Below are 57,671 nucleotides of genomic sequence, written 5' to 3' on the forward strand. Positions count from 1 at the left end.
ATGATCTGGCGGGGTCTTACGCGGCCCGAGACGGTTCCGGAACCGGTCGTCCCGGCGCCGAAAGCGCATACTGCTCCTAAAAAGAAGAAAAAATGAACGGTACACCGATGACGGAACAGGTCGGCAGACTCGTAGGCAATCTGTTGGCCGGAGGCGGGGAGGTATTCCTGCCGGGGGTGGGGTCGCTCTATACCGAGCGGCGGCCTGCCCGACGGATCGACAGGCGCACCGTGCAGCCCCCTTACCGCGTGGTGTCGTTCACCTCGCAGGAGCGGGGAGCGTCGCTGGTCGATGAGATCGCCCGTGTCATGCGGGAGGGCGGGGAGGCCCCCGAAGCCGATCCGCAGGCCGCGGCGCAGGAGGTTTACGACCGCTGGCTCGCCCGTGCGCAGGAGGCTAACCTGCTGACCGTCGAGGGTGTCGGTGTATTGGCATTCAAGAATTTCACGCCCGACGAAGCGTTCGAGCGGCGCCTGAACCCCCAAGGCCGGGAGCCCGTGAAGATACGCGCCCCGCGCCGTTTCGACTGGGCCTTGTGGCTGGGCGTTGCGGCCATTGTGATTGCGCTGGTTTACGGAGGACGGGAGTTCCTGATGCTCTCCGGGGAGCCGGAGACCGTTGTGGCTGAAACCGTTGCGACGGAGAGGACGGACTCGCTCGCTCCGGTCGAGTCGCCCGATGCGCTGGCCGAGGCTCCGCAGGCGGAACTGCCGGCGGCGGGGGAGGAGTTCCCGCAGCCGTCCGACACGGCATCGCCCGGAGCATCTGTCCCTGTGCAGGCGGACACGGCGGAGGCGCAGGACGGGGAACCGATGTCGTTGCTTTCGGGACGCAGTTATGTGGTGCTGGGCGTTTTCAGCACGACCGAAAATGCCCGACGCGCCCTGCGGGAGATCGCGGCCAAGGAGCCGGCATTCCGCTGCCGGATTTACCGTTTCGGGGAGAAATTCATGGTTTCGCCCTTCTCGTCGGATAACGCCGGGCCGTGCACGCAATTCATCGGCATCCATGCCGAGCGTTTCCCCGGCATGTGGACCTACACCGCCCGGTGATGCGTGTTTCGGAGTTGATAGTCAAGGCGATCGATTGCTTCTACATCAGGCCCGTCCGGGCGTTGATGCCCTTGCAGGTATTTCGCTATGCCGTCTGCGGAGGTGTGACCTACATCCTGTTCGATCCCCTCTGTTATTTCCTGTTCTACAATTTCATCGTCGCCCACCGCTATTTCGATCTGGGATTCGTGGTCGTCTCCCCGCATATCGCGGCGATGGTCCTCGTTTTTCCGTTCACGTTTTTCGTGGGCTTCTGGCTCAATCGGCATGTAGCGTTCCGCCGGTCGCCGATAGGCGCCGGGACGCAGTTGCTGCGCTACCTGCTGTCGGTGGCGGGGTCGATTCTGCTGACCTATGCGGGACTGAAATTCTTCGTTGAAATGTGCGGGGTATGGCCTACGCCGGCGAAGATGCTCACGACGCTGCTGACGACCGTCTACAGTTTCCTCGCGGCCAAGTACTTCACTTTCCGGCACGCCTCTGCCGAGTGAGGCGTTATTTCCGGTTCTCTTCGCGGAGCTTTTGCAGTTCGTACATCCGGTCGCGGAATTTCGCCGCGGCGAGGAAATCCAGTGATTTGGCCGCCCGCTCCATGTCCTCGCGGGCCTTGTCGATCAGGGCGTCGATGTTCTCGCTGGCCGCGTAGTTTTTCTGCACGTCGGCCACCGCGGCGTAATGATCCTCGGCGATGGGGTAGGCCGTCAGGTTGACCTCCGGGGTGTCGCGCCCCGTCAGCAGGGCGCTCTGCCCCGTACCGCTGCGCTGTGCCCGGCGCGGCAGCATTTCGTGCTCCATGTTGTAACGTACCTGCTTCTCCCGGCGGCGGTTGCTCTGCTCGATGGCGTAGCGCATCGAGTCGGTGCAGGTGTCGGCGTAGAGGATGACGTTGCCCTGCGAATGGCGGGCGGCGCGTCCGGCGATCTGCGTGAGGGAGCGGACGTTGCGCAGGAATCCCTCCTTGTCGGCGTCGAGGATGGCCACCAACGCCACCTCCGGCAGGTCGAGGCCCTCGCGCAGCAGGTTCACGCCCACCAGCACGTCGAACATTCCGGCCCGCAGGTCCTCGAGTATCTGGATGCGCTCCAGCGTGTCGACGTCCGAGTGGATGTAGCGGTTACGCACGCCCACGCGGTCGAAATATTTCGAGAGCTCCTCGGCCATGCGTTTGGTGATGGTCGTCACGAGCACCTTGTCGTCGTTCTTCACGCGCTTGTCGATCTCCCCGATCAGGTCGTCGATCTGGTTCACCGTCACGCGCACCTCCAGCGGCGGGTCCACGAGCCCCGTGGGGCGGATCAACTGCTCGACGATCACACCCTCGCTCTTCATCAGTTCGTAATCGGCGGGCGTGGCGCTCACATAGATCGAGGTGCCCTGCAACTGTTCGAACTCCGCAAAGGTCACCGGGCGGTTGTCCTTGGCGGCCGGGAGGCGGAAGCCGTACTCCACGAGGTTCTCCTTGCGGGCCCGGTCGCCGCCGAACATGGCGTGGACCTGCGGGAGCGTGACGTGGCTCTCGTCCACGACCATCAGGTAGTCTTTCGGGAAGTAGTCGATCAGGCAGAAAGGGCGCGTTCCGGCGGCGCGGCCGTCGAAATAGCGCGAGTAGTTCTCGATGCCGGGGCAGTAGCCCAGCTCCTTGATCATTTCGAGGTCGTACTCCACGCGCTGTTTGATGCGCTGCGCCTCCATCGGGCGCCCGGCGCGTTCGAAGAACTCGACCTGCTTGCCCAGGTCGAGGTAAATCTGCTGCACGGCGGCGTTGATGCGTTCCTTGGTGGTCACGAAAAGGTTCGTGGGGTAGAGCGTCAGGCTGTCGAGTGACTGGATGCGCTGTCCGGTGACGGGGTCGATGGAGTGGATGGCCTCGACCTCGTTGTCGAAGAACATCACCCGGAAGCACTGGTTGCCGAACTCGCCGAAGGCCGCCATGATGTCCACCGTGTCGCCGTTGACGCGGAATGTCGCGGGCTCCAGATCGCGTTCGGTGCGGGTGTAGAGCGCCTCGACCAGTTTGTAGAGGAAATGCTTGTAGCTCACGACCTGCCCGACCCGGACGTTGATGGCCGTGGCGTGGAAATCCGCGGGGTTGCCCGCACCGTAGAGGCACGAGACGCTCGACACGACGACGACGTCGCGGCGCCCCGACAGCAGGGTGGCGACCGTGGCGAGGCGCATCTTCTCGATCTCGGCGTTGATCTGGAGATCTTTCTCGATATAGGTGTCCGACGAAGGCAGGTAGGCCTCCGGCTGGTAGTAATCGTAGTACGACACGAAATACTCCACGGCGTTCTCGGGGAAGAAGTTCTTGAACTCCCCGTACAACTGCGCCGCGAGGGTCTTGTTGTGGCTCAGCACCAGCGTCGGACGGTTCAGCCGCGCGATGACGTTGGCCACCGTGAAGGTCTTTCCGGAGCCTGTTACGCCCAGCAGCGTGTTATGCTTCGAGCCGTGTTCGATCGAGCTCACCAACTGCCCGATCGCCTCCGGCTGGTCGCCCATCGGGGCGTAGTCCGATACGAGTTTGAAATCCATGGTGCAAAGGTAGTGATAAAATGAAACAGTTTCCAATTTAGTACCGCTTTTCTGCTCTCTGCCGCAGCTACCCGCCGCCTTTGGCGGCGTATGTAAATCTGACCCACCCCCAAACCCCCGCCTCGGCGGGGGCTTTATTGTAATGTATGGGGATTTGAGGATCGGTATAATTTTTCATTCTTAATCTTTAATTCTTAATTCGATTATTCGTACCTTTGTAGGCTATGATCGACAGGGAAACAGTAGACCGCATTTACGCAGCCGCCAATATCGTGGATATCGTCGGCGAATATGTCACGCTCAAGCGAAAGGGCGTGAACTATCAGGCGTGCTGTCCGTTCCACAACGAGAAGACTCCGTCGTTCGTCGTGTCGCCCTCGAAGGGCGTCTACAAGTGTTTCGGATGCGGCAAGGGCGGCAACGCCGTGACGTTCCTGATGGAGCACGAGAACATCACCTATCCCGAGGCGCTGAAGATGGTCGCCAAGCGCTACGGCATCGAGGTCAAGGAGAAGGAGATGTCGGAGGAGGAGGTGCGCCGCAACGACGACCGCGAGTCGATGTTCGCCCTGAACGGCTGGGCCGCGGAGTATTTTGCCAACTACCTCCACCGCGAGACCGAGGGACAGAGCGTCGGGCTCTCCTATTTCCGCCAGAAGCGCGGGATGACCGACGCCACGATCAAGAAATTCGGGCTGGGATTCTGTCCCGCCAAGGGCGACCGGATGTCGAAGGACGCTCTGGCGGCGGGTTACAAGCAGGAGTTCCTCATCTCGACGGGACTTTCGTTGGTCAGCGACCGCGACGGGGGGCTTTACGACCGCTTCCGCGACCGGGTGATCTTTCCCGTGCACAATATTTCGGGGCGCATCGTAGCCTTCGGAGGCCGCACGCTCCGCACGGACAAGCAGGTCGCCAAGTACCAGAACTCCCCCGAGAGCGAGATATACAGCAAGAAAAGGGAGCTTTACGGCCTCTATTTCGCCAAGAAGGCCATTCAGCAGCAGGATTACGCCATCATGGTCGAGGGCTATACCGACGTGATATCGATGCATCAGGCCGGGGTGGAGAATGTCGTGTCGTCGTCCGGAACGTCGCTGACGACGGAGCAGATACGCCTGTTGAACCGCTTTACGAAGAACATCACGGTCATCTACGACGGTGATTCGGCGGGTATTCACGCTTCGCTGCGCGGTATCGACATGATTCTGAAAGAGGGGATGAACGTGCGTGTGGTGTTGTTGCCCGAACCCGAGGACCCCGACTCGTTCGCCCGCAGCCATACGGCCGCCGAGGTGCAGGAGTACATCCGCGCCAACGAGCAGGACTTTCTGGAGTTCAAGGCCAAGCTGCTGTTGAAGGATGCGCAGGGCGACCCGATCCGGAAAGCGTCGCTGATCGCCGACATGGTGCAGTCGGTGTCGCAGATACCCGACCCGATCCAGCGCTCGGTCTATATCAAGGAGTGCGCGCGGATCATGGACATCGACGAGCAGATATTGATTTCGGAGGTGGCGCGCAAGCGCATGACCACGTCGGGCGACCGCGAGACGGACGAGTTTCTGCGCCGGCAGACGACGCTTAGGCAGCGGGAGGCGCCGCAGCCCGAGGTGGAGTTCGTCAGGCAGGTCGAGGCGGGGAGCAGTTTCGAGGCGCTGGAGCGCGAGATCGTGAAATACCTGCTGAAATACGGCCATTGCTCGTTCGACTTCAAGGAGGGGCGGACGATGGTGGCGTGCAACGTGGCGGAGGTGATCTTCGCGGAGCTGAGCGACGACAACATCGAGTTCCGCAATCCGGTCTACGCCAAGATCATGAACGCTTACCGCCAGCAGTGGGAGCAGTTGGGGACCGGCGTGGAGGTTCCGGCGCACGTCTTCCTGACCCACATCGACCCGGAGGTGTGCAACATGTCGGTGGACATCCTCACGGCGGATGACAATTATGTGCTCAGCGAGTTGTGGCAGCGCAAGGAGATACACATCGACAGCGATGCCGAGATGCTGGCCGTGGGGGTGCCGAAGGCCGTGACGCTCTACAAATCGAAGGTGATCGAGGCGCTGATCAAGGAGTTGCAGGCGAAGCTGGCCGACGAACTCCCCGACGACGAGCAAAAGGAGATCATGCAGCGGCTGGCAGCTTACAATCAGGTTAAAAAGACGATAGCCAATAAGATAGGACGACCGATTTTATAAGAAGAAAAGGGGCGGGTTTCGGGTCGTACACGCATCACTGCGCATACCGTGTGCAAACAGAAAATAAACAGAAAGATGTGTAAAACATATCAAAGATAAAAGAATTAGTTACCTTGACCGATTCCCACCCCTGCGAATTAAAATTGCAATTCGTGTGCCGTTTTTGAATATATGAGCGAACAGAAGAAGATAAATATCCGGAACAAGCGCGCGACGTTCGACTATGAGATTCTGGAAGAGTACGTTGCGGGCATCGTGTTGGTCGGAACGGAGATCAAGTCGATCCGCGCCGGAAAGGCGTCGATGGTCGATACGTTCTGCTATTTCGACAAGGGCGAACTGTGGGTGCGCGGCATCAACATCGCCGAATATGCTTGGGGAACCTGCAATAACCACGTTCCGCGCCGTGACCGCAAGCTGCTGCTCACGGCCCGTGAGCTGGAGAAGCTGCAGCGCGCCTCGCAGGACAAGGGGCTCACGATCGTGGGTCTGCGGATGTTCCTGAACGAGCGCGGACTGGCCAAGGTCGTCGTGGGGCTTGCCCGCGGCCGTAAGTCCTACGACAAGCGCGAGTACCTGAAGGAGAACGACGCCAAGCGCGAAATGGACAAGGCGATGAAAAATTACCGAAGATGATAAAGGCTCTGTTTCTGGACGTCGACGGGACGCTAATCAGCTTTAAGACCCACGAGGTGCCTGCTTCCACGTTGGAGGCACTGCGCCGGGCGCATGCCCGCGGCGTGCGGCTCTTCATCGCCACGGGGCGCGCGGCCGGGGATCTGGAGCAGTTGGAGGAGATTCTCTACGACGGCGTGGTGGCGCTGAACGGCGCCGACTGCCTGATGCGCGACGGGACGCCCGTCGCCCGCCATCCCGTTCCGCGAGCCGATTTCGAGCGCGCCATGGAGCTTTCGGACCGATACGGTTTTTCGCTGGCGTTCGAGCTGAACGAGGGGTTGTTCATCAACCGCCTGTCGCCAGCCGCCAAAGAGTGGTCGCGGCTGGTGGCTCATCCGATGCCGGTCGAGACCGATCTCTATGCGCTTTTCGACAAGGTCGAGTGTTGCCAGATGTGTTTCTTCTTCGATCCGGAACTGGAGCGCGAGGTGATGCCGCAGTTGCCGGGGCTGGTGACGGGGCGTTGGTGCCCGATCTTCGTCGACGTCAATGTCCGGGGTGTCGACAAGGCGACGGGAATGGCCGAATTCGCCGCGCATTTCGGCTTCGCGCACGACGAGACGATGGCTTTCGGCGACGGCGGCAACGATGTGGCGATGCTCCGGGCCGCGGGTGTCGGCGTGGCGATGGGCAATGCCTGCGACGAGGCGCTCGGCGCCGCGGATCATGTGACGGCGTCGGTCGACGACGACGGCATCTTGAAAGCGCTGGAAAAATTCGGGGTGATTGATAAACAATAGGAATATGTCATTGATACTTTGCATTGAAACCGGTACGGACATCTGTTCCGTGGGTATCGCCAAAGACGGCGAACTGCTGTCGCTGCGCGAGAGCGACGAGGGACGCGACCATGCCCGCAAGGTCGGTGTGTTCGTCGACGAACTGCTGCGCGAGACGGGCATCGTGCCCGATGAGCTCGACGCCGTGGCCGTGGGCAAGGGTCCCGGATCGTACACGGGACTGCGCATCGGCGTGTCGTTCGCCAAGGGACTGTGCTACGGCCTGCAAAAACCGCTGGTGGCCGTGGGGTCGCTGGACGCGCTGGCCGAGGTGGCCCGTGAGGATTACGAGGCGGGGATTCTCGCGGTCGACGGCTGGGACAAGGCTTACCTCTGCCCGATGGTCGACGCCCGGCGCATGGAGGTCTATGCGCAGGTCTTCGATGCCGGGGGGCGTCCGCAGAGCGAGGTTTCGGCCGAGGTGGTCGACGAAGGGAGTTTCGCCGCGTTCCGCGGTCAGGGACGTCCGTTCGTGATCTTCGGCAGCGGGGCCCGCAAGTGCGCCGACATCCTTCCCGACGCCGTATGCGTCGAGGTGACTCCGTCGGCCCGCGGATTGGCGCGGCTGGCTCAGGAGGCGCTCGACAAAGGCCGCACGGAGGACATCGCCTATTTCGAGCCGTTCTATCTGAAAGATTTTGTGGTTACAACTTCTAAGAAGAAATTATTCTGAGATTTGCCGTCCTGACGACAAACCGCTAATACAGCCATGACGCGTGAGGACCTGATACGGCTCCTGTCGGAGCGTTTCTACGACAATTTTGCCGATGAAACGGCCCGGGCGGTGCTCGGGGCCGATGCCGTGGACCTGCTCTATGCGGTCGCCGTCGATCCGCATCCGGAACTCCCGAAGCCCGTGCGGCAGAAAGTGCTGTTTCGCGGGGCCTATGTCCTCGAACGCATTTATTTTACCGCTCCCGAACGTTTCATGCCCCATGCCGGGGAGTTCTGCCGGCGGGATTTTCCCGCGTGTGCCAACGCCAGCGCCCGGCGGCATTTCGGCAAGATCATGGCCGACCTGCTGGGGCGTTACGAGCCGGAGCCGGAGGCGCTGGACCGGATCGCCGAGGCGGCAGCCGAGTGGGCCGTCGATCCGGCAACGAAAGTCGCGGTGCGGATCTGGGCCGTCGAGGTGCTGAAAGGCTGCCGGGATCGGGTCGGCTGGGTCGCCGAATCGTGGGACGACATCGTGGAGGCGATGGAGCAGGACGCGACGCCCGGAATCGAATGCCGGATGCGCAAAAGCTGGCGAAAAGTCTGAAAAAATCCCCGCACTCAGGTTGCGGGGATTTTTCGTTGTTATTCGGCCGGTTCGGGCCGGGCCGGGGAATCTTCCGCGAAGTCGTCATCGGTATCGCCGCCGGCGATCTCGAGCGTGCGCGCCGCATGCTGGCGTTTGGTCTGCAGGCGGGCTGTTTTGCGCAGGCGTTCGCCGACGCGGATGATGTTGTCGTTGCCCGTGCAGAGGCGTTTGTGGGCGTCCTCGTAGGCGTCGCGGGCCTTGTCGAGCGCCGTGCCGACTCCTTCGAGCGATCCAGTGAAGGCAACCAACTGTTCGTAGAGTTTCAGCCCGCAGGCGGCGATCTCCTTGGTATTCTTGTCCTGGTCGTTGTATTTCCAGAGGTCAGCGACGAGTTTCAGCAGTGCGAAGAGGTTCGTCGGCGAGGAGATGATCACTTTCTTGTCGTAGGCATCGGACCAGATGGCCGGGTCGTTCTGCAATGCCGCGAGGAACGCCGGTTCGTTGGGGACGAACATGATGACGAAATCGGGCGAGTTCAGCCGCCGCTGGTACTCCTTGCGGCCCAGTTCGGTGACGTGCTGGCGGACCGATGCGACGTGCGCCGCGAGGTACCGCCGCCGCTCCTCCTCCGTGTCGGCCGAGGTGTAGCCCACGAAGGCCGTGAGCGAGACTTTCGAGTCGATGACGATGTCTTTTTTCTCGGGCAGGTGCAGGACCACGTCGGGACGCAGGTTGCGCCCATCCTCGTCCTTGATGTTGTACTGCGTCTCGTAGTGGATGCCTTTCGAAAGCGCCGAACTGTCGAGGATCGTCTCCAACAGCATCTCGCCCCAGTCGCCCTGCACCTTCGAATTGCCTTTCAGGGCGTCGGTCAGGTTCCGGGCCTCGGCCGAGATGTTCTGGTTGAGCTCCATGAGGCGTTTGAGCTCCGATTTCAGTTCGCCGCGCTGCGAGGTCTGCGTGGTGTAGATCTCCTCGACCCGTTTGCGGAAGTCGACGATGTTGTCCTTGAAGGGTTTCAGCAGGATGTCGATCGACTCCTTGCTGGTCTGCTTGAAATGCCGGGACTGCTCGCCCAGAATCTCCGTCGCCAAGTTTCTGAACTGTGCCCGGAAACGCTCCTCGGTTTTTTCACGCTCTGCGCGCTCGGCTTCGCGTTCCTCGGCGTTCCGCTGCCGCAGGGCCGCGATCTCGGCTTCGGACGCGGCACGCAGCGCCGCCAGTTCGGTCTCGGCGCGCGAGCGCTGTTCGGTCAGCGACCGCACCTGCTCCTCACAGCGCAGGCGGAACTCCTTTTCGGCCGAGGCGGTCTGTTCCGCTGCGGCCAGCCGGGCTTCGGCGGCCGAAAGACGGGTCGCGGCGTCGCGTTCGCGCGCATCGGCGTCGGCGAGCCGGCGGGGTCGCGGCGTCGCGTTCGCGCGCATCGGCGTCGGCGAGCCGGCGCGACTCCCTGCGCCACAGGAGCAGGGCGAAGACAAGGATGGCGGTCAGGCAACAGGTCATCAGTATGAAAAGAAGGGTCATGGCTGTTCGGTCGTGTGTTCCCTGCAAAAATAGCAATTTATTCCCGGAATCGGAATTTTCGGGACACTGTGTGATTTTATTTGCTCCGGATGGCGTATCATACGCCGATTTTTATAACTTTGTTTTCTGTTAGAATAACCCTTAAACATTGTATACTATGAAGAACCTTTTACCCATCGTGAAACTGACCTTCCTTGCGGCGGTGGCTGCGCTGATCGTCTCCTGCGGCGGGGCCGATTACCGGAATCTTCTGCCTGCCGATTCGTTCATGACGATGTCGGTCAACCCCGCATCGCTCATGGAGAAGAGCGGCGCGTGCGATGCCGCCCATAACCCGCTTCTCGACCGCCTCAAGGCCGAGCTGGGCAAGACGGAGAACTTCTCCGCCGAGGAGTCGGAATACCTGCTTTCGTTGTTGGAGAATCCGGCCGAATCGGGCCTCGACCTGAAAAAAGACCTGTTTTTCTTCATGTCGCTCGGCGGCGCCGATGTCAATAATCCCGAGGTGAGCGGCGGCCTGCTGTTCCCGGTCGGCGACAAGTCGAAACTGGACGCGCTGATCGCGCGGATCAACGGGAAGAGCGGCACCGAGACGGTGACCGAGAACGGCGTTTCGGTCGTGAAGATCGGCGAGGAGGCGGAGTTAGCCGGCGTATGCGCTTATAACGACCTCGCCTGCCTGCTATATTTCAAGGCCAATCCCGGCGCCGGCGTCGAGGAGCGGGTTCGGGAGCTGTTCGCCCAGAAGCAGGGCGAGAGTCTGATGGGCAACAAGGCCGCTGCCGCGCAGTTGGCCGGGCGCAACGACGTCAACATGGTGATGTCGTACGGCAATCTGTCGACCCTGATGAACAATCCGATGCTGAGCGCGATGCCCATGATGGATGTGCTGAAAGGCGCGGCGGTGACGGGGTCCGTCAATTTCGAGAAGGGCCGCATTGTCAGCGACGCCGCGGTGAAATACGAGGATAAGGAGAGCGAGAAGAAGATGAAGGAGTTTTACGCCTATGTGAAGCCCCAGACCGGTGCCCTGCTGCGCTATGTACCCGCCAACAGCATCGGTGCGGTTTCCTATGGGCTCGACGGCGAAAAACTCTACACGATGCTGGCCGCCATGCCCGGTTACGGCATGATGCTGGGCAACCCGATGATCAAGCAGGTGTTGGACGCATTCAATGGCGATTGTGTGATCTCGTTCTCGGGAATGACCCCGGACGGACGTTATCCGATCGCGTCGCTGCTGGTCGAGGTCAAGGACCCCGCCGTGTTGCAGACGATCGTCACGAATCTGGCGGGCATGCCCGTTCAGCAGACCGCCGAGGGGGAGTATATCTTCAGCATGGGCGACATCACGGTGCTGTTCGGCGTGAAGAACAAGGTACTCTACTGCACGACGGACGCGGCTGTGAAGTCGGCGCTCGACGGTACGAAAATCGAGTCGCTGACGTCGCTCGACGGCATCGTGAAGGGGAAGTCCGGTTCGTTCTACCTCGATTTCAAGGGGGTGAATACGCTGGTGGCCCAGATGGCCGGTGGGTACCGGACGCCGCAGGTGGAAGCCGCACTTGCGGTGCTCGGCATGTTCGACGATCTGGAGGCTTACGGCACGATGGAGGGCGGGAAGCTCGTCGTCAATATGGCCGACAAGGAGCAGAATGCGTTCAAGACCCTTTGCGACAGGACCGGCGAGATGATTCGCCAGTATATGCCGGAAGAGGGTGAAATGTAAACAAACGACGGTGGAGACACCGAGCAGCGGCCGTCCGGATTCGAACGGCCGCTTTTTCGAAACAGGATGTCTATGGAGTCGATAACTTTGCGGCAGGTGGTGCCCGATGCGTTTGCCGGCGACCCGGTTTTCCGGACGTCGGACGTGTGGGGGTGCGACGTGACGTTTCGCAAGGGGGAGTATTATCTGGTCGAAGCCGCTTCGGGGACCGGAAAGTCCTCGCTGTGCAGTTACCTGTACGGTTTCCGCACCGATTATGCGGGCCGTATCCTGCTCGGCGGCGAGGACTGCCGCACCTTTTCCGCGGCCCGGTGGGGCGATGTGCGGCGCCGGTCGCTGAGCCTGCTTTTCCAAGACCTGCGGTTGTTCGGGGAGCTGACCGTGGCCGAGAACCTCGCCCTGAAGAACGGCCTGACCGCATTCAAAACGCCCGGGCAGATCGAACGTCTGCTGGAAGCGGCCGGGATCGCCGCTAAACGGGATACTCCGGCCGGAAAACTTTCGTTCGGGCAGCAGCAGCGCGTCGCGTTCGTGCGCTGCCTGTGCCAGCCGTTCGATTTCATCCTGCTGGACGAACCCGTGAGCCACCTCGATGCCGCGAACGGCGGGATACTCGCCGGGCTGTTGCTGGAGGAGGCGCAGGCGCAGGGTGCGGGCGTCATCGTGACCTCGGTCGGCAGCCGGCTCGAACTGCCGTACCACAAAATCCTGACGCTATGAAACTGCTCTGGAAACTGCTTCGCTGCCATCTGAGCATGGCCCAGTTGACCGGGTTCACCCTCGCTGGGCTGGTGGGGATGACCGTCGTGCTGGGGGCTTTGCAGGCTTACCGCGACATCCGGCCGATCGTCGACCGGCCCGATTCGTTCCTGCGCGGCGACTACCTCGTGCTTTCGAAGCGCGTCAGCGCACTCAACACCCTCGGGCTGGGCGGCAATGATTTCACCGCCGAAGAGCTGGACGACCTCCGCGCCCAGCCGTTCGTGCGCGAGGTCGGGGCGCTGACCCCGGCGGATTACCGGATAACGGGCTCGGTCGGCATGGGCGGCATCAGCCTCTCGACCTACCTCTTTTTCGAATCGGTCCCCGACCGGTTTCTCGACGTGAAGGCCGCCGAATGGAATTACGAGCCCGGCGGCCGGGATATTCCCATCATCATCCCGCGCAACTATGTGAACCTCTACAACTACGGATTCGCCCCCTCGCAGGGGTTGCCGCAGATATCGGAGGGTATCTTCCGCCGGGTGAGCCTCGGCATTGACATCGCCGGGAACGGCCGTTCGGAGCAGTTCCGGGGCCGGATCGTCGGGCTGTCTAACCGCCTGAACACCATTCTCGTGCCCGATGCGTTCATCCGCTGGTCGAACGAGCGTTTCGGGAACGGTGCGGGCAAAAAAAATCCGGCGCGGGTCATCGTCGAAACCGACCGTCCGGTCGATGCCGCCATCTCGGAGTACCTCGCCCGCAAGGGGTATGAGGCCGAGGGCGACCGCCGCGACGACGGCAAGGCGACCCGCTTTCTGCAACTGGCCGCAAGCGGCGTGGCCGGAGTGGGGCTGGCGTTCAGCGGAATGTCGTTTTATATCCTGATGCTGAGCATCTTCCTGCTGCTGCAAAAGAACAGCGACAAACTCGGGAACCTGCTGTTGCTGGGCTACGCCCCGGCGCGCGTGGCGCGTCCCTACCAACTGCTGACGTTCGGGCTGAATTTCGGGGTGCTGGCCGCCGCCTTGCTAGCGGTGTGGCTGTTGCGACTGGCTTACCTGCCGTCGCTGGCGGCGTTGCAGGAGGGATACCAGCCGGCGGGCATGGGTGTTACGCTGCTGTGCGGCACCGGACTTGCACTGCTGCTTTCGCTGCTCAACGGGCTGGCGATCCGCCGGAAGGTAGGCAGCTTGGAACGCGGGAAACGCTGACGGGTTGCCGGGGCGGGATGTTTTGCCGGACCGCCTGCGATTCGGTTTTGCTCCTGTCCGGCTTTTTTATACCTTTGTAATTGAAAAAAAGAACTGCACCATGAACAGAATAGTAGCTCCCTCGATGCTCTCGGCCGATTTCGGACACTTGGAGCGCGACACCCGGATGATCGATGCCAGTGCGGCCGAATGGGTCCATATCGATGTGATGGACGGTGTTTTCGTCCCCAATATTTCGTTCGGCTTTCCCGTGCTGAAAGCCATCCGCAAGGCGACGCCGAAGTTCCTCGACGTCCACCTGATGATCGTCAATCCGGAAAAGTATGTGGCGCGTTTCGCCGAGGCGGGAGCCGATCTGGTGACCTTCCATTACGAGGCGTCGGACGATCCTGCTGTCTGCATCGGCCTGATCCGCGAAGCCGGGGCCAAGGTCGGTATCTCGATCAAACCGGCGACGCCGGTCGAGGTGCTGCGCGGTGTGTTGCCGCAGGTGGATCTGGTGCTGGTGATGAGCGTCGAACCCGGTTTCGGAGGGCAGTCGTTCATCCCCGGATCGCTGGAGAAGATCGCGCAGTTGCGCGCCATGGCGCGGGAGATGGGGCTCGAAACGATCATCGAGGTCGACGGCGGCCTTTCGTCGCGCAATGCCGGCGAGGTTTACGGGGCGGGAGCCGACGTGCTCGTGGCCGGAAACGCCGTATTCGGCGCCGCGGACCCCGGAGCCGAGATCGTGAAGATGCTCAACGCCTGACGTGCCGGGCCGTTTCCGCGTCGAGCAGGCTGCGCAGCTCGCGCAGGAGCGCATCGTCGCGGAACCACTCCGCACCGTAGGTCAGGTTGAAATCGTAGTCGAATCCGGCGGGATTGGCGCCCTGATTGTGCTGGAGGATGGTCTCGGCCTTGTCGAGCGCCTTGACCCAGCGGGCCTCGGGCGTGGCGCAGGTTTCGTACTCCTCCCAGAGCGCCCGGATGCGCACGGCCGCGGCATCGGGCAGCAGGGGCGCGAGCCGCTCCATGGCCGAACGTTCCGCCGCGGCTTTGACGGCGGGATCGGACTGCTCGACAGCGGGGATATCCCCTTCGTAAGCCTCCCCGAGATCGTGGACCAGACACATTGCGAGGACCCGCTGCTGGTCGAGTTCCGGCTTCTCGTCGGCAAGGACCAGTGCCAGCAGGGCCAGCCGCCATGTATGCTCGGCGGTGCTTTCGTGACGTCCGGTCGAGGTGTGTGCCGAGCGCAGGACGTTTTTCAGCCGTTCGGCTTCGCGCATGAATCGTAAATAATGCTCCAACTTTTCCATAACGGGGTTCTGTTTCGGTCTCCAAAGATACGATATGTCGGATTAAATCGCTAACTTTGCGGTGTTTTTAGATTCGCCATGATTTCACTCGACAACCTTACTGTAAGCTATGGGGGCTGGACCCTCTTCGATAATATTTCGTTCCTGATTAACCCTAAGGACCGCATCGGTCTCGTGGGCAAGAACGGCGCGGGCAAGACCACGCTGCTGCGCATCATCACGGGCGAACAGCAGCCCACGACGGGTGCCGTGACGCTCAACGGCGACTGCACGATCGGTTATCTGCCGCAGACGATGCGCGTGGCCGACACCACGACGCTCGTGGAGGAGACCGCCAAAGCCTTCGAAGAGGTGTTGCGGCTGGAGGCTGAGATCGCCGGTCTGACGCGCGAGATCGCCGAGCGCACCGATTACGAAAGCCCCGAATACGAACAACTCCTGCACCGCCTGAACGACGCGCAGGACCACTACCACATCCTCGGCGGCGAGACCCGCGACGCGGACATCGAAAAGACCCTGCTGGGCCTCGGGTTCAAGCGTTCGGATTTCGGGCGTGCCACGAGCGAGTTCTCGGGCGGCTGGCGCATGCGTATCGAACTGGCGAAGCTGTTGCTGCGGCGTCCTTCGATCTTCCTTCTGGACGAGCCGACGAATCACCTCGACATCGAGTCGATCCAGTGGCTGGAGGAGTATCTCAGGAACTACAACGGCGCGGTGCTGCTGATTTCCCACGACCGGGCCTTTTTGGACAACGTGACGAACCGCACGGTCGAGTTGTCGCTGGGCAAGATTACCGATTACAAGGTCTCCTATTCGAAATACGTCGTTCTGCGCGCCGAGCGCCGGGCGCAGCAGGTCGCGGCCTACGAGAACCAGCAGCGGATGATCGAGAAGACCGAGGAGTTCATCGAGAAGTTCCGCTACAAGCCCACCAAGTCGAATCAGGTGCAGTCGCGCATCAAACAGTTGGAACGGCTGGACCGTCTGGAGATCGAGGAGGAGGACCTCTCGACGCTCAACATCAAGTTCCCGCCCGCACCGCGGTCGGGACAGATCGTCGCCGAGATCAACGAGGCGGGGATGTCGTTCGGCGACAAGCACGTCTTCAGCGGCGCGAATTTCGTCATCGAGAAAGGCGACAAAATCGCGCTGGTGGGCCGCAACGGCGAGGGCAAGACGACCCTCGCGCGGATGCTGATCGGCCAGTTGACGCCCACCGAAGGGTCGATACGACTGGGGGCCAACGTCAACATCGGTTACTACGCCCAGAATCAGGACGATTTGATGGACGGCGAATTTACGGTCTACGACACGCTGGACCGTGTGGCGGTGGGCGACATCCGCACCCGTCTGCGCGACATTCTGGGGGCGTTCCTGTTCCGCGGCGAAGATATCGACAAGAAGGTGAAGGTCCTGTCGGGCGGCGAGCGGGCGCGTCTGGCGATGGCCCGTATGATGCTGGAACCCCGCAACCTGCTGGTGCTCGACGAGCCGACGAACCACATGGACATGCGTTCGAAGGATATTCTTAAAAACGCCATCATGAAGTACGACGGCACGGTAGTCGTGGTGTCGCACGACCGCGAATTCCTCGACGGCATGGTCGAGAAGGTCTACGAGTTCCGCGACGGCGGGGTGAAGGAGTATCTGGGCGGCATCTACTATTTCCTCGAGAAACGCAAGCTGGAGTCGTTGCAGGAGATCGAGCGGCGCGACGCTCCGGCCAAGGCCGCGGTGAAGGGCGACGAGCCGGCCGCGTCGGGAAAGCTTTCCTACGAACAGAAGAAGGAGCAGGAGAGGCAGGCCCGCAAGGCGAAAAAAGCCGTGGAAGCGATCGAGGCGGAACTGGCCGGAATCGAAAAACAGATTGCGGAGTACGACGCCCGATTCGCCGCCGCGGCCGAATACAACGAAGCCGACTACAAGGCTTACAACGAACTCAAGAACCGTTACGAGCATCAGATGCACGAATGGGAGAAGGCGTCGTATGAATTGGAACTCATCGAAGAACAATACAATGGATAATATCATTTTCGGGATTCGTCCCGTGGCCGAAGCCATCGAGGCCGGAAAGCAGATCGAGAAACTCTACATCCGCAAGGGCGCCGAAGGGCAGTTGATGCAGGAGCTGAAAGACCTTTGCATGCGCCACCGGGTGCATTTTCAGGAGGTGCCGGTCGAGAAGCTCAACCGTCTCACGCGCGGCAACCATCAGGGCGTCGTGGCGCAGACCGCAGCCATCGCCTATGTCGAGCTGACCGATATTCTGGAGCGGGTGCCCGAGGATGAAACGCCGCTCGTCGTGCTGTTCGACGGGGTGACTGACGTCCGGAACTTCGGGGCCATCGCCCGCTCGGCCGAGTGCGCCGGGGCGCACGGGCTCGTCACGCCGCTGAAAAACTCCGCTCCCGTGAACGCCGAGGCCATCCGCTCGTCGGCCGGGGCCCTCACGACGATCCCCGTGTGCCGCGTGGGGTCGATCCGCAATACGCTCAAGCAGTTGCAGGCCGAGGGTTTTCAGGTCGTGGCCGCCACGGAGAAGAGCCGCAAACTGCTTTACGACGCCGATTTCCGCAAGCCGACCGTGCTGGTGATGGGCGCCGAGGATACGGGCATTTCGAAGGAGGTGCTGAAACTTTGCGACGAGCAGTTGGCCATTCCGCTGATCGGGCATATCGAATCGCTGAATGTTTCGGCCGCCGCGGCCGTGATGCTGTTCGAGGTGGTCCGCCAGCGCATCGGGGAATAACCGGAATCTTAAAGAACCGCAGCCATGAAACACAGAATCGGAAATCTGGCCGCTATCCTGAAGACGGGTGCGGCTGACGTATTGCGACGGCACCCCATTGAAGCGGTGCTGCTCTTCGGGCTTACCGTAGCTCTGATCGTTTGCTATGAATGGGAGTGGAGGCCCGATGAACGGCTGTTGGTCATGGGGTGGGGCGCCGTGCTGCTGCTTGCGGTCAACTTGTTGGCAGGCCGGGGCGTTTGGCGCCGTATCTATTGGGTGGCGTGGGCGCCGCTCGTGCCGCTGGCCCTGTGGCCGGGTTTTCCGGACTGGATCGCTTCGGCACAGGCCGTGATTACGGTCGCGATTCTGACGCCGCTGGCGCTGTTGGCCTGCCGCCGCGCTGTCGACAACCGCCGGTTCGTCGCCGATGCGGTGATCTACCTGCGTTCGGGAATACTGGCCATGCTGTTCGCCTATGTCGCTTACGGACTTTTCGAGGCGATTCTCTGGTCGGCGGCCTATATCTTCGGATTCGGCGATGCCGAGTGGGTCGCCCATCTCTCGATGGATCTGTTGTTCACGACGCAGTTCTTCGTCGCGCCGATGCTTTTCCTGATGATGTTCGACCGCTGGGAGAACGCCGGGATTGTCGGATCGCGCATTCTGGAGGTACTGCTGAACTGGGTGGTGAGTCCGGCCGTGACGATATACGCCGCGATCCTCTACCTCTACATGGCCAAAATCCTCGTCACATGGACGCTGCCCGAGGGCGGCGTGGCTTATCTGGTCTTCGGATTCACGATGACGGCTCTCGTCGTCAAGGCGATGAGGACGCTACTCGAAAAACGCACGTTCGACTGGTTTTACGACCGGTTCAGCCTCGTTTCATTGCCGATTGTCGCCTTGTTCTGGGTCGGAGTCGCCCGTCGGATAGGCGAATACGGGCTGACCGAGCCGCGAATCTACCTTGTGGTGTGCGGCGGGGTGATGACGGTCTGCGTTTTGCTTTTCCTTTCGCGCCGCGCGGGACGTTATCTTTGGGTCGTACTCGCCGCGATGACGGCTTTTGCCGCTTTGGCCTACATTCCCTGTCTCGAACCGGAGCGCGTCGCCGTGCGGTCGCAGACGCAGCGCGCGGAGCGGGTGGCCGAACTGCTCGGACGTCTCGATGCCGACGGACGGCTTCTGCTGACGCCGATGCCGCTGGCCGATACGGTTCATAAGAAGGAGTACCGGCAACTCTACGAGTCGCTCGACTATATCCGCCGCGACAGTGCGGCTTTCGCGCGGTTCGGGGTGAAGAAGGACCTCGATGATCTGGCCGCGATCTTCCCCGAAGGGATGCGCGATTATGTGCGATGGGGGTATGTCACGGTGGTTGAGACCGTCAGCCGGGACATCGATGTCTCGCTGCCCGTCAACGCTTCGTTCGAAGTCGTCGGGGGCTATTCGCGTTACTACACGAACCTCAATTACTGGAGTAACGACGGGTATCGTTTCGACGGTGATACGCTGCGGCTCTGGCTGGGGGCGAAGCAGGTGATGCTGGATATTCCGGGAACGGAGTTGCTCGATGCCCTGTTGCAAACGAGCGGGTTCGAACCGGCGAAGGATTCCGTTCCGAACGAGGAGCAGACGATGCGGTTGCTGGATTACCGCAGCGAGCGCTGCCGGATCGTGTTCGACCGGCTGACGATCAATCGCGGGGATTCGCTCGCCACGCTCTCCGACGTTACGGTCCATTCCGTCTGGATGCGATGACATCGGTCTGGGTGCATCCCCGGCTGGGCGAGGTGACGCTCTCGCAGTCGGTGCGGGCGCGCCGCATTTCGATCTCGGTGCGTGCCACGGGGGCCGTGCGGCTGTCGTTCCCTTACGGAGTGTCGCAAAAACGCGCCTTGGCATTTCTCGACCAGAAAGCCGAGTGGATCGGGGCCGCGCGTGAACGACTGGCCCGCAAGCAGGCTTCTATGCCTCCGCAGTTGTCGCCCGCCGAGCAGAAAGCCCATGTCGAGGAGTTGCGTCGGGCCGCCAAGGCCGACCTGCCGGGCCGCATCGCGCGGCTGTCGGAGGCGACGGGTCTGAAATACGAAAAACTTACGATTCGCGCCTCGCGCACGAAGTGGGGGAGTTGCTCGGGGCGGAACCACATCTCGCTGAGCCTCTTTCTGATGGCCCTGCCGGAGCATTTGCGCGACTATGTGATCGTCCATGAACTCTGCCATACCGTCCACCACAACCATTCGCCGCGCTTCCACGCGCTGGTCGATCGCTTGGTCGGCGGGCGCGAAAAAGCCCTTAACCGGGAGTTAAGGGCTTTCACGATTCGTTGACCGGCGGCGGTTACCGCTGTCCGAGTACCTCCTTTTCCCCCTTGTAGGTGAACGCCATGAAGACGATCGAGAGGGCACAGGCTCCGATGAGCAGGACGAACGTCCAGTCCCAGCCGGCCTTGTCGGCCACCGAGCCGATTACGATGTTGGCCAGAATGGCCGTACCGAGGAAATAACCGAAAAATCCGGTCAGTCCGGCGGCTGTTCCGGCGGCGTTCTTCGGGGCGAGGTCGAGTGCCTGCACGCCGATGAGCATCACGGGGCCGTAGATGAAGAACCCGATGGCGATCAGCGATACGGTGACGACGACGTAGTTCGACGAGAACTGCCAGTAGAGGAAGATGAACACCGCGACGATCGCCATGAAGAGGATGGTCGGGATGGCGCGGCGTCCGTGGAACACCTTGTCGCTCAGCCAGCCGCAGATCAGCGTGCCGGGGATGGCGGCGAACTCGTAGGCGAAATAGGCCCAGCCGGCCTGCTTGATGTCGTAGCCCTGTGCGTCGCGCAGGTAGGTCGGGGCCCAGTCGAGGCATCCGTAGCGCACCATGTAGACGAAGGCGTTGGCGATGGCGATGAACCACAGCAGTTTGTTGTTCAGGACGTATTTGAAGAAGATTTCGCGGGTCGAGAGCACCTCTTCCTGCTTGGCGCTGTAATTCTTCGGGTAGTCGTTGCGCCACTTCTCCACCGAAGGCAGGCTGCACGACTGTGGTGTGTCGCGGATAAGTACATAGGCCAGAATGGCGACGAAGATGGCGACGACCGCCGGAAAGAGATAGGTGCCGATCAGGAAATAGAACTCCGAATGGTTTCCGTAGAACCACGAGCCGAACCAGATGGCGCCGTAGACGGCCATCGGGCCCACCAGCGCGCCGCCCACGTTGTGGGCGCAGTTCCAGATCGACATCTTCGTGCCGCGTTCGTTGATCGAGAACCAGTGGGTCATGACACGCCCGCACGGAGGCCAACCCATGCCGTTGAACCAGCCCACCAGAAAGTTCAGGACTGCCATGAGGACGATGGCCAACTGTTTGCGCTCGGGGCCGAGCAGCGTGACCGGGACGATCATGAACATCATCGACACGGCGGCCAGAACCAGTCCCAGCGGCAGGAACACGCGGGCGTTGCTGCGGTCGGAGACGCTTCCCATCAGGAATTTGGACAGGGCATAGGCCACGGCGTTCATCGAGAGGACGATGCTCAGTTCGCTCTGGTCGAAACCGAGGAGCGTGAGCTCCGGGATGGCCATCGAGAAATTCTTCCGGACGATGTAGAATCCGGCATACCCGATGAAGATACCGAGGAACACCTGCAGACGCATGCGTTTGTATTTCGCATCCATCTGGTCGCCCTCCATTTCCGGTTTATACGCAGGCGGTTGTAGTAGTTTCCACATAGGACAGGTTGATGGTTTTTGGGTTGATTTAGGGCTTGTTCCGCCTGTTCCGCCGCAGCGGTTCCGGATTTATCCCCGAAAGCCCCTCCTTGTTCGGGACGGGGCTTCGGGGTATGATCGGATTTCGACGGTTCAAACTGATTTATTTTTGCTCAAAGATATAATTTTTTGCCAGATCGGTGAAACTTTTCACCTGCTCGTCGATCCATGCCTGATCGCGGCCCAGTTCGCGGGCCATGATTGCAGCGGCCTTCGGGGCTGCGGCGATCGCCTCGCGGGCGTCGACGAACAGCAGGCGTACGCGGCGCGACAGCACGTCTTCGAGCGTGATGGCCATCTCTTCGCGCACGGCCCAGACCACTTCGGCCAGCGTGTAGCCGAATTTCTCCGAGAGTTTCTCGCCCAATGCGGGTTCCTTTTCGATCAGTTGGAGAATCTTCGGCTCGTCCGATCCGTAGACATACATGTGGTCCGTGAGATCGGGATTCTTGCGGTAGCCGTGGATATGGAACTTCTTGGTGACGCACTTGCGCTTGGGGAGTCCGCACACCTCGATGGCCTTGTCCACCGTGTCCTCGGCCATCAGGCGGTAGGAGGTCCACTTGCCGCCCGTGATGGTCACCAGTCCGTTGTCCGAGGTGATGACCTTGTGGCTGCGCGAAATCTCCTTGGTGTTCTTGCCCTCCTTCTTGGGTGCCGCCAGCGGACGCTGGCCCGCGAATACCGAAAGAATATCCTTATAGGTGGGCGCCGGGTTCATGTAGAGTCCTGCGGTGCCGAGGATGAAGTCGATCTCCTCCTTCAGCGGACGCGGCTCCTCCTCGGCGGTGGGGCGCACGATGTCGGTGGTGCCGACCACGACCTTGTCGTGCCAAGGCACGGCGAACAGCACGCGGCCGTCCGAGGTCTTGGGGACCATGATGGCGTAGTCGCTCTGCAGGAACTTCATGTCCAGCACGATGTGCACGCCCTGACTCGGAGTGACCATCTTCTTGTGCTCGGGGCTGTCCATGTGCATGATGTCGTCGACGAAGCAGCCGGCGGCATTGACCACGCTGCGGGCCTTGAGCGTATGCTCCTCGCCCGAGAGGTTGTCGACGAACTTCACGCCGGCGACCTTGCCCGCCTCGTCGTGCAGGATGCCCGTCACCGAGGCGTGGTTGACGACCGTACCGCCGTTCTCGATGCAGGTCTGCGCCAAGTTGATGGCCATGCGCGAGTCGTCGAACTGGCCGTCGTGGTAGACCACGCCGCCTTTCAGTCCCTTCTCGACCGAGGTCGGGATGTATTTCATCACCTTCTTCGCCGAAATGTATTTCGAACGCCCGTAGCCGAAGCCGAACGAGAGCAGGTCGTAGAACGTCAGTCCGCAGAAGTAGAGGAAATTGTCCCAGTAGCGGTAGTTCGAGATGACGAACGCTTGGTCTTTGACCAGATGCGGTGCGTTGGCCTTCATGCGGCCGCGTTCGCGCAGCGCCTCCAGCACCAGCATCACGTCGCCTTTCTGGAGATAGCGCACGCCGCCGTGCACCAGTTTGGTCGAACGGCTCGACGTACATTTGGCGAAGTCGGTCTTTTCCAAGCAGGCCACGCTCATGCCGCGCGTCGCCGCGTCGACCGCTACACCCAGTCCCGTGGCACCGCCGCCCACGACTACCATGTCCCAGATCTTGTCCTTTTCGGACAGCTTTTTGATTTGTGCCGCTCTTTCCATATTATAATATGTAATGTTTGTATGTTTCGTTTCGGAACAAAAGTACAAATGATTTCGTCGATTTCAAAATAAAATCGATTTTATTTTGAAATAATGTCTCCTGCGACGGTGTTTCTCCCGGAACGCGAATTTGTCCGGGCGGGTGAATCTATTTCGAATAATTTTCGTATCTTGGTCGAACGAAACAGCTAAATTTCAAATTGCGTATGAACAAATCTGGCGAAGAACCCCTTTTGAGCCTTCCGGAACGGCACAGCCGCATTCTGGCCCTGCTCCAACAGAACGGCTCGATTTCGGTGACGCAGCTCTCCGAACTTTTCAAGGTTTCGGAGGTGACCATCCGCAAGGATCTGTCCTACCTCGAACAGCAGAAGAAGCTCTACCGCACGCACGGCAGCGCCATTCTCATAAGCCCTTACATCAGCGACCGCCATGTCAACGAGAAAGAGAAGAAAAACGTCGCCGAGAAGCGGGCGATCGGCGCTGCGGCCGCGGCGCTCGTGTCGGAGGATGATTCGATCATCATTGCCTCGGGAACGACGATGGCCTTCCTTGCCCGGGAGATCAAACCCGTAGGCCGCCTGACGGTCATCACGGCGGCGGTTCCCGTGACGCAAATCCTCTCGCAGCACGCCGATGTGGACGTCATCCAGTTGGGCGGCATCACGCGCAGCAGTTCGGTATCCGTGGTGGGGCCCTTTGCCGAGTCGATGCTCCGCAACTTCAACTGCAGCAAGCTGTTCGTCGGCGTGGACGGCATCGACACCGAGTTCGGGCTGACGACGACCAACATGCTCGAAGCCTCGCTGAACGGCGCGATGATCAACGCCGCGCAGAAAGTCGTGGTGCTGGCCGACTCGTCGAAATTCGGGCGCCGCGGGTTCAGCAAGATCTGCGATCTGGAGGCCGTGGACCGCATCATCACCGACAGCGGCGTGCAGCCCCTTTATCTGGAGCGGCTGCGCGAACGCGGGATCGAGGTGACGGTGGTGGACGTCTGAAATACAATCCGATACAGGCATACGAAAAGAGCGGCAAGAATCCTGCCGCTCTTTTCGTATGCCGTTCGGTGTACTTACTTTTTCAGCAAAGCCTGCAACCGCTCGGGGTAGTCGGTGGTGATGTAGTCCACGCCCAGCCCGATGAAGTATTTCATGTCTTCCTCCGAATCCACGGTCCAGACGTTGACTTCGAGACCCAGATCGTGCGCCTCCTTCACCCATTGGGGATGCTTGCGCAGCACGCCCATCGAGTAGTCGATGCCGGCCAGCCCCAGTTTCTTGATGCTCTTGGGAGGCAGGTCGCCGTTGAGGTAGTAGATTTTGGTGTCGGGGATGAGCTTCTTGAACGCCATGCAGGCGTTGATCGAGAAGGCGATGATGTCGGTCCGGTCCAGTACGCCGTATTTCTTGAGCTCCTTGACGATCTTCTCGGCGGCGAGGTCCTCGCGGTTGTAATCCGAAAGCGACTTCATTTCGAGAATCAGGCGCGTGTCGGGTTTCGAGGCCACGAGCTTGAGGTAGGCGTCGAACGTGGGGATGTTCTCGCCGTTGGGCAACACGATGGCCGTGATCTCCTTGGCCGTGGACTTCTCCATGTCGACTTCGGTGCCTTTGTACTTGCGGTCGTGGTTGACGATCAGCTTGTTGTCGGCCGTGAGCCAGACGTCGATCTCCGAGCCGTAGACGCCGACGGCGTCGGCCTTGGTGAACGAAGCCAGCGAGTTCTGCGCCGATTCGGGCGCGGTCCAGTAGCCGCGGTGGGCGATCACTTTGGGCTGGGCGATGACGGCGCCTCCTGCGAGCAGCAGGGCGGCCGAGAAAATGATTTTTTTCATCATATCGTTTGAAATGTTGGTTGGTAGCTTGTGAAATGAAACCTCCACAAAGTTAATGAATATTTCCGGATTTACAAGCCGAAAGTCGGCCGGAGGCAGTGTTTTCATCGAATCGTATTGCAATCGTTCCCGCGGATTTTTTCGTGAAATGGTCGATTTGTGGTAGTAATTGCAATAATTGTGCACCGCAGGTTGCGGAATTTTTCCTATCTTCGTGCAATCCGAATCACTTAAAACCTCATAAATAGGAACCATGAAAGAAAAAGTCAGCAAGAAATTCTCGGAACTTTACGGCGAAGGCGCCATTCTGTTCGCTTCCCCGGGGCGTATCAACCTCATCGGCGAACACACGGATTACAACGGGGGATTCGTATTCCCGGGAGCCGTGGACAAAGGCATCGTCGCCGCCATCAAACTGAACGGTACGGACAAGGTGCGCGCCTATGCGCTCGACTTGGGCGAGAGCTCGGAGTTCGGTCTGAACGAGGCGGACAAACCCGCCCAGAGCTGGGCCTGCTACATCTTCGGCGTCTGCCGCGAGATTCAGAAGCGCGGCGGCAAGATCGGCGGTTTCGACACGGTATTTGCGGGCGATGTTCCGCTGGGCGCCGGCATGTCGTCGTCGGCGGCGCTGGAGTCGACCTACGCCTTTGCGCTGAACGACCTTTACAACTGCGGCATCGACAAGTTCGAGCTGGCGAAGATCGGCCAGTCCACCGAGCACAACTACTGCGGCGTGAACTGCGGCATCATGGACCAGTTCGCGTCGGTATTCGGCAAGAAGGGCAACCTGATTCGTCTGGACTGCCGTTCGCTGGAGTATGCCTATTTCCCGTTCGACCCGAAGGGTTACAAGCTCGTCCTGCTGGATTCGCGCGTGAAGCACGAGTTGGTGGGTTCGCCCTACAACGACCGCCGCGCGTCGTGCGAGCGTGTGGCCAAGATGCTGGGACAGGAGTTCCTGCGCGGCGCCACGATGGAGCAGTTGGACGCCATCAAGGATAAGATTTCGGAGGAGGACTACAAGCGTGCCCGCTATGTGATCGGCGAGGAGAAGCGCGTGCTGGATGTCTGCGAGGCGCTCGAGAAGGGCGACTACGAGACCGTCGGCGAGCGGATGTACGAGACCCACTGGGGCATGTCGAAGGACTACGAAGTGTCGTGCGAGGAGCTGGATTTTCTGGCCACGGTGGCCAAGGAGTGCGGCGTGAGCGGTTCGCGCATCATGGGCGGCGGCTTCGGCGGCTGCACGATCAATCTGGTGAAGGATTCGCTTTATGACAACTTCATCGCCACGGCCAAGGAGAAGTTCAACGCCAAATACGGCCACGAACCCAAGGTTTACGAAGTGGTGATCTCCGACGGTTCGCGCCGCTTGTAATTTTCGATTCTCACGGGCATCTTCCGCCCTGCCTTGTTCGGCCCGAACGGGAAATACTTCGGTATGTCCCGTCCGGGCCGGACTGCGTTAGGTTGGAATCTGCTCCGCGATAATCAAAAATTCAGGATTTTTTGCAGCATCACTTCATCGTGATAGCCGTCGGGCCGCCATATCCAGTCGCGTTTGACGCCGATCTCGGTGAATCCCGCGTTGCGGAACAGCCTCAGACTGGCCTCGTTGTCGGCTCCGACGTTGCACCACAACTGGTGTGCGCGCAGCGTATCGTGTGCGTAGCGGCAGAGGGTCTCCACGGCGTCGGAGGCGTAGCCGCGCCCCCGGTCGCTCTGCTCGTAGATGAGGATGCCGACGCCCGCCCGGCGCTGGATCGGGTCGTATTCGAACAGGTCGATGGCCCCGACCGGCCGCGCGCTCAGCAGGGTTTCGACGATCAGCCGCAGTTGCCCGTCGCAGAGCACTCCGATGACGTCCTGATGCCGTTCGACGAAACGCTGCATCTGGTGGCGCGAAAACGGCTCTGTCGTGCCGCTGACCGCCCAGATGTCGCAGTCGTTCTCCCACATATACATCAGGTCGGCATCCTCCGGCTCCACGGCCCGCAGGCGGATGGTTTTCCCTTCGATATTCATTCCTGTTGAATTTTCGATTCGACGAATGTTAGCACTGATCTTGCCGCGGAGCGGCACTCAAGCCCCCGCCGAGGCGGGGGTATGGGGGTGGGTCAGATTTATAAACGGCGCCATCGGCGCCGATTATACAGCGATTCGGAGCGTGACGGATCAGAAAGTCCCGGAACGCGCCTATAGCCCTATTATCTTGTTTCGTATGAGCATCGCCACGCCCCAAGCGTTGGCGTTCTCGGTCATTTTCGAGACGCGGAACTTGGTGTCCTTGTAGACCAGATTGAGCGAATATTTGTTCGTCGCCGACTTCAGCGGCAGCATGATGTAGTCGCCCGCTGCCGCGAGGTTGCCGCCGACGATGACCGTCTCGGGGTTGAAGGTATTGATCAGGAAAGCCACGGCCTTGCCGACCTTCTCGCCGGCCTCCTCGATCAGCTCGATCGAGAGGTTGTCGTCGTTCTTCGCCGCGGCGATGATGTCGTCGATATGGATGGTCTTCTGCTGGTCGTATTTCTCGCGCAGGATGGTGTTCACGCCGTTCTGGATCAGGTGGCACATCTTGTCCTCGATGGCGATACCCGAAACCTCGGTCTCGAGGCAGCCCTTCTTGCCGCACGAGCAGATGATCTCGTTGTCGAAGAACGGAATGTGCCCGAACTCGCCCGCGAAACCGCTCTTGCCGTAATATAACTGCCCGTCGACCACGATGCCGATGGCCACGCCGCGGCCCATGTGGAGGTACAGCACGTTGCTCTCGTCCTTCGACTTGCCGCAGGTGTACTCGGCGTAGCACCGGGCGCGGGTGTCGTTCTCCAGCAGCACGCGGAGGCCGACGCGCTCCTCGAGCACCTCACGCAGCGACTGTTCGCTCGTGGTGAAATATTTGTAGCTGCGGCCCGTGTCGGGATTCACGCGGCCCGTCATGCAGACGCCCAGTCCGAGTATCTTTCCGCGGTCGATGCCGCACGAAGCGATGAAATTCTCGATGTTCGTGCAGATGCGCTCGATGCACTGCGGACGGTCCAACAGTTCGAACGTGAAGTCGTTCTCCTCCTTGATGATGTTGTTCTGCAGGTCGGTGATCAGAAAGCGCATGTTGTCGCGGCCGACATTCACGCCGGCGAAGTAGATCGCCGAATTGGCCAGTCCGAAGATGTTGGGGCGCCGTCCGCCCGGGGTTTCCACTTTGCCCAGATCCGTTACGATGTTCTCGTCGACGAGTTCCTGCACCAGCTTGGTGATTGTCGGAACGCTGATATGCAGCTCTTTGGTCAGTTCCGAAAGCGTGCATTCGCCGTTGACGGCCATATGCGCGATGATGTTGCGCTTGATGATGCTGTTTTTGTGGGAAATGCCCTTCAGGGCATCGTCTTCGTGTTTGTTGAAAAATTCGGTCAGTGATGTCATCCGTGCAGTCTCATTTTTAACTAACTCTGCAAATATAACGAGTTTATTTAATAAATGCAACCAATTTTTAATAAAATTTAATAAATTTTGTTTCGGAATGGGATATAAAAAATTAACGCGCTGATAACCAGCGCGTTAATTTTTAGATATGCGTTCCCTTTTTTACAGCGTCGCTTTCGACTCCACGGCTGCGTTGGCGTCCACCTTGCGGATGAGGCCTTGCAGGACGGTGCCGGGACCGAGCTCGGTGAACTCCGTCACGCCGTCGGCCAGCATGTTCTTGACGATGTAGGTCCAGCGCACGGGAGCCGTCAGTTGGGCGATCAGGTTGGCCTTGATGGCGGCGGGATCGGTGTAGGGCTTGGCGTCCACGTTCTGGTAGATCGGGCATACGGGCGTCTGGAACGGCGCCTCGGCGATGGCTTTTTCGAGCTCCTGCTTGGCGGGCTCCATCAGCGGCGAGTGGAACGCACCGCCCACGGGCAGGCGCAGGGCGCGGCGGGCGCCGGCGGCCTTGGCTTTTTCACAGGCGGCTTCCACGGCCTCCACGGCTCCCGAGATGACCAACTGGCCCGGGCAGTTGTAGTTGGCGGCGACGACTACGCCGTCGGTCGATGCGCAGATCTCCTCGACCACGCTGTCCTCGAGGCCGAGGATGGCGGCCATCGTGCCGGGCTGTGCCTCGCAGGCGGCCTGCATGGCCATGGCACGCTTCGAAACGAGTTTCAGTCCGTCCTCGAACGAGAGGGCTCCGGCGACCACGAGGGCCGAGAATTCGCCTAAGGAGTGCCCGGCGGCGGCATCGGGCTTCACACCCAGTGCCTTGGCCATGATGACCGAGTGGAGGAATACGGCGGGCTGGGTGACTTTGGTCTGCTTCAGCTCCTCGTCCGTGCCGGCGAACATGATGTCGGTGATGCGGAACCCGAGGATCTCGTTGGCCTTCTCGAAGAGTTCCTTCGCAGCCGGAACATTGTCGTAGAGGTCCTTGCCCATGCCGACGGCCTGAGCTCCCTGACCCGGAAATACATATGCGTGCTTCATAATTTTTCGCGTTTTTTACGTTTGCGGGGGCAAAGATACGAATTTATTTTCTATTTTTGTGCCGCAATGGTTCACAAAGGGCCGGGCAAGGCCCCGTGTGATGAAAAGGGAATGCCGTGAAAATCGGCAGCAGTTCCCGCTGCTGTAAGTTCCGCGAATTGCCGCAACACGCTGAAGCCACTGGTCGCAGGACCGGGAAGGCGTTGCGGCAGGGACGAGCCAGAAGACCTGCCTTGCAATCTCCCTCAGGAGGAGAATCTTTTTTTCGAGCGCATCTGCGGAGAACGGAGCATCGTGGGGTTTTGTGGCCGGGCCACGGAACGGCGGCCCAAGGGCGGCCAGAGCCGAAAAAGAGATTCGATTCCGGGAGGTTCCGGGACCGGATTTTTTATTTTACGAACATATCAAAACCCAAAAAAACAAAGACATGAAAAAATTTCTTGTTACTCCCTTTCTTTTCGTATTGGCAGCGGCGGCTTTCGTGGGCTGCGACGATAACGAATACATCTATTACGAGCTTCCCGATGAAGCTCGGGTGATCGACTTCGAAGGCGCCAACCTCGGCACCGACGGCTTTATCTGGGGCAAAGGTCAGGCTACGGAGCAGGACGACACCGACTGGCAGGGCCAGCCGATCAGATCGGATATTTATTACGGCCCGATCTATACGGAGAAAGAGGCGCAGATTTATACCTATTATTCGGATAACGGGCATTCGGTGGATAGCTGGGGCGGCATGGTCGTTTCGAATCACAAGGACAAGAAGACCGAAGACTATACCAACGACAAGAGCGTCTACGGCGACGGAGGCGCCGACGGTTCGGCCCAGTTCGCTGCTATTTATTATTCGGAGTATACACCGAACGGCAAGGGTATTCCGACCGTCAATTTTCTGGGCGGCGTAAAGCCCGTATCGGTGGCTGTGGCCAACATGACCTATCTTTATCTCTATTTCAAAGGTTCGGCGCCGGCAACGCTCGTCGATGTGAAAGCTGTCATTACGGGTTACAACAGCGGCATTAAAACCGGAGAGGTTACCGTAATGCTGGCTGACAAGGCTTCGGGAACGGTGAAGTCGGGCTGGGAGACGGTCGATCTGTCGTCGCTCGGAACGGTTACTTCGCTGACCTTTACAGTATCGACGACCGACTATATGTGTCCGACTTATTTTGCCATCGACAACTTGGCTTACGAGAAGTAGGCCGCGAAAACGGTTTGTTATCAAAACCCCCGCAAGGAGAGCCTTGCGGGGGTTTTGTTTTCTGGGGTGCCGGGGGTCAGAGCTGCGTGAGCACGATGACGCTGTGGGCCCTGACGCCGACGCAGAACGTGCCGTCGAGGTTCTCGAGTTGCAGTGACGGGGCGATCTGTTCGTCGCCGTCGGGCAGCCGCCTCTCCTCATAGGTATAGACCTTGCAGTCCGACATGCCGCCGCGGAGCGTATTTTTCAGGTCGAAACTCAGGTCCTGCCCCGTGGCGTTGGCGATCACATAGGTCCAGCGGCCGTCGGCCGTGCGGATGGCCGTTCCGGCCGCGAATTCGCTGCCGAGGTTGAGCGGATAGACCTCCGAGCCTTTGCGCACGAAGCGCGTCAGCAGCGAATAGGCATAGTACTGCGGCCGCGGTTGGTAGTCGCTCGTCAGCCGGTCGTAGACGTTCGGGTCGGGGTCCTGACGATAGGCGATGCGCATGTAACGCCACATTCCCAACTGCTGCATCGCGGCATAAGGCTCGTTGCGGCCGTAATACTGGTCGATGAGGCTCCAGTAACTCGTGCCGACGGCTCCTGCGTTGAGGAAATTCACCACGAGCCGCGCCATCAGCACACCCCGCTCGTAAAGGTCGATGTCCGTCTGGCGCGTGGCGCCGACGCACTGGTTCGATCCGAACTCCCCGACGAAGTGGTTTTTCCCCGCTTTGGCGGCCGCGGCCACATTGGCCTCCTCCCACGCGAGGATCGTGCGGTTGGGGGTGTCGTAACCGAAGATGTAGGTGTGGCTGTTGAACAGGTCGGCCTCCTGCGCCAAATCCCGGGCGCATCCCTCGAGGAAGAAACGCCGCGTGTCGGTGTTGTCCGAGAGGTTCAGATGTACCTTGTCGCGGATTCCGTCCGTGCGCAGGCGCCGGTCGAGGACCTTGGCCAGCGGAATGTAGCGTTCGAGCGGAATGATGTTGCCGTCGGGTTCGTTGAAGGGCGTCAGCTCCTTGATGCAGGTGTAGCCCCGCCGCTCGATCAGGTGTTTGGCCACGGTCGAGAAACTCTCGGCGAACTCCTCGTTGCTGGCGGGTTCCACGACCCAGTTCGTCCCTTCGGACGAGCAGAGGAAGTGGCGCTTCACGCCGGCATAGGCCGGATCGAGCAGGTCGCAGTAGGTGGGGCATCCCCACAGCACGAGCGTCACGTCGGCGCCCATCTCCTGTGCGACGTCCAGCACCTTGTAGAGCGACTGCATCTCGGCCGATTCGAATGTGAAACGGTCGAGGGCCGCGACGTCGGGATCGCCGTTGTCGTTGACGGGCTCCCACCAATGGGGCAGCAGCATCACGCGGAAGCGCTGGATGCCCATTTTGCGGATGCGCGGCACGACGATCTCATCCCAGTCCGAAGCTTTCGCCCCGTCGCGGCGGGTGACGTTCTGCGACAGGAAATGCGGGTCGAGCTCCACGCCCAGCCCGACGAGCGTGACGCCCGTCGAACGGCCGACGCTCACTTCGAGACTTGCGTTGCGCTCATAACCCGGCGTGCGGGTGGATTCAGGCAGGCGTTCGTCACCTTTGGGCTCTGCCGAAGATGCCGAACATCCGGCGAGCGCCAGCAGGGCCAGCAGGAACATCCGGACGGGTTTCGTCTGTCTCATATCCGTATCAGAGGTTGAAGGCGCGTTTGAGTTCGTCCATCTGCTCCTGCGTGGTGCCCGTCGGTTCGAAACCCATCGACTTGGCCGTCAGGTAGATCTGCGCCGATTTCGAAAGCACGTCTACTTGGTCGAACGCCTCCATGATGTCGGGGCCCACGGCGCAGACGCCGTGTTTCTCCCACATCACCACGTCGTATTCCTTCAACTGTTCGATCGTGGCTTCGGCCAGCTCGGTGGAGCTGGGCATCTTGTAGGGCACGATGCCCAGCCCTTTGGGGCAGAAGGCCCGCGTCTCGGGGATCATCGACCACAGCAGGTTCGTGAGCACGTCCTTGGCCAGAAACGCCGGGTTGTGGGTCATGGCGATGAGGTCGATCGGGTGGGTGTGGACGGCGGCGGTGTAGCCGTTGCCCGTGGCGATCATCTGGTCGTGCATCGCCAGATGCGAAGCCAGCTCGGAAGTCGGCTTCACGGGGTTGTCGGCGATGATCTCGTACGACGCGCAGTCGTCGAGGATGCGGATCACCGAACCGTTCTCCATCGGCCGCCGTGCGAGGTCGCGCATGCGGCGGTTGGTGCCCTTGCAGAAGAAATAGCACCCTTTGAGGTGGGGCAGCGTCATGCCGAATGCGACCGGGGCGCTGATCGGGGCCATCGAGCGGACGGCGTCGTCGGCATAGGCCGTGACGTTGACCGTGATGTTGCCGCCGTTGCGCTCGGCCCAGCCTTTCTGCCAGAGATAGCTGGCGACTTCGGCGACTTCGGCCACCCGGCGGGCCAGTTCGGGACGATTTTCGAGTATCGATTTCATAATATTAAGAGTTAAGTTGTATAATCAGGCCGCTTTGCATGTCGGTCGGCTGTTTTCGCTGCCTTTGGCAGCGTTTGCAAATCGGACCCACCCCCAAACCCCCGCCTCAGGCAGGGGCTTGGTGCCGCGATGCGGCAAAATTGGCATTTTGGGCGGCTGATCGATCATTTATTGGAATAACGAGGGGAAGAAGATCGAGAAGAGCAGGATAGCGAGACCTGCGGTGAGCGTCGTCAGTGTGCGGCCGTTGCAGCCTTTCCACTCCTTGAGCAGGATGCCCCAGACGTTTGAGAAGATGACGTTGAGCGACATCAGGATGCTCCACGAGAAGGCCAGAATGACGGGCGATCCGGTGAGGAAGCTCTTGCCCATCTCCAGTCCGAAGAACTGCGAGTACCACAGCACGCCGGCCAGAGCGCAGAACAGCAGGTTGTTGACCAGCACCGAACCTCGCACGCCGAAGTACTCCCCGGCGGTGCGGTTGCGGACGTTCTGCCAGATGCAGTAGGCGGCGTTGGTCACGAAACCGCCCGTCGTGACGAGCAGGATGACCGGAAGTCCCGCGTAGAGCGGATCGACGCCCTGCGCCATGGCCGCGGCTTTGATCGGGGCCCCGGCGTCGAGACCCAGCGCGAAGCAGGCGCTCATCACGCCGGCCAGCAGCGCCACGGCGAGACCCTTGGTCAGTGCGAAGTCCTTGATGGCGGCGCGTTTCTCCTCTTCGGTCATGTTGGCGGCGCGCAGCGACCCGGCGTAGCCGATCACGGCGATGCCGGCGAGGGTCACGCAGACGCCCAGCAGCAGGATGAGCCCCTGCCCGTGCAGGAGGTCCGTGCCGGCGAACAGCGCCGGAAGGAGCGTTCCGAAGGCCGAGCAGGTGCCCAGCGAGATCGACTGCCCGAGCGCCACCCCGAGGTAGCGCATCGAGAGTCCGAACGTAAGGCCGCCGACGCCCCACAGGGCCCCGTATATAACGGCCTTGAGGGCGCCGCCTTCACCCAGCAGGGTGAAGAGCGAGCCGCCCTCGGGCACGGCGATCAGGGCTCCCAGCAGCGGAAAGACCAGCCATGCGAAAATTCCCTGCACGAGCCAGAAACTTTCCCAACTCCATTCCCTGACCTTCTTGATCGGGACATAGGAACTCGACTGTCCGAAGCTGCCGATGGCTATGATCAGCAATCCGATGAGTATTTCCATGGTTTACGCCCGTTTCGAGGTGACCTCGCGTTCGTATTTCTGGATTTCGGCGATGAAATCCTCGCCGACGGGTACGTTGTTGCGCAGGCAGAACATATCCCACACGGCGTTCCACGGCAGCGACTTCGACTCCTCGAGCAGGGCCAGACGCTCGAAGCCCTGTCCGTTGGCCTCATACTCGCGTAGCGTCTTCAGGGGCTCCAAGAGGGCCTGCATCATGCACTTCTGCGTGGCGCGCGAACCGATGACGTAGGCGCCGATGCGGTTGATCGAAGCGTCGAAGTAGTCCAGACCGATGTGTACGCGGTCGAGGGCGTCGCAGCGCACGATCTCCTTGCAGAGCTCCAGCGTCTCGTCGTTCATGATCGTCACATGGTCCGAGTCCCAGCGGACGGGGCGCGAAACGTGGAGCATGATCTCGGGGGTGAAGAGCAGCAGCGACGAGAGCTTGTCGGCGACGATCTCCGTGGGGTGGAAGTGGCCCGTGTCGAGGGTCACGATCTTGCCGCGCGAGGTGCCGTAGCCGATGTAGAAGTCGTTCGAACCCACGGTGTAGCTCTCCAGACCGATGCCGAAGACCTTCGACTCGATGCAGTCCTTCATGTTGTCGTATTTCTGCTCGAAGATCTTGTCGAGCGAGTCGCAAAGCAGCTCACGGTATTTCATGCGGTTGACCGTGAGGTCCTTCGAGCCGTCGTGCACCCAGACGTTCATGATGCAGGGGTCGCCCTGCGCCTTGCCCATCTCCTCGGCGATGGCGCGGCAGCGCTTGGTGTGCTCGATCCAGAAGTTGCGGATTTCGGGGTCGGGGTTCGACAGCGAGAGGCTGCCGCTCTTGGGATGCGAGAACGACGTGGAGTTGAAGTCGAGTTTCAGGTCGTTCTTCTTCGCCCAGTCGATCCAGCCCTGAAAGTGCTTGGGCTCCACCTTGTCGCGGTCGACGAACTCGCCGCCGAACTCGCCGTAGATCTCGTGGAGGTTCAGGCGGTGCCGGCCGGGAATGAACGACTTGGCCTTGAGGATGTCGGCGCGCAGCTCCTCGATGTTGCGGGCCTTGCCGGGGTAGTTGCCCGTGGCCTGAATGCCGCCCGTGAGGTCGCCGCCTTGGTTTTCGAAGCCCGTCACGTCGTCCGCCTGCCAGCAGTGGAGCGAGAGGGATACTTTCTGTAAAGCGGCGAGCGCTGCTTCGGTGTCGATGCCCAGATCGGCATAGCGTGCTTTTGCGACCTCGTAGGCCTGCTGAATCTGTTCGGTTTTCATTTCTTTGGTGTTTTAAGTTATTTTACAATCGTTTTGAAGCGTGTGTATGCGGCGTCCCACGCAGCGGTGTCGCCCGGGGTGAAGCTCTCGGCGGGGATGCAGCGGGCGATCAGCGAACGCATCTGCTGGAGCGTGTCGACGCACCCTGCGGCCCGGGCCTGAAGCATGATGTTGCCCACGGCGGTGGCCTCCGAAGGGCCTGCCGTCACGGGAATCCCGAGCGAATCGGCCGTGAACTGGTTCAGCAGGGCGTTTTTCGAACCGCCGCCGATGACGTGGAGACGTTCGATCTCGAACGGGGCCAGCGAGCGGAAGCGGTCGAGGACGAAGCGGTATTTGAGTGCGAGGCTTTCGAAAATGGCGCGGATTGTTGCGCTGTCGCCGTCGGGCACGGGCTGTCCCGTGCGCTCGCAGTAGGTGCGGATCGCGGCGGGCATGTCGCCCGGAGCGGCGAACGAGGCGTCGTCGGGGTCGATCATCGTCCGGAACGGCGCGGCCGCGGTGGCCATCTTCACGATCTCGGGGTAGGTGTAGTCGCGTCCCTCGTCCTTCCATTTCCTGAGGCACTGCTCCAGAATCCACATGCCCGTGATGTTCTTCAGCAGGCGGGTCGTACCCTCCACGCCGCCTTCGTTGGTGAAGTTGTAGCGCTCGGTCTGCTCGTTGATGAAGGGTTCGCGGACCTCGATGCCCATGAGCGACCATGTGCCCGACGAGAGGTAGGCGAAGCGCTCGTTAGCGGCCGGTACGGCGGCTACGGCCGAAGCGGTGTCGTGGCCCGCCACGGCGACTACGGGTAGCTGCGGCACGCCGCAGGCGGCGGCCAGTTCGGCGCGGAGCGTTCCGATCCGGTGGCCCGGCATCACGATCGGGGGGAAGAGTTCGGCCGAAAGGCCCATCTTCTCCAGCAGGCGTGCTTCGATGCGCTTCGTGCGGGGATTCAGCAACTGCGAGGTCGAGGCGATGGTGTATTCGGTGACCATCTCCCCGGTGAGCAGGTATGACAGGGTGTCGGGCATGAAGAGCAGCCGCTCGGCGGCGGCCAGTTGCGACGAATGGTCGCGCTGCATGGCGTAGAGCTGGTAGAGCGAATTGAAGTTCATGATCTGGATGCCCGTGTCGCCGTAAACCTCCTCTTTGGGAAGCACTTTCGAGAAGTACTCCTCGGGAGCGCCGGCGGTGTGCGGGTCGCGGTAGGCGTAGGGGAGTCCGAGCAGCGAGCCGTCCTTGCCGACGAAGGCGAAGTCGACGCCCCATGTGTCGATGCCGACCGAGGTGATCTCGACCCCTTCGCGGGCGGCGGCGCGCAGGCCCTCGCACAGATGTTCGTAGAGCGAGAAGATGTTCCAGTAATAATGATCGCCCAACGGCAGGATGGTATTCGGGAAGCGTGTCAGTTCCTTGAGGACGAGCTCTCCGTCCCGGAGCGAGCCGAGGATGGTGCGTCCGCTGGTGGCCCCCAAGTCGAAGGCGACGAAGTGTTTGGGTTGCATGTTTCGGTTTGTGATTTTTGGGTTGTACAAAAAAACTCATTTTTTTGCCGTTTCGACGTTGTAATATGATGGATGACTTTTGTTTTTTGATTTTTCTGCCGGTTTGCCTCCGGAGGGGGTGACGTCGGTCGCGGATTTTTATATATATTTGTATAACCAAACCACTTTCCCGTTTCAGTAACCTGACGTATGAAACCTGTAAACAATCATAAGTATCTGGTGAGCAGCGAAAAAGACCAGACTTGGGGCATCACGGTCGACACCGTGGGCAGCGAGTCCGTCGCCGCCGGCTACGAGACCTATCCCCCGCGGGTCGGACACCCCTCGGGTTTCTATTTTGACGTTGGAAAAGGGCGTGTGCTGGAGAGCTACCAACTGCTCTACATCACCTCGGGCCGCGGCTCGTTCTACGGCCCCGGCCGCAAGCGCACCGACATCGGGGCCGGGGACATGGTGCTGCTGCGTCCCAACCGCTGGCACAGCTACATGCCCGACCGTGAAACGGGGTGGCACGAGTACTGGATCGGCTTCCGCGGTCCGAACGTCGACGCACGCTTCCGCAACGACTTCTTCGACGACAGCCGCGAGGTGTTCCGCGTGGGGGTCCGCGAGGAGATCACGGCCCTCTACGACAAGGCCATCGAGGTGGCCGAGAACGAGCGCTCCTCCTACCAGCAATACCTTGCCGGCATCGCCAACCTGCTGCTGGGCATGGCGATGTATTACCATTCGAACCACCAGTTCGTGTCGCTCGACGTGGTGGGGCAGATCGACCGTGCGCGGCGCATCATGCGCGAGGAGCTCTACGCCAACATCTCGCCCGACGAGGTGGCCCGGCGGGTGAACATGAGCTATTCGTGGTTCCGCAAGATGTTCCGCGACTACACGAACATCTCCCCGGCGCGCTACATGCAGGAGCTGCGCCTGCAGGAGGCCTGCCGCCTGCTGTCGGGAACGGCCATGAGCATCAAGGAGATCGCCTTCCGGCTCAACTACGGCGACGCTTCCTATTTCTCCAACATGTTCCGCCGCCACCTGCGGATGACCCCCATCGAATACCGCCGACGCTTCGGTGTCGGCAGCGACGGTTTCAGTGCGGCCGGAGGTGAGCATGAAGCCTGAAGAATCTGTAAAACCCCAATAAATTTTCTGACCCGATGAATGTTGTGAATTTTAGAAACGCCGTCCGCTGGTTCGTGCTGTGCTGCCTGCCGCTGCTGGCGGGCTCCTGCGGGAAGCGTTCCTCGATCGCCGACATGCGCTGCGAATACCTCGCCTCGCCGATCTCGGTCGACACCCAGTCGCCCCGCTTTACATGGACTTATGAAGATGCCGACGCTTTCGCGCAGGCCGGCTTCCGGCTGTGCGTAGCCACGGCTCCCGAAAAGCTGGTCGTTCCCGATGTCTGGAACTCCGGGGAGGTCGCCGGCAGCCGTCCCTTTGCCGTGATGCCCGACGGCGGGCTGCTCGCCTCGCGGACCCCTTACTACTGGCAGGTCGAGGCGTGGGACGCCGACGGACGGCGGATCGTCTCGCCCGTCGCGGAGTTCGAAACGGCCCTGATGAACACCTCCGAATGGCAGGCCCGCTGGATTTCCGACGCCAACGACAAGGATTTCGTTCCTGCGCCGATGCTGCGGCGGGCATTCGACGTGCGGTCCGGTGTCGAGCGCGCCCGGCTCTATGTGAGCGCCGCGGCCTATGCGAAGACGGCCCTGAACGGCGAACCCGTCTCGGGGAACCTCCTCGACCCGGGCTACACCCATTACGACAAGCGTAACCTCTATGCCGTGCACGACGTTACCGACCGGCTCCGCGAGGGCGAGAATGTCCTCTCGGCGGTGTTGGGCAACGGATTCTACAACGCCATCCAGCCCGTCGCCACATGGAGTTTCGAGGTGGCCCGCTGGCGCGGACGTGCGCGGATGATCTGCGAACTGCACATCGACTATGCCGACGGCACGCACGAGGTCGTCTGCTCCGACGGTTCGTGGCGCACGACGGCCGACGGCCCCTACCTTTCGAACAACATTTACAGCGGCGACGTCTACGACGCCCGCCGGGAGATTTCCGGCTGGGACCGCCCCGGATTCGACGATTCGAAGTGGGCGCAGGCCGTCGAGGTCGCGGCTCCCTCGCCGCTGCTGAAAGCCCAGTCGATGCCCGCCGTCCTCGCCACGCGCGAAATGGAGCCCGTCGAGGTCCGTTCGTTCGGCGATACGGTCTGGGTGTTCAATTTCGGCGTCAACCTTACGGGCCTCTGCCGCCTGCAGGTCGAGGGTGAGCGCGGCACGCAGATCACGATGACCCACGGCGAGTTCCTGAAACCCTCGGGTCGCATCGAGATGCGCAACCTCGATATCTACTACAAGCCTCTGCCCGGCTACGATTTTCAGACCGATACCTATATCCTGAAAGGCGATGGCCGCGAGACGTGGACGCCCGATTTCACCTACCACGGGTTCCAGTATGTGGAACTGCGGTCGAGCGCTCCGGTGAAACTCGACAAGACGAGCCTCACGGCGCGTTTCATGCACACCGACGTGCCTGCGGTCGGGAAATTCTCCTGCTCGAACGGGCTGTTCAACCGCATCTGGGAGATGACCCGCCAGACCTATCTCAACAACCTCACGTCGATCCCCACCGACTGTCCCCAGCGCGAGAAGAACGGCTGGACGGCCGACGGCAATCTGGCCATGGAGCTGGCGCTGCTCAACTATGACGGGATCGCTTTCTACGAGAAGTGGCTCGACGATTTCGTCGACAACCAGAACGAGGCGGGACGCATTGCGGGCATCATTCCCACGGCCGGATGGGGTTACGACGACTGGATCGGCCCGGTGTGGGACGCTTCGGCCTTCATGATTCCCTATACGCTCTATAATTATTACGGCGACCTGCGCCCCATCGAGAAGATGTGGCCCGTCTGCGCACGGTACCTCGACTACCTCGCCACGCGCGAAGAGGCCGACGGCGGCGTGACCTACGGCATCGGCGACTGGGTATTCTACCATACGCAGACTCCGACCGACTACACCTCGACCTGCTATTACTATTACGACAACGTGCTGATGGCCCGGTTCGCCGAGTTGCTGGGCCGCGACGGCGAACGTTACGCCCGCAAGGCCGAACAGTTGCGCGAACTGATCAACACGAAGTACTACGATGCCGAAAAGGGCCTCTATGCCAACGGTTCGCAGGCCGCGCAGGGCGTGGCGCTCTACATGAATATCGTTCCCGAGGGCGATGCGCAGCGTGTGGCCGACAACCTCGACCGCATGATCGCCGAGAACAACTATTTCCTCGATTTCGGGACCATCGGCAGCAAGACCGTGCTGCGCATGCTCACCCGCTACGGTCATGTCGAAACGGCTTACAGGATGGCCTCCCAGACCGAGGCGCCTTCGTGGGGCTGGTGGGTCAGCCAAGGTTTCACGACGCTAGCCGAGACGTGGACGCTTTCGCCCGAGTGGCGCGACGCCTCGATCAATCACGTCTTTCTGGGCGACGTCGCCGCGTGGTATGTCAACGATCTGGCGGGCATCAACTTCGATCCGGCGGCTCCCGGGTTCGAACGCATCGTCATCGCTCCCCATTTCGTCGGGGCGCTCGACTGGGCCGCGGCATCCTACGACTCGGTGCGCGGCGAAATCCGCTCGGAGTGGCGGCGCAGCGGCGGCCGCGTGACGCTGAAGGTCACCGTACCGGCCAACACGACGGCCGACATCCGGATCGACGGTGAGACCGTCGCCACGGTGGCCGGCGGTGTTCATGAATTCAGGTTCTGATACACCCGGCTGAAAAAGAGCGGCAGACTTCGGAAAGTCTGCCGTTCTTTTTTGTTTCGGGGGCCTTGTCAGAGGTTTTCGTCCTCGAAAGCGAACACCTCGGTCGAGACCTCGCCCAGCGGTCCGGAGTTCTGGCTGATGCCGGTCTGGACCTTGATGAAGTCGATGTATTTGAGGTTGGCGGCGCTGCCGTCCGCATTCACCGCGTTGGCGATCTTGAAATAGTTTTTGCGCTGGTCGCCGTCGGAGACATTTCCCGCAGCCTGATCGCTGCCTGCATTGTCGGCATAACCCCAGTCGTAGGGGTTGTTGTAGTAGTCGCCCGTGATCGGATGGCGCGTCGTGTTGGCGGCCAGCCGCGTGCCGTAGAGCGTGTAGCTCTCCATGTCGATCCACCCCGGGTAGTAGCCCTGCTCGTGGCTGCTGTTCCGCTCGACCGTGCCCGCGTTGCCGCGGTTGTCCTTCCATTGGATGCCCGTATTGTCGCTCTTCGGGCGGTAGTAGGTCATGGCGTAGGACGTGAGCGTCTCCGGCTTGCCGTATTCCGAACCTTTGAGCTCGTACCATTCGTCGTCGGGAAGCCCGTTGCCGTTGGTGTCCTGCATGACCCATACGATGCCCGGTTCGGACGACTGGGCGAACTGGTTGCCCGCGATCGAGAAGTCGTTACCGCCCTTGTTTTCGATGCTGTGGTCGAAGCCCACGACGATATAGCCGCCCCATGCCCCCAGCGACACATAGTAGTTCTTTTTCTCCCCGGCGTTTTGCCGGAGCAGTTCCTGAGCTTTGGATGCGGCGGCGTCCGCCGAAGTGATGTCTTTGAAAACGCTTTCGTTGATGAACTGTCCCGGCGCCGGGGTGTATTCGTAGACCTTGTCCGAAAACCGACTGGTTCCGCCGGAACGCTTGTGCGACATTTCGTCGCCGCAGCAGGTCACCACGGCGGTGGCCGTCGCGGTCTCTCCGTCGTCGTCGGTAACCTTCACCGTGACCGTATATTCTCCCTCGGCCGCAGGGGTGAAGGCAAAGACCTCTTTGTCCCCTTTTTCGGGCCGGTCTTTTACGGTCCATTCGAACGTCGGATTGTGGAAATGTTCGAGGACGGGACGCAGATAGAGCGTGCGGTCCTGCGATACGTTCCGGGCACCTTCCTTGCCGAACCGGAGGGAGGGCGCCGGGAAAACGGCTGTTACCGTGAAACGCTCCACGACCCGGATCGTGATGCTCTCCGGTTCGGATTTGCCGTCCTCGTTTTCCGCATTGAGCGTCAGTTGAAAATTGGCCAATTCTTCCGGCGTGAACGTGTAGGTGGCGTCGGTCCCCACCGTTTCGCCGTCGAGCGTCCACACGAAGGTCGCTCCGTCGCCGTTGGCGATCGTGGGGGCGATCGTGGTTTCACGGCCGATCTCCACCTCCATCACCTTGTCGTCGCCGACGGGGAACGAGATCACCGGGGGTTGCAGCCGGTTGACCTCGATGCGCAGCTCCTCCGAGGCCGATCCGTTCGGGTTCTCGACGCGGAACGTGAGGTAGTAGACGCCCGCTTCCCGGGCCTCGAACGTGAAGGTCGGGCCGGAGCCGGCCGGTTCGTCGTCGAGGAGCCATGTGTAGACGGCGCCTTCGGCGTTCCCGACCGTCGGGGCGATCGTCACCGATTTGCCCACTTTTACCGGGTAGACGCCTTCGGGATTGTCCAGCGTGATGACGGGTTTGGCCCCGCCGTCGGTGATTACGCCGTCCTTGTTGCAGGATGCGAGCAGTGCCAGAAAGAGCGCCGCCGTTGAAAAACAGAGATTCCGGATCATATGGTTTGCCATTTTTACAGTCGTATGCGCTGGGGTCCGGGACGATATAGACTGAACGGGAACGCTGTACGACGAGGCTGCCATTCGATCTCTGCCCGAAACCCGCGGGTGCGAATCCATGTCAAGGCAGGTCTTCTGACTCGTCCCTGTTGCCGCGCCTTCCCGGCTTTTGAGCCAGTGGCAGCGAATGCGGCAACCGTCGTCTCCCGCAGAGGGGAGGGGACTTACAGCAGCAGGTACTGTTCCGGATTCTCACCGGATTCCCTTTTCATCGGCCGGGGCGCGTGCTGCGCCCGATCCGAAACCTTGCGGGGGCAAAGATACGGGAAAATCCGTAAAAAGCCGCATCGTTGTGCGGCTTTTTACGGATTCCGGTCGTGGAGGCGGAGCCTACCACATGTAGAGCACCATGTCGCCCGGGTCGAGCGTCAGCGTGCGCTGGTCGTTCGAGGCGAGCTGTACGGAGCCGTCCTTGCGGATGCGGCGTACATGCGGCTGCGTGCCGATGTTGAGGTAGCATTTTTCGTTGATGCTGGTGTTGACCACCATCATGAAGTGGTAGTCGTGGTTCTCGAAGAACGAAACGCACGCCGTGTTGGTGTCGCGGCCTACCGACAGTTCGGTGATCTCGGCGGGCAGTGCGCCCAGCGCATGGGTGTCCAGCGGCAGCGGGGTGCCCATGTGGTAAACGCCCGTCACCTTGTTGCCCTTGAATACCCATGCCAGCCGCTGTACCTCGTCGAGCAGCGACTTCACGAGGTCGTAGGTCTCGGTGCGGGTGCCGTCCTCGGCGATCGGGCCGTTGCGGTATTTCCAGATTTCGGGGTCGGCCACCGTCGGAGTCCAGTAGGTGAAGCACTGAAGGGCCTGTGTGCCGTAGGCGAGGTTGCTGTAAGCCTGAAGGCGCAGGTCGTCGAGGGTCGGCTGCGGGTAGCTGGTGTGGGGTACGGTGAGCATGAAGCTCCAGAACTCCATTCCCGAGCGGAGCGCCCGGTCGCGGACGATCTCCAGACACTGATACCATTCGCCGAGGATTTGCCGCGGACTGTCCGCGACGTTCGGGTCCTTGATGATCGGGTATTTGTCGAACGAGAGGAACGTGATTTCGGGAACCTCGGCCATGTAACGGTCGATGTACTCGTTGTAGTCCTTCACGCCGAGGGCCGCATAGTGCTCGGGGCCGCCCGTGGGGAAGATGTTGGCATAGCAGATGTGGTTTCTGTCCACATGCTGGATGTCGGACATCATTTTGGACATGTTTGCGAACTGCGTCGGGTGGGGTTCGTCCATGACGAAGTATCCGGCCAGCGCAGGATGGCTCTTCAGCCGGTTTACGGCATCGAGACGCTTGCTTTCCGTATAGAGTTCATCGCACTCGACGATAAGCTTGATATTGGTTTTGGCGGCGTAGTCGAGGCACTTGAGGGCTGTCTCGACGTTGCCCATGCGCGAATAGTTGAGCGTGATGCCCATCTGCTCGGCCTCTTGGAAGCGCTCGACGCTGGCGAACGACGAACGCACGCCGTGCCATGCCACTACGGGAATCTTCTCCGAGGCGGGGATTTGCGTGGGGTAGTCGTTCGATTTGCCGCCGTCGTCGTCCTTGCAGCCGGCAAGGGCTGCGAGCGATCCGGCGATCAGGGCGGTCATAAGGAGATGTTTCATGGTTGAATTGAGGTATTGGGATTAATACTTGAAGATGTAACGGTAGCGGAAGCGGTCGCCCGGGGCCGAATCGCCGTCGCGCATGCATTCGCGGATGTCGCCGTCGGCGACGGCGTTGTCGATCCACTTGAAATCGACCGTGAAGTCCCTCACATCGGTGATGCCGAGCTCCGAGAGCGGGATGGCGATCTCCATCTGGTTGCCCGAGACGGCGTAGTCGACCGTCGCGGCCTCCTCCCAGTCCCAGCCGCCCTTCGAACGCTGGAGCGTGGTCCGGTTCTCGCCGACGACCCGGTTGTTGACCACCCATTGGAATCCTTCCCACGCGGGAGCCGTACTGCCCTTCACCGAGATGAAGAGCCGCATCCAGTTGCGGTCGGTGCGGGGCGTGATGGGTTCGGCGGTCTCCACATGGAAGAAGAGCGACTTGCAGTCCGTGGCGACCTTGGCATAGCAGATGTCGTTGCGCCCGGTGTTGTTCGTGAGGCTGATGTTCTTGTAGCCGAAGCCCCAGTGGTTGCGCGGCCGGGTGTCGCCCTTGTAATCCTTGTAGCGGGTTCCGAGGTCCGTCCAGTCGTCGAACTTGCCGTCGACGGCGATCTCGTGAATCTCCTTTACCGGCTCGACCGGCGTGACGCCCTTGTAGCGGCGCACATAGTCGGCCATATAGTAATAGTAGACGTCGGTGAAATCGTCGGCGCAGGGCTCGATGTCGCGGCTGAACTCGTGGTTGTAGCAGTCGATGAACGTGGCGCCCGTGTTTCCCTGACGCTGGGCCACCCACTCGTTCCATCCCGTGAGGAAGATCAGGTCGGGGTCGCATTCGAGGGCCCGTTCGAACTGCTGTTTGAAATAGGTTCCCGCGGCGCGCTGTTCGGCCGTGGGGTTCGCGGGCTGGTGGCCGCCGTAGCCGTTGGGCGAATTGCCCGTGTAGCTGCGGCCGATGTTCCAGACCGGGTGGCTGGCCACCATGACGGGCATCTCCTCCTTCACGTTGCGCTGCGGCGAAAATTCGCCCCATGCCCAGCGGTTCGTCCCGTCGCCGTACCAGTTGCCGCCGTAATTGTACTGGGTGTCGAACCACGCGTAGCGGAACGTGAGGCGGCTGGCAACTCCGTTCCCGTAATCCCCGGGAGGTGCGAGAAGCAGCGGTTTGCCGTCGAGTTCATACCACAGGCGGTCGTAGTCGCTGTTGCTGTAGAGCGTCAGCAATTCTTTGACCACCGGGGCGGGGTTCGTGTTGAGGATGAACGATATCTGCGGCCGGGGATTGCCTTCGCGCATCATCTGGACATAGACGTCGCAGAGCGTTTTGACCACCGGAAGGTAGGCGTAGCCGTTCGTCACGTCGATGAAGATCACGTCGACGCCTGCTTCGGAAAGCATCTGGGCGTGGCGGCGGATTATCCATGTGTCGTTGGAAACGTAGTAGTCCAGATAGGGCTTGCCCCAATGGTGCATGGCGCCTCCGGGACCGAAGGGGATGTCGGCCGGGTTGCTGTGCCCCTTTTCCAGTTCGCTGATGTCGTAGGGCGACCGGGTGTCCGTGGCTTTCGGCGGGATGATGTCGCCGCCGAAATAGTCGCCGACGTCGTAGCCGTGGGCGCCCAGCCAGATGAAGTAGAAGATGCCGACTTTCTTGTCACGCAGCGTCTTATGGCGGTAATCGAAAGCGATCTCTTTGCCTGCGGGGTCGATCGCTACCAGCGATTCGTTCCCGTATGTAACCACCTCGCCCGGTGTCGGTCCCGGATCGGGACCGGGGTCGGAGCCGGATTTCGAGCAGGCGAACAGGGCGAGCAGGAGGAACGGGATGGTTTTTCTCATCATTTTGTCAGTCGTTTTTTAAGGTTCTATTGCGGAAACTGCACTTCGAACGTGATCAGCAGTCCCCGGTGGTCGCTGGGCCATACGCCGCCCACGGGTTCGATCAGCTCCTCGGCCTTATTGACGAACTGGTCTTCGATGATGGCGCTCTTGGAGATCATCGCCGAGGGACCCATGATCTGGGCCTTCTTGGGGGCGAACTTAGCATCGGGACGGTAGTAAACGAAGTCGATGCGGTCGCGCTCGTCGGCTTCCGCGGCCCACTGGGTCTCTTTCCGGGCGTCCCTGTTGTGTACGGGCCACGTCACGGCCGGATGGGTCGCCGGGTCGGGATAGACCGTCCGGTAGGCATCCTGCATGCCGTCGGCGTAGCAGACTGTCGAGATGGGCCATGCCACCACGCAGCCGTTGTGCTCGTACTTGTCTTTCATGGCTTCGGTCCAGTCGAGGTGCGAGGGCTGGTTGAGGTCGCCGCCGAAGATGCAGAGGCGTCCCTGCGCTTGCTGGGTCTTGGTGTCGGCCGTGAGGTCCTTGGCAATCTGCGTGCGGCCCGACAGTTCCTCACGTTCGAGGATGAAATCGACGTCGGTGATCGGTCCGTCGGTGAGTTTGTCCCAGCCGTAGGGCGAGGAGCCGTCGCCGTAACCGCGCGGCAGGTAGCAGGCGTAATACATGTGGTAGGCGTGCGAGGCATAGATGGCCATCTGCTGTCCGTAGAAGTCGATCACCGTGCGGTAGAACCACGGGCTGTTGTTCACGGCGTCGGTTGAGAGCACCTGATGGCGCGTCAGCAGGCCGCGGGTGCCGCTGCCTCCCTTGCAGGTATAGGTGTAGCGGATGCCGGTGCGCTTGTACAGTTCGGCGGCTACGGCGCTCAGGATCGTGCGTGCGTTATCCTCCGAGGTGAATTCGCAGAACGATGCGGCGTCGGGTTTCAGTTCGGCAAGCTGCTTGATAAGCGCCTCCTGCCCGTTGTTGACATTGGCAATGCCCTCCCAGAGATTGAGCTGCAGGAACGTGAATTCGCGGACAGCGGCGGGCGAATAGACTTCGATGTCGCAGTTGGCGCTGACCGATCCGAGCGTTGCCGAGATGACGGCGCGCCCCTCGGCGACGCCCGTGATGCGGCCGTTCTGGTCGACGGAAGCCACTGCGGTCTTGTCGCTCGACCAGACGACGGGACCCTCGACGGTCGCATTCTCGGGAACGAGTTTCGCCGTGAGGTCCAGCGTCTTGCCTTTGGCGATGGCGGCGATCGGGATCGAAATTTCGATCTTTTCGAGCGCGATGGGTGCGGCGACTACGGTGACCTCGCATGAAGCGGTCACGTCGCCGCATTTGGCCCTGACGGTCGTTGTACCGGCGGCGACGCCCGTTACCGTTCCGTCGTCGTCGATCCGGGCGGTCTTCGAATCTTCGCTCGACCAGCGGAGACCTTCGATCGAGGCCGTCTCGGGCGTGGCCGCGGCGGTCAGCTTGGCGCTCTGTCCGGCCGTCAGCGTGAGGGGCGACGGCGCGATGGTGATTGCCGTCAGTTTGTCGGGATCGGCGGGCGTTTGGCCCGATTTGCTTTCCGAACACGATACGGTGACTGCCAATGCACTCAGGCAGACCAGCATCGCGTAACGCAGAATGTTGCTTTTCATGGTTTATGGTGTTAGGTTCTTTTTTGTTCGGTTATTCGATCTTCACGAGTCCCTGCCAGGCGCAGTGGTGCTCGGTGATCCCTTTTTCGTCCATCCAGCGGCGGGTCTCGGGGGTCTTCATCCACGCCGTGTCGTAGCCTTCGCCCACGTCGTTGTTCCAGACCCACAGGGGCGTGGGCCAGAGGCAGGCGCGGAAGCGGACCGTGCGGTAGAACTCTTCGCGGACCCCCATCTGCCCGTGGTGGGCCATCTGGATGTAGTCGCAGTCGAGTTCCTTTTGCGGAACGCTGCGCAGCAGGCGGTCGCCGCTCTCCTCGCCCGTGTCGGCGAGCATCAGCAGCGATTTGCGCTTGTCCCAGAGCCGCAGCACGATGCTGGCGTTGTTGTAGGCGTTGACCAGCGTCGCGGGGTCGTTGACCTGCAGGACTTTGAGATGCAATCCGTCGAGACGCATTTCCCGGCCCGGCTTTGTGAGGTTTTCGACGTGCAGGCCCGAGGCCGCGAGTGCTTCGAGGTAGGCGTCGGCCAGCTTCCGGCGGTTGAGGTCGGTGTCCAGTTGCGCGTCGCTCATCGGCGACTGCCAGACGGTCCCGATTTCGATGCCGCCGGGGGCGCGCAGAATCTCGGTGAGGGCGCCCATGTGGTCGACATGGGGATGCGTCACAAACCACCACTCCACGCGGTTGCCCAGCGCCGCGAGGAAGCCCCGCAGGTAGGGGGCGTCGGCCGCCGTGCCGCCGTCGATCACCACGACGCGCCCTGCATCGGTGCGGATCACATAGGAGTTCATCTGCGAGGGCCCCTGCGGAGGCAACTGCCAGAGCGTGAAGCCCGGGCGCGCGGCCCACGACTGAAAACAGCCTGCGGCGAAGAACAGCGAAAGGAGCAGTTTGCGCAGCATGGTTTTACTTTTTACCGTATTTAATCAGCAGCGACGAGCGCGGCTGTCCGATGCTCATGGTGAAACCGTCCATCAACTGCCGGCCCGTGGCCTCCACGCGGTCGTCGTTGTCGGCGTTCTCCAGCACATAGGTCGCTTCGGGCTCCAGCCCGCGGAAGCGCACGACTTTCTGTTCCTCTGTCGAGAGGTCGCGGCGGAAAGCCACCACATAACCCGTCTGGTCCGAGGGGCGCAGGAGCTGATAGGCCAGCCAGATGTCGTCGCCCGTCATGTCGCCGTAACCCGTCAGCGGGTAGAAATCCTCGTAGAAGTAGGGGCGCACGGCGGCGAACTCGGCCATGCGGCGCTGCATCTCGGGGATCGACGCATCGGCGTTCGATATCTTCCAGTTGTAGATGATCGTGGCGCTGAGGCTCGAGCGGAAGGTGAAGGCGTCGGATTTCTGCGTGCCGGTCCCGTGCACGGGCAGCCACATGTTCAGCCCGTAGGTGTGGCACTGGTAGCCGATCGGCTCGCCGTAGTTGTAGTCGGTGCGCCAGAGCGGTGCCGACCGCGAGGTCGATTCGAGGTCGATGCGGCGGCCTCCCGAGGCGCAGTTGTCGATCAGGAGCCCCGGAAACTCGGCCCGCAGGTAGTCCCAGAAGGCGTAGAGCCCCTCGATGTAGCGGATTTCGCAGATGCCCACACGGTCGGGCTGGTCGTTGGCGTACCAGAAACCCTCGGGGTCGATGTTGAAATCCTGCCGGTAGTAGTCGATGTTGTTGTCGCGGATGAGCCGGGCGATCTGCTCGCAGAACCATGTGCGGGCCACGGGGTCGCCCAAGTTGAAAAGGAACGAATCGACGCTTCCGCGCTTCACCCAGCCCGGCTGGGCGGCTTTGCCGCTGGCGTCGAGCATGAACTCGGGGTGCTGCATGGCCCAGTCGGAATCCTTCATCACGCGCTCGGGCTCGAACCATACCATGAACTTGCAGCCGGCGCGGTGCACCTCGTCGCCCACGGGACCGAGGCCCTGCGGGAAGCGCACGCTGTCCACCGACCAGTTGCCCACGGTGTTGGCCCAGTTGTAGCCGTTCTTCCAGTCGGCGGCCTTGCTGTACCATCCGGCGTCGAGCCAGAAGACCTGAGGCAGCAGGCCGAACTGCTTGTAACGTTTCACGAGCGCCGTGGCGTAATCGGCCGTCATGCAGGTGTATTCGTTGCAGGGGGCGGGATCGCCGTAGTTGAAGCTCGAACAGATCGGGAATACGGCCGGCTTGCCGTCGGCCGTGGGGTGGTGGTGGGCCAGCAGGAAGCGGCGCAGGAGGTTCTGGCCGTCCATGCGGTCGTCGCCCTGCCACAGGAGCATGGCCGTCGAAGGAGTGCGGATCTCCTCGCCCGGAAGCAGGTAAGCGGACAGGTTCTTCATGCCGGTCGCCACGCTGACGGCGTTCTCCGCCGGGCGTGCGATGTCGGCTTTCCAGTTACCGGTCCATCCGATGGCTACGACCATGCCTCCCGTGGGCAGTTGGACGTTGAAGAAAGGAAAGGCGTGCGACGACGAGCGTCCGCCCTGCGGGTGCATCGAGTGCACGTCGCCCACGGCCAGTTCGCGCGAACGGGCGTGGAAGTCGGCTTTCGAGACGTGGCTTCCGTCTGCGTAGTGGAGCAGATAGGTCCCCTTGGCCGTCGATTCGGGGGTGATGTCCACGACCTTCACCTGCTCGATCTTCGGGGTGTTCCCGCCGGAGGTGTTGCGGAAGCGGAGCACCCACTCCATGGCGTTGAAGTCCGCGAAGGTCTTCACGCGGCACTCGACGGCGAGCCCCGTCGCGGGGTCGGTATAGGTGTATACGCGCTCGGTGACGTTCCGCTCCGTTGCGGGAAGCGTCTCGGCGGCGTATTTCCATTTGGCGATCGTCTTGCCCGAGGGTATGCCCCCGTAGACGAACGAGAAGGGCGGCACCTTGCCTTTGGCGAAAGCCCCGGCGACCCATTTTTCACATTCGGCGCCCTTGGCGGGGATGCGCAGACGCGACTGGGCGGAGGTCTGTACGGCGGTCAGCAGGAGTGTTGCAAGCAGCAGTCTGAATAGGTATTTCATGGCTTAAGGCGTCAGTTTTTGCGGTATTTTATCAGCAGCGAGCTTCGCGGGTTGTCGAGGCGGAGCGTCAGCCCCTCGGTCAGTTCCCGGCCGCTGCGAACGGTTTCGGCCTGCGTGTCGCAGTCCACGAGGGTATAGGAGGCGTCGGGCGCGAGTCCGCCCAGACGCACTATGTATTCCGCGTCGGGAGCGTCCTGACGGCGGAAGGCGACCACGATGCCCGAGCCGTCCGACGGACGGTGCATCTGGTAGGCCAGCCACACGTCGGAACCCGTGAGGTCGCCCGTTCCCGAGAGCGGATAATAGTCTTCGTAATAATATTCGCGGATGTCGCGGTATTCCTTGATGCGCTGCTGCATGTCGAGGACCGAAACGCCCGGCTCGGTGACTTTCCAGTTGCACTGGAGCGCCGACGAAAGGCTCGAGCGGAACGAATACTGGTCCGGCAGCAGGATGCCCGTGCCGTGTATCGGCAGGAAGAAGTTCAACCCGTAGGTATGGCACTGGTAGCCGTCGGGGTCGTCGTAGTGGTAGTAGTCGCTGCGCCAGAGGGGTGCGCTGCGGCCGATGGATTCCCAGTCGAGGCGCTTGCCGCCCGAGGCGCAGTTGTCGATCAGCAGGCCGGGGAAGCGGTCCAGCAGGTAATCCCAGAATTTGTAGAGGTTTTCGATGTGGCGGATCTCCTTGATGCCGCTGCGTCCGGGCTGGTCGGCATCGCGCCAGTAACCGGCCGGGAGCATGTTGAAATCCTGACGGTAGTAGTCGATCCCGTTCTCTTCGATCAGGTCGCCGTAGTATTTGCAGAGCCAGTCGCACGCCGCGTCGTTGCCCAGATCGAACAGGTACCACGTCGACTGCTCCGAGCCTTCGGGCCACTGGGTGTCGAGCATCCACTCCTTGTGTTCCGTGGCCCACTGCGTGCCTTTCACGACGCGCTCGGGTTCGAACCAGACCATGAATTTGGCGCCGGTTTCATGCACGGCGTCCGATACGGGTTTCAGTCCCTCGGGGAAACGCTCCCGGTCGACCGTCCAGTTGCCCGTGGTGTTGGCCCAGCTCTTGCCGTGCCGGAAATCCCCGGCTCCGGTGTGCCATCCGGCGTCGAGCCAGAAGACGTCGGGCGTCAGTTCGAACATCGAGAAGCGGCGGACCATGGCGATGGCCCAGTCGGCCGTCAGGCACGAGTATTCGCCGCAGGGCTGCGGGTCGCGGTAGTTGAAGGCGCTGCAAAGCGGGTAGAAAGGCTTGCCGTCGACCTTGCGCGAGTGGTGCGCGAGGATGAGGCGGCGGAAACAGTTGTGGCCGTTCATGCGGTCGCCGCTCCAGAACATCAGGGCGACCGAGGGCGTGCGGATCTGCTCGCCCGGATAGAGGTAAAGATCGGTGTTCAGCATGCCCGCGGCCAGCGTCAGGCGGTTCGGGTCACGCTTTTCGAGGTCGGCGAACCACGTTCCGGTCCAGCCGACGGCGACCATCACGCCCTGCCGCGAAGCTTCGGATTCGAGGTTGAAGAAGGGGAAAGCCTCCTCCGACGAACGTCCTCCGTGGGGTTCGATGTGCAACGGCTGCTCCGTGCGGAACTCCGCGGTGCGGGGCGCATAGTCGGCCTTCGAAATCTTGTTGCCTTCGGCGTAGTGGATTTTCAGCGCTCCGGCGGCGGGGTAGACCATGTCGAAATCCGCGACCTTCACGCGTGTGAGCTGCCCGGAATTCTCAGCCGACGTATTGCGGAAATGCAGCACCCATTCCACGGCCCGGAACTCGGGGTATCCTTTGACGTCGCAGACCACTTCGAGTCCGCTGCGGGGGTCGGTGTAGGTGAACGTGCGCAGGACGACATCCTTGCCTGCGGATGCGGGCGCCGTGCGGCTCCAGCGCCACGAGCGGAGGAACTCCTCCGACGGCTTCTCGTCCAGAATGAACGAGAACGGCGGCAACTGGCCTTTGGCGAAGCGTTGGTCGATCCAGCGGGCGATGTCTGTTTGGTCGCCTTGCATCTGCAAACGCACCTGCGCTGACGCCGGGATTGCTCCCAGCGCCAGCAACAGGGCACTTGCCAAGGCGATGATGGTACGTCGGTAATTGATTACGGGTTTCATCGTCTGTTTTCAGGGTTTGTAATTCGGGTTGTTATTCATAATCCTGCTCTGCGGCACAGAGGTCGTCGATCGTAGTATGCGTGTGCTTGATTTTGACACCGCCGCCGTCATAACCCTCCTCCGCATAGCTCCAGTCGCTTACGGTAAAGCCGTCCTTCAGTGCCTGAATCACGGGGTTGTTGTTCACCCACTTGTTATAACTCTCTTTCTGCACCTGCTGGCCATCTACTGTTTTCTTGTTTTCGTTGTTGTTAGCATCTGACAGGTTTCTGTACCAGTAGTGCTCGACGTCAATATGGCGTTTGCGGCCTTCGGCTTCGGCTGCCGTCGCCCATGTGATCGTGAAGTCCTCCTTGTTTTTGAGGATGTACATGTAGGGGAACCACGAGTCGGGACGCTGGCTGTTATAACCTTCGCCCAGAGCGTTGTTCAGCAGGCGTGCCCGTTCGATCTTGTTGCCGTCGAGCCAGAGCTGACGCAGGCGGCCGCAGTTCGAGATGTCGATCTCCTTGAGTTTGTTGTTCTTGGCGCTGATCGAATAAACGACGAGCATGCGGTCTTTGTCCGAACTGTCGCCGTTGGCCGTGCCGAGGTTGATGCCTTCGAGCTGGTTGCCGTCGAGTTTCAGTTCGTGCAGGGCGATGCAGTTGCGCAGGTCGATGGTTCCGGTGAGCGACTGCGATGAAAGGAACATCTGCTTCACTTTGCAGGCGTGTTCGTCATCGGTATAGGTGCCGAAATTGATGCTTGCGATCTTGTTGAGCCCCGATCCTGCATCGCCCCAAGCATGCAGCAGCGTGGCGTTGGGGAACAGGGTCATGTCGAGCGACTCGATCGATGAATTGGCGACATAGACACGGTCTACGCTCGTCAGGGGGCCATAGAGGTCGGTCAGCGGTTTGATCGACGTAACGCCCGTCGCATAGGTGAGGTCCAGCGTCGTTGCGGTAAAGCCGGCGAGGGCGGCATCCTTTTTCCAAACCCGGAACTCTTTGGTTTCCTCGTTGTAATCGACGATCTTGCCCGGCATGTAACCGCGGCGGGTGATGCCCTCCTCGTTGGCACGCATGGAGGCGTCGGTGGGTACGACCTCATCCTCTCCGGTCAGGTAGTAGCCCAGATGATAGGGAATGGCCACGAACTGATCGTCGGGGTGCAGATAGGCCTCGGCCTGCTTCGCTCCGCCGCGCAGGACGGTCAGCTTGTAGGAGCGGTCGCGCGATGCGGCGGCAGGGAGTTCGAACGTGGCGTTCTGGGCGGTGATATTGGCTACGTCGGCTTCGGCGCTGTACTCCTCTCCGGCAAGGGCTTCGATCTTCACTTTGTCGCCGGCTTTGAATCCTGCGGCGGTCATCGTGACGGTGTTGCCCTGAATTGCACTCAGGTAGGGTACTGTGATGCCTTCTATGGCGGGACTCGACACGGTCACCTTGCAGGTGGCGACTTTCTCGTCGACGGTCACGGTGATGTCGGCCGTACCCTCGGCAACGGCCGTTACGGTACCGTCGTCGGCGATGGTGGCGACTGCCTTGTTGCTCGAATCCCACACGGCTTCCTGATTGGTGGCGTTTTCGGGGGTGATCGTGTAGGTCAGTTTCTCGGTCTTGCCCACGAAGAGCGGCATCTCGGTTTTCGAAAGTTCGATCTTCTCGACACGGATCGGAGCCGGGGTGACGGTAATGACCGCTTGGCCGTTCTTGCCGCCGCAGAGTGCCATAATTACAGCTTCGCCTTCGGTAACACCGGTTACGACGCCCGTCGCTTCATCGACCGTGGCGACATTCTCGTCGCGGGATTTCCATTTTACGGTCTTGTCCGAGGCATTTTCGGGCAGGATTTCGGCTTTCAGGGTGAGGGTGGTTCCTGCGACGACGCTGCCGGTCGCCGGGGTGACTTTGACTTCGGTGACGGGAACTTGCTCGTCATCTTTCGTGTCGTCGTCGCTACACGAGACGGCGACCATTGCAAATGCCGTCAGGACGGCAATGGCGGAAAAGATTTTTTTCATAATAGGTTGGAATTTAAGGTGAGAGTCTTGTCGAATCAAAATCCGAGCTCCTTTTCGAGGGCCTCGATCACGATGTGGATAACTTTGATGTGTATCTCCTGAATGCGGTCCGAATGGGGCGTGCGGGGCGCCTGAAGCACTACGTCGGCCATTTCTGCCAGCCGGGTGGGACCCTCGGCGGTCAGCGCCACGACCTTCATGTCCAGACGGCGGGCCGTTTCGGCCGCGGCGACGATGTTCTGCGAGTTGCCGCTGGTCGAGATGGCCAGCAGTACGTCGCCGGGTTTGCCGAACGCCTCGACCCAGCGGACGAAGATATCCCCGAACGAGAAGTCGTTGCCCACGCAGGTCATGTAGGCCGGGTCGTTGATGGCCATGGCCGCCAGCGGGCGGCGGTTCTCGCGGAAACGTCCGGTGAGCTCCTCGGCGAAATGGGTGGCGTCGCACAGCGAGCCGCCGTTGCCGCAGCTCATGATCTTGCAGCCGTTGCGGAGCGCTTCGGCCATCGTGTCCACGATCGCCTCCATCGTCGGAAGGGTCCGGGGCGAGGCGAGGAAATCCGCCAGCGCGTCGTTCGCCTCACGGAGGCTGTGTTCAATAATCTGCCGTTTCATCTTCATGCGTATTTTTATGCGTTGGCGGCCACCGACAGCGCGGCGTAGTCGCCGATCGCCTCGCCCAGCGCCGCGGGCACCACGCGGCAGACGCGCCGGGCGTGGGAGAGCGCCTCGCGGGCGATGACCTCCTCCATGGGCGTGGGAGAGCGCCTCGCGGGCGATGACCTCCTCCATGTAGGGTTTTATCAGGCTTTCGTTGCGGGCGTAGATGCTGCCGATGACGATCATTTCGGGGTTGATCAGGTCGATGACGATCGACAGCCCTTTGCCCAGATAACGCGCCGAGGTGCGGTAGATTTCCAACGCTAGGGCGTCGCCTTCCGCAGCGGCCTGAGCCACCAGCCGGGCGTCGATCTTGTCGGGATCGCCCTCGGGGCACCACGCGACCTTTTCACCCATCTGCAGGCGCTCCTTCACGGCGAACTGCGCCAGTTGGCGAATGCCGCCGCCGCTGCAAAACCCTTCGAACGAGCCGCATTTGCCGTAGCCCACGGGCCCGAAGTCGCTCAGGCGGATGTGTCCCAGCTCCCCGGCGTTGTCGTTGGTCCCGGTGTAGATGCGTCCGTCGAGGATCAGCCCGGCGCCGAGTCCCGTGCCGAAGGTCAGGAAGATCATGTTCCGGGTGCCTGCTCCGGCGCCGAACTGCCACTCGGCCAATGCGCAGGCGTTGGCGTCGTTGTGGATGGCGGTGCGGATGCCGAACTCCTTTTCGAAGATTTCGACGATGGGGATGTTGTCCCAGCCCGGCAGGTTGGGCGGCGACATCACCACGCCCGTGCGGCTGTCCAGCGGGCCTCCGCAACTGATGCCGATGGCCCGGGTGTTGCCGGCTTCGAGGCCGTGGCGCCCCATCACGTTGCGGACGCAGGTTTTGAGCTGTTCTATGGTCCGGGTGACGTCGGAGGTGCGGAAACACTCCTTGTCGAGTATCGTTACCCGGTTGCCCTCCTGCTGTCCGTAGGTGACGGCGCATTTGGTGCCTCCGATGTCGACGCCGATGATATTCTCTTTCATGTTCGTTGTAGCCATTTTGAGAGGTAAAGAGGTATTTATTCAGAGATCGTATATGTTCGTTTTGCGAAGCAGTTTGCGGTATTCGTCCAGCTTGAACGGCGCATTGCCGTAGAGGTAATGGTTTTTGAACGACCCTTCGGGCGTCGTGTACTCGATCAGCAGGATGCCCTGACCCTTCATTTCGGGCAGGCGGGCGATCTCCGCCCGGGCATTCTCCCCAACGGTGTAGCTGCCGCGGAAAATCTCGCGTCCCGTGGCCACGTCGCTGACGCGGATCGTGCCGTTGGCGGCGCTGCGCGTGTCGTTGGTGGCGACGAGCGGGTGGCTGCCGTCCGCGGCGTCGTTGACCAGCACGCAGACGTTGCGCTGCACGTTGCGCAGGAACCAGTAGGCCATCTTGGGCGAGAAGTAGTAGTCGACCACGGCGTCCGAGATCAGGGGCCATCCGTCGCGGATGTTCCACCACAGGATGCCGGTCTTCGGGGCGAACTTGTTGCCGCGGTAGATCTCGACGAAGAATTTCATGGCCTCGGCCTGCACCGACTGCGATGCGAAGATGAAATCGTCGAGTTTGGTCGGCACCTCTCCGAAGAGCAGGCGGACTTGGTTAATCATCAGATTGTTGCGCTCGGGCGTGTAGCCCCACTCCTTGAAGATGCGAACGGCCTTGGTGAGCCAGTCCTCGTTCCAGCGGAACTCCTTCTTGTCGGTCCACGGGTAGACCGTTTCTGCCGGGAACATCTTTTCGAGGCTCGACCGGTTGGGCATTCCGTGGTAGCCGATCTCACTGACGAAAAGGCAGTTGGCAGTGGTGTAGAACGGGTCTTTGTAGTAACCGCGGGGTCCCCACAGGTGATCCTCCGGAAGCTGCTGTACGGCATATCCGTTCCGGTAAACCTCTTCGCTCAGGTAAGGCGACGAGGGGAGGTAGCTGCGCGTGGGATCGAGTTCGTAGAGCACCATCGGGATCACCTGACGTGAGATGACGTCGCGGTTGGGGTCCATGCGGAACGGGGCCAGCAGGCCGAATGCGAGGGTCTGGTCGTTCTCGTTGTTGCCCGACCAGAGAGCGATCGAGGGGTGCGAACGCAGTTTCATCACCACGGAGGTGACTTCGCGTTCGATGGCGCGCGAGAACTCCTCGCGCTGCGAGTAGAAGG

General features: G+C 61.1%; 44 protein-coding genes, 2 pseudogenes and 2 riboswitches (2 of these 48 running past the window's edge). Of the genes and pseudogenes, 21 read left to right on the forward strand and 25 right to left on the reverse strand.

The window, feature by feature from the left end; genetic code table 11:
- The 3 genes in view from lgt to BN5935_RS09225 are tightly spaced (each overlapping or abutting the next) and all read left to right on the forward strand, a layout consistent with a single transcriptional unit that may run on beyond the window.
- Window positions 1–96, forward strand: partial view of a prolipoprotein diacylglyceryl transferase gene (gene lgt / locus BN5935_RS09215; protein ID WP_064975849.1) — the end only. It extends 783 nt beyond the left edge of the window; the window shows 96 of its 879 coding nt (coding positions 784–879); its start codon lies off the left edge, out of view; it ends in the stop codon at window positions 94–96.
- A complete protein-coding gene (locus tag BN5935_RS09220; RefSeq protein ID WP_064975850.1) occupies window positions 93–1,052 on the forward strand; it encodes an SPOR domain-containing protein in 960 nt (319 codons plus the stop codon). Before lgt ends, BN5935_RS09220 begins: the two co-directional genes overlap by 4 nt.
- A complete protein-coding gene (locus BN5935_RS09225) occupies window positions 1,052–1,543 on the forward strand; it encodes a GtrA family protein (RefSeq protein ID WP_064975851.1) in 492 nt (163 codons plus the stop codon). Before BN5935_RS09220 ends, BN5935_RS09225 begins: the two co-directional genes overlap by 1 nt.
- A gap of 4 nt (window positions 1,544–1,547) precedes the next feature.
- Here the strand turns inward: BN5935_RS09225 and uvrB are convergent, their stop codons facing one another.
- On the reverse strand, window positions 1,548–3,587 hold the full coding sequence (gene uvrB / locus BN5935_RS09230) for an excinuclease ABC subunit UvrB (protein ID WP_064975852.1): 2,040 nt from the start codon (window positions 3,585–3,587) through the stop codon (window positions 1,548–1,550).
- A gap of 224 nt (window positions 3,588–3,811) precedes the next feature.
- On the opposite strand from uvrB, the gene dnaG reads away from it, so the two are divergent.
- From dnaG to BN5935_RS09255, 5 genes are all read left to right on the forward strand, one after another.
- Window positions 3,812–5,782 carry a DNA primase gene (gene dnaG / locus BN5935_RS09235; RefSeq protein ID WP_064975853.1) on the forward strand — a complete coding sequence of 657 codons (1,971 nt, stop codon included), beginning with the start codon at window positions 3,812–3,814 and terminating at the stop codon, window positions 5,780–5,782.
- 171 nt (window positions 5,783–5,953) lie between these two features.
- Window positions 5,954–6,418, forward strand: coding sequence for an SsrA-binding protein SmpB (smpB, locus tag BN5935_RS09240; protein ID WP_064975854.1), 465 nt, complete (start codon window positions 5,954–5,956; stop codon window positions 6,416–6,418).
- Window positions 6,415–7,200, forward strand: coding sequence for a Cof-type HAD-IIB family hydrolase (locus BN5935_RS09245; RefSeq protein ID WP_064975855.1), 786 nt, complete (start codon window positions 6,415–6,417; stop codon window positions 7,198–7,200). Before smpB ends, BN5935_RS09245 begins: the two co-directional genes overlap by 4 nt.
- A 4-nt stretch (window positions 7,201–7,204) precedes the next feature.
- On the forward strand, window positions 7,205–7,912 hold the full coding sequence (gene tsaB / locus BN5935_RS09250) for a tRNA (adenosine(37)-N6)-threonylcarbamoyltransferase complex dimerization subunit type 1 TsaB (RefSeq protein ID WP_064975856.1): 708 nt from the start codon (window positions 7,205–7,207) through the stop codon (window positions 7,910–7,912).
- Between the two features lie 36 nt (window positions 7,913–7,948).
- Window positions 7,949–8,500 (forward strand): hypothetical protein, encoded by a 552-nt coding sequence (locus BN5935_RS09255; protein WP_064975857.1) that lies wholly within the window; start codon window positions 7,949–7,951, stop codon window positions 8,498–8,500.
- Between the two features lie 38 nt (window positions 8,501–8,538).
- Here BN5935_RS09255 and BN5935_RS09260 read toward each other — a convergent pair.
- Window positions 8,539–10,006 (reverse strand): annotated as a pseudogene (locus tag BN5935_RS09260) (DNA recombination protein RmuC).
- 157 nt (window positions 10,007–10,163) lie between these two features.
- On the opposite strand from BN5935_RS09260, the gene BN5935_RS09265 reads away from it, so the two are divergent.
- The 4 genes from BN5935_RS09265 to rpe all read left to right on the forward strand — a co-directional run bounded on the left by BN5935_RS09265 (window position 10,164) and on the right by rpe (window position 14,402).
- Window positions 10,164–11,735, forward strand: coding sequence for a DUF4836 family protein (locus BN5935_RS09265; protein ID WP_064975858.1), 1,572 nt, complete (start codon window positions 10,164–10,166; stop codon window positions 11,733–11,735).
- 72 nt (window positions 11,736–11,807) lie between these two features.
- Window positions 11,808–12,455: an ATP-binding cassette domain-containing protein gene (locus BN5935_RS09270; protein WP_064975859.1), complete on the forward strand. Its 648-nt coding sequence runs from the start codon at window positions 11,808–11,810 to the stop codon at window positions 12,453–12,455.
- Window positions 12,452–13,651 (forward strand): hypothetical protein, encoded by a 1,200-nt coding sequence (locus tag BN5935_RS09275; protein WP_064975860.1) that lies wholly within the window; start codon window positions 12,452–12,454, stop codon window positions 13,649–13,651. The genes BN5935_RS09270 and BN5935_RS09275 overlap by 4 nt, the downstream gene beginning before the upstream one ends.
- A 100-nt stretch (window positions 13,652–13,751) precedes the next feature.
- Entirely contained in the window at window positions 13,752–14,402 is a 651-nt protein-coding gene (rpe, locus tag BN5935_RS09280; protein ID WP_082944090.1) for a ribulose-phosphate 3-epimerase, read from the forward strand.
- Here rpe and BN5935_RS09285 read toward each other — a convergent pair.
- Window positions 14,392–14,952 carry an HD domain-containing protein gene (locus tag BN5935_RS09285; protein WP_064975862.1) on the reverse strand — a complete coding sequence of 187 codons (561 nt, stop codon included), beginning with the start codon at window positions 14,950–14,952 and terminating at the stop codon, window positions 14,392–14,394. The genes rpe and BN5935_RS09285 overlap by 11 nt on opposite strands.
- A gap of 78 nt (window positions 14,953–15,030) precedes the next feature.
- Between BN5935_RS09285 and abc-f the strand changes: the two genes are divergently transcribed.
- The 4 genes from abc-f to BN5935_RS09305 are packed head-to-tail and all read left to right on the forward strand — an operon-like array spanning window position 15,031 to window position 20,016.
- Window positions 15,031–16,977 (forward strand): ribosomal protection-like ABC-F family protein, encoded by a 1,947-nt coding sequence (gene abc-f, locus BN5935_RS09290; protein WP_064975863.1) that lies wholly within the window; start codon window positions 15,031–15,033, stop codon window positions 16,975–16,977.
- Window positions 16,970–17,701, forward strand: coding sequence for a 23S rRNA (guanosine(2251)-2'-O)-methyltransferase RlmB (gene rlmB / locus BN5935_RS09295; RefSeq protein ID WP_064975864.1), 732 nt, complete (start codon window positions 16,970–16,972; stop codon window positions 17,699–17,701). Before abc-f ends, rlmB begins: the two co-directional genes overlap by 8 nt.
- 24 nt (window positions 17,702–17,725) lie before the next feature.
- Entirely contained in the window at window positions 17,726–19,444 is a 1,719-nt protein-coding gene (locus BN5935_RS09300) for a DUF4153 domain-containing protein (protein WP_064975865.1), read from the forward strand.
- Window positions 19,441–20,016: a M48 family metallopeptidase gene (locus BN5935_RS09305; protein WP_064975866.1), complete on the forward strand. Its 576-nt coding sequence runs from the start codon at window positions 19,441–19,443 to the stop codon at window positions 20,014–20,016. Before BN5935_RS09300 ends, BN5935_RS09305 begins: the two co-directional genes overlap by 4 nt.
- A gap of 10 nt (window positions 20,017–20,026) precedes the next feature.
- On the opposite strand, the gene pgtP is transcribed toward BN5935_RS09305, so the two are convergent.
- Window positions 20,027–21,415 carry a phosphoglycerate transporter protein PgtP gene (gene pgtP / locus BN5935_RS09310; protein ID WP_064975867.1) on the reverse strand — a complete coding sequence of 463 codons (1,389 nt, stop codon included), beginning with the start codon at window positions 21,413–21,415 and terminating at the stop codon, window positions 20,027–20,029.
- A 142-nt stretch (window positions 21,416–21,557) separates the two neighbouring features.
- The gene (locus tag BN5935_RS09315; protein WP_064975868.1) at window positions 21,558–23,129 is read right to left on the reverse strand and encodes a glycerol-3-phosphate dehydrogenase/oxidase; all 1,572 of its coding nucleotides are present in this window, start codon (window positions 23,127–23,129) and stop codon (window positions 21,558–21,560) included.
- Between the two features lie 206 nt (window positions 23,130–23,335).
- Between BN5935_RS09315 and BN5935_RS09320 the strand changes: the two genes are divergently transcribed.
- Complete coding sequence (locus BN5935_RS09320) at window positions 23,336–24,130, forward strand: DeoR/GlpR family DNA-binding transcription regulator (protein WP_064975869.1); 795 nt, start codon at window positions 23,336–23,338, stop codon at window positions 24,128–24,130.
- A 74-nt stretch (window positions 24,131–24,204) separates the two neighbouring features.
- Here the strand turns inward: BN5935_RS09320 and BN5935_RS09325 are convergent, their stop codons facing one another.
- Complete coding sequence (locus tag BN5935_RS09325; RefSeq protein ID WP_064975870.1) at window positions 24,205–24,969, reverse strand: glycerophosphodiester phosphodiesterase family protein; 765 nt, start codon at window positions 24,967–24,969, stop codon at window positions 24,205–24,207.
- A gap of 250 nt (window positions 24,970–25,219) precedes the next feature.
- Here BN5935_RS09325 and galK point away from each other — a divergent pair, with 250 nt between their 5' ends.
- Window positions 25,220–26,347, forward strand: coding sequence for a galactokinase (galK, locus tag BN5935_RS09330; RefSeq protein ID WP_064975871.1), 1,128 nt, complete (start codon window positions 25,220–25,222; stop codon window positions 26,345–26,347).
- A gap of 113 nt (window positions 26,348–26,460) precedes the next feature.
- On the opposite strand, the gene BN5935_RS09335 is transcribed toward galK, so the two are convergent.
- The 3 genes from BN5935_RS09335 to fabD form a co-directional block, all read right to left on the reverse strand.
- A complete protein-coding gene (locus tag BN5935_RS09335) occupies window positions 26,461–26,994 on the reverse strand; it encodes a GNAT family N-acetyltransferase (RefSeq protein WP_064975872.1) in 534 nt (177 codons plus the stop codon).
- Between the two features lie 171 nt (window positions 26,995–27,165).
- Window positions 27,166–28,395 carry an ROK family transcriptional regulator gene (locus BN5935_RS09340; RefSeq protein ID WP_064975873.1) on the reverse strand — a complete coding sequence of 410 codons (1,230 nt, stop codon included), beginning with the start codon at window positions 28,393–28,395 and terminating at the stop codon, window positions 27,166–27,168.
- Window positions 28,396–28,557: 162 nt separating this feature from the next.
- Window positions 28,558–29,439 carry an ACP S-malonyltransferase gene (gene fabD / locus BN5935_RS09345; protein ID WP_064975874.1) on the reverse strand — a complete coding sequence of 294 codons (882 nt, stop codon included), beginning with the start codon at window positions 29,437–29,439 and terminating at the stop codon, window positions 28,558–28,560.
- Between the two features lie 50 nt (window positions 29,440–29,489).
- Window positions 29,490–29,689, forward strand: a riboswitch (cobalamin riboswitch).
- 177 nt (window positions 29,690–29,866) lie between these two features.
- Between fabD and BN5935_RS09350 the strand changes: the two genes are divergently transcribed.
- Window positions 29,867–30,640 (forward strand): DUF4465 domain-containing protein, encoded by a 774-nt coding sequence (locus BN5935_RS09350; protein WP_064975875.1) that lies wholly within the window; start codon window positions 29,867–29,869, stop codon window positions 30,638–30,640.
- A 76-nt stretch (window positions 30,641–30,716) separates the two neighbouring features.
- Here BN5935_RS09350 and BN5935_RS09355 read toward each other — a convergent pair whose 3' ends face one another.
- The 5 genes from BN5935_RS09355 to BN5935_RS09375 form a co-directional block, all read right to left on the reverse strand.
- Complete coding sequence (locus tag BN5935_RS09355; RefSeq protein WP_064975876.1) at window positions 30,717–32,297, reverse strand: glycoside hydrolase; 1,581 nt, start codon at window positions 32,295–32,297, stop codon at window positions 30,717–30,719.
- Between the two features lie 7 nt (window positions 32,298–32,304).
- Window positions 32,305–33,108 (reverse strand): rhamnulose-1-phosphate aldolase, encoded by an 804-nt coding sequence (gene rhaD / locus BN5935_RS09360; protein WP_064975877.1) that lies wholly within the window; start codon window positions 33,106–33,108, stop codon window positions 32,305–32,307.
- A gap of 168 nt (window positions 33,109–33,276) precedes the next feature.
- A complete protein-coding gene (gene rhaT, locus BN5935_RS09365) occupies window positions 33,277–34,305 on the reverse strand; it encodes an L-rhamnose/proton symporter RhaT (protein WP_064975878.1) in 1,029 nt (342 codons plus the stop codon).
- A 3-nt stretch (window positions 34,306–34,308) separates the two neighbouring features.
- Entirely contained in the window at window positions 34,309–35,565 is a 1,257-nt protein-coding gene (locus tag BN5935_RS09370) for an L-rhamnose isomerase (RefSeq protein WP_064975879.1), read from the reverse strand.
- Window positions 35,566–35,582: 17 nt separating this feature from the next.
- Window positions 35,583–37,058 carry a rhamnulokinase gene (locus BN5935_RS09375; protein ID WP_064975880.1) on the reverse strand — a complete coding sequence of 492 codons (1,476 nt, stop codon included), beginning with the start codon at window positions 37,056–37,058 and terminating at the stop codon, window positions 35,583–35,585.
- 189 nt (window positions 37,059–37,247) lie between these two features.
- Here BN5935_RS09375 and BN5935_RS09380 point away from each other — a divergent pair, with 189 nt between their 5' ends.
- On the forward strand, window positions 37,248–38,180 hold the full coding sequence (locus tag BN5935_RS09380) for a helix-turn-helix domain-containing protein (RefSeq protein WP_064975881.1): 933 nt from the start codon (window positions 37,248–37,250) through the stop codon (window positions 38,178–38,180).
- A gap of 35 nt (window positions 38,181–38,215) precedes the next feature.
- Window positions 38,216–40,846: a family 78 glycoside hydrolase catalytic domain gene (locus tag BN5935_RS09385; protein WP_064975882.1), complete on the forward strand. Its 2,631-nt coding sequence runs from the start codon at window positions 38,216–38,218 to the stop codon at window positions 40,844–40,846.
- 68 nt (window positions 40,847–40,914) lie between these two features.
- Here BN5935_RS09385 and BN5935_RS09390 read toward each other — a convergent pair whose 3' ends face one another.
- The 11 genes and pseudogenes from BN5935_RS09390 to BN5935_RS09440 all read right to left on the reverse strand — a co-directional run.
- Window positions 40,915–42,651 (reverse strand): PKD-like domain-containing protein, encoded by a 1,737-nt coding sequence (locus tag BN5935_RS09390; RefSeq protein ID WP_064975883.1) that lies wholly within the window; start codon window positions 42,649–42,651, stop codon window positions 40,915–40,917.
- 108 nt (window positions 42,652–42,759) lie between these two features.
- A riboswitch (cobalamin riboswitch) is annotated at window positions 42,760–42,975 on the reverse strand.
- A gap of 66 nt (window positions 42,976–43,041) precedes the next feature.
- Window positions 43,042–44,316, reverse strand: coding sequence for a hypothetical protein (locus tag BN5935_RS09395; RefSeq protein ID WP_064975884.1), 1,275 nt, complete (start codon window positions 44,314–44,316; stop codon window positions 43,042–43,044).
- A gap of 21 nt (window positions 44,317–44,337) precedes the next feature.
- On the reverse strand, window positions 44,338–46,143 hold the full coding sequence (locus BN5935_RS09400; RefSeq protein WP_235821063.1) for a glycoside hydrolase family 71/99 protein: 1,806 nt from the start codon (window positions 46,141–46,143) through the stop codon (window positions 44,338–44,340).
- Window positions 46,144–46,169: 26 nt separating this feature from the next.
- Window positions 46,170–47,789 (reverse strand): Ig-like domain-containing protein, encoded by a 1,620-nt coding sequence (locus BN5935_RS09405; RefSeq protein ID WP_064975886.1) that lies wholly within the window; start codon window positions 47,787–47,789, stop codon window positions 46,170–46,172.
- Between the two features lie 31 nt (window positions 47,790–47,820).
- Window positions 47,821–48,690 (reverse strand): ComEC/Rec2 family competence protein, encoded by an 870-nt coding sequence (locus BN5935_RS09410; protein ID WP_064975887.1) that lies wholly within the window; start codon window positions 48,688–48,690, stop codon window positions 47,821–47,823.
- Window positions 48,691–48,694: 4 nt separating this feature from the next.
- On the reverse strand, window positions 48,695–50,773 hold the full coding sequence (locus BN5935_RS09415) for an alpha-galactosidase (RefSeq protein WP_064975888.1): 2,079 nt from the start codon (window positions 50,771–50,773) through the stop codon (window positions 48,695–48,697).
- A gap of 11 nt (window positions 50,774–50,784) precedes the next feature.
- Window positions 50,785–52,872 carry a glycoside hydrolase family 36 protein gene (locus BN5935_RS09420; protein ID WP_082944093.1) on the reverse strand — a complete coding sequence of 696 codons (2,088 nt, stop codon included), beginning with the start codon at window positions 52,870–52,872 and terminating at the stop codon, window positions 50,785–50,787.
- A gap of 31 nt (window positions 52,873–52,903) precedes the next feature.
- Window positions 52,904–54,880: an Ig-like domain-containing protein gene (locus BN5935_RS09425; protein WP_064975889.1), complete on the reverse strand. Its 1,977-nt coding sequence runs from the start codon at window positions 54,878–54,880 to the stop codon at window positions 52,904–52,906.
- 35 nt (window positions 54,881–54,915) lie between these two features.
- The gene (locus tag BN5935_RS09430; RefSeq protein WP_394330947.1) at window positions 54,916–55,494 is read right to left on the reverse strand and encodes a D-sedoheptulose-7-phosphate isomerase; all 579 of its coding nucleotides are present in this window, start codon (window positions 55,492–55,494) and stop codon (window positions 54,916–54,918) included.
- Between the two features lie 14 nt (window positions 55,495–55,508).
- Window positions 55,509–56,511 (reverse strand): annotated as a pseudogene (locus BN5935_RS09435) (ROK family protein).
- A 39-nt stretch (window positions 56,512–56,550) separates the two neighbouring features.
- On the reverse strand, window positions 56,551–57,671 hold the 3' end of the coding sequence (locus tag BN5935_RS09440) for a glycoside hydrolase family 2 protein (RefSeq protein WP_064975891.1). Its footprint extends 1,288 nt past the window's final position; 1,121 of the gene's 2,409 nt are visible here — the last part of the coding sequence; the start codon falls outside the window, past its right edge; it ends in the stop codon at window positions 56,551–56,553.

This window comes from Alistipes provencensis, assembly GCF_900083545.1.
Classification (GTDB): domain Bacteria; phylum Bacteroidota; class Bacteroidia; order Bacteroidales; family Rikenellaceae; genus Alistipes; species Alistipes provencensis.

Bases quoted from the DNA above. Each gene is read 5' to 3' on its own strand.
- BN5935_RS09220 (WP_064975850.1), top strand. From the start codon at position 93: ATGAACGGTACACCGATGACGGAACAGGTCGGCAGACTCGTAGGCAAT.
- BN5935_RS09225 (WP_064975851.1), top strand. From the start codon at position 1,052: ATGCGTGTTTCGGAGTTGATAGTCAAGGCGATCGATTGCTTCTACATC.
- uvrB (WP_064975852.1), bottom strand. From the start codon at position 3,587: ATGGATTTCAAACTCGTATCGGACTACGCCCCGATGGGCGACCAGCCG.
- dnaG (WP_064975853.1), top strand. From the start codon at position 3,812: ATGATCGACAGGGAAACAGTAGACCGCATTTACGCAGCCGCCAATATC.
- smpB (WP_064975854.1), top strand. From the start codon at position 5,954: ATGAGCGAACAGAAGAAGATAAATATCCGGAACAAGCGCGCGACGTTC.
- BN5935_RS09245 (WP_064975855.1), top strand. From the start codon at position 6,415: ATGATAAAGGCTCTGTTTCTGGACGTCGACGGGACGCTAATCAGCTTT.
- tsaB (WP_064975856.1), top strand. From the start codon at position 7,205: ATGTCATTGATACTTTGCATTGAAACCGGTACGGACATCTGTTCCGTG.
- BN5935_RS09255 (WP_064975857.1), top strand. From the start codon at position 7,949: ATGACGCGTGAGGACCTGATACGGCTCCTGTCGGAGCGTTTCTACGAC.
- BN5935_RS09265 (WP_064975858.1), top strand. From the start codon at position 10,164: ATGAAGAACCTTTTACCCATCGTGAAACTGACCTTCCTTGCGGCGGTG.
- BN5935_RS09270 (WP_064975859.1), top strand. From the start codon at position 11,808: ATGGAGTCGATAACTTTGCGGCAGGTGGTGCCCGATGCGTTTGCCGGC.
- BN5935_RS09275 (WP_064975860.1), top strand. From the start codon at position 12,452: ATGAAACTGCTCTGGAAACTGCTTCGCTGCCATCTGAGCATGGCCCAG.
- rpe (WP_082944090.1), top strand. From the start codon at position 13,752: ATGAACAGAATAGTAGCTCCCTCGATGCTCTCGGCCGATTTCGGACAC.
- BN5935_RS09285 (WP_064975862.1), bottom strand. From the start codon at position 14,952: ATGGAAAAGTTGGAGCATTATTTACGATTCATGCGCGAAGCCGAACGG.
- abc-f (WP_064975863.1), top strand. From the start codon at position 15,031: ATGATTTCACTCGACAACCTTACTGTAAGCTATGGGGGCTGGACCCTC.
- rlmB (WP_064975864.1), top strand. From the start codon at position 16,970: ATGGATAATATCATTTTCGGGATTCGTCCCGTGGCCGAAGCCATCGAG.
- BN5935_RS09300 (WP_064975865.1), top strand. From the start codon at position 17,726: ATGAAACACAGAATCGGAAATCTGGCCGCTATCCTGAAGACGGGTGCG.
- BN5935_RS09305 (WP_064975866.1), top strand. From the start codon at position 19,441: ATGACATCGGTCTGGGTGCATCCCCGGCTGGGCGAGGTGACGCTCTCG.
- pgtP (WP_064975867.1), bottom strand. From the start codon at position 21,415: ATGTGGAAACTACTACAACCGCCTGCGTATAAACCGGAAATGGAGGGC.
- BN5935_RS09315 (WP_064975868.1), bottom strand. From the start codon at position 23,129: ATGGAAAGAGCGGCACAAATCAAAAAGCTGTCCGAAAAGGACAAGATC.
- BN5935_RS09320 (WP_064975869.1), top strand. From the start codon at position 23,336: ATGAACAAATCTGGCGAAGAACCCCTTTTGAGCCTTCCGGAACGGCAC.
- BN5935_RS09325 (WP_064975870.1), bottom strand. From the start codon at position 24,969: ATGATGAAAAAAATCATTTTCTCGGCCGCCCTGCTGCTCGCAGGAGGC.
- galK (WP_064975871.1), top strand. From the start codon at position 25,220: ATGAAAGAAAAAGTCAGCAAGAAATTCTCGGAACTTTACGGCGAAGGC.
- BN5935_RS09335 (WP_064975872.1), bottom strand. From the start codon at position 26,994: ATGAATATCGAAGGGAAAACCATCCGCCTGCGGGCCGTGGAGCCGGAG.
- BN5935_RS09340 (WP_064975873.1), bottom strand. From the start codon at position 28,395: ATGACATCACTGACCGAATTTTTCAACAAACACGAAGACGATGCCCTG.
- fabD (WP_064975874.1), bottom strand. From the start codon at position 29,439: ATGAAGCACGCATATGTATTTCCGGGTCAGGGAGCTCAGGCCGTCGGC.
- BN5935_RS09350 (WP_064975875.1), top strand. From the start codon at position 29,867: ATGAAAAAATTTCTTGTTACTCCCTTTCTTTTCGTATTGGCAGCGGCG.
- BN5935_RS09355 (WP_064975876.1), bottom strand. From the start codon at position 32,297: ATGAGACAGACGAAACCCGTCCGGATGTTCCTGCTGGCCCTGCTGGCG.
- rhaD (WP_064975877.1), bottom strand. From the start codon at position 33,108: ATGAAATCGATACTCGAAAATCGTCCCGAACTGGCCCGCCGGGTGGCC.
- rhaT (WP_064975878.1), bottom strand. From the start codon at position 34,305: ATGGAAATACTCATCGGATTGCTGATCATAGCCATCGGCAGCTTCGGA.
- BN5935_RS09370 (WP_064975879.1), bottom strand. From the start codon at position 35,565: ATGAAAACCGAACAGATTCAGCAGGCCTACGAGGTCGCAAAAGCACGC.
- BN5935_RS09375 (WP_064975880.1), bottom strand. From the start codon at position 37,058: ATGCAACCCAAACACTTCGTCGCCTTCGACTTGGGGGCCACCAGCGGA.
- BN5935_RS09380 (WP_064975881.1), top strand. From the start codon at position 37,248: ATGAAACCTGTAAACAATCATAAGTATCTGGTGAGCAGCGAAAAAGAC.
- BN5935_RS09385 (WP_064975882.1), top strand. From the start codon at position 38,216: ATGAATGTTGTGAATTTTAGAAACGCCGTCCGCTGGTTCGTGCTGTGC.
- BN5935_RS09390 (WP_064975883.1), bottom strand. From the start codon at position 42,651: ATGATCCGGAATCTCTGTTTTTCAACGGCGGCGCTCTTTCTGGCACTG.
- BN5935_RS09395 (WP_064975884.1), bottom strand. From the start codon at position 44,316: ATGAAACATCTCCTTATGACCGCCCTGATCGCCGGATCGCTCGCAGCC.
- BN5935_RS09400 (WP_235821063.1), bottom strand. From the start codon at position 46,143: ATGAGAAAAACCATCCCGTTCCTCCTGCTCGCCCTGTTCGCCTGCTCG.
- BN5935_RS09405 (WP_064975886.1), bottom strand. From the start codon at position 47,789: ATGAAAAGCAACATTCTGCGTTACGCGATGCTGGTCTGCCTGAGTGCA.
- BN5935_RS09410 (WP_064975887.1), bottom strand. From the start codon at position 48,690: ATGCTGCGCAAACTGCTCCTTTCGCTGTTCTTCGCCGCAGGCTGTTTT.
- BN5935_RS09415 (WP_064975888.1), bottom strand. From the start codon at position 50,773: ATGAAATACCTATTCAGACTGCTGCTTGCAACACTCCTGCTGACCGCC.
- BN5935_RS09420 (WP_082944093.1), bottom strand. From the start codon at position 52,872: ATGAAACCCGTAATCAATTACCGACGTACCATCATCGCCTTGGCAAGT.
- BN5935_RS09425 (WP_064975889.1), bottom strand. From the start codon at position 54,880: ATGAAAAAAATCTTTTCCGCCATTGCCGTCCTGACGGCATTTGCAATG.
- BN5935_RS09430 (WP_394330947.1), bottom strand. From the start codon at position 55,494: ATGAAACGGCAGATTATTGAACACAGCCTCCGTGAGGCGAACGACGCG.